This window comes from Trinickia sp., from assembly GCF_051954495.1.
In the GTDB taxonomy this organism is placed as follows: Bacteria; Pseudomonadota; Gammaproteobacteria; order Burkholderiales; family Burkholderiaceae; genus Trinickia.
On the sequence record NZ_JBQCHR010000115.1, the window covers coordinates 1 to 42,115 of the forward strand.

The 42,115-nt window shown below is 64.5% G+C and carries 35 protein-coding genes; 14 read left to right on the plus strand and 21 right to left on the minus strand.

From position 1 onward, the window contains the following. On the minus strand, window positions 1–1,116 hold a 1,116-nt coding region (gene hemA / locus ACTHNR_RS15345; RefSeq protein WP_440548512.1), incomplete at its 3' end, for a glutamyl-tRNA reductase. Between the two features lie 243 nt (window positions 1,117–1,359). On the opposite strand from hemA, the gene ACTHNR_RS15350 reads away from it, so the two are divergent. From ACTHNR_RS15350 to ACTHNR_RS15360, 3 genes are read left to right on the plus strand one after another with little or no spacing between them, the layout of a single operon-like run. Then, window positions 1,360–1,614, plus strand: a complete 255-nt coding sequence (locus tag ACTHNR_RS15350; protein ID WP_440548513.1) for a hypothetical protein — start codon at window positions 1,360–1,362, stop codon at window positions 1,612–1,614. A gap of 29 nt (window positions 1,615–1,643) precedes the next feature. Continuing rightward, a complete protein-coding gene (locus ACTHNR_RS15355) occupies window positions 1,644–3,479 on the plus strand; it encodes an aminopeptidase P family protein (RefSeq protein ID WP_440548514.1) in 1,836 nt (611 codons plus the stop codon). A gap of 44 nt (window positions 3,480–3,523) precedes the next feature. Further along, on the plus strand, window positions 3,524–4,153 hold the full coding sequence (locus tag ACTHNR_RS15360; protein ID WP_440548515.1) for an HAD family hydrolase: 630 nt from the start codon (window positions 3,524–3,526) through the stop codon (window positions 4,151–4,153). 6 nt (window positions 4,154–4,159) lie between these two features. Here ACTHNR_RS15360 and ettA read toward each other — a convergent pair whose 3' ends face one another. Together ettA and ACTHNR_RS15370 are read right to left on the minus strand one after the other, a co-directional pair. Beyond that, window positions 4,160–5,827, minus strand: coding sequence for an energy-dependent translational throttle protein EttA (gene ettA, locus ACTHNR_RS15365; RefSeq protein ID WP_440548516.1), 1,668 nt, complete (start codon window positions 5,825–5,827; stop codon window positions 4,160–4,162). Window positions 5,828–6,032: 205 nt separating this feature from the next. Beyond that, on the minus strand, window positions 6,033–6,686 hold the full coding sequence (locus ACTHNR_RS15370; protein ID WP_440548517.1) for a TetR/AcrR family transcriptional regulator: 654 nt from the start codon (window positions 6,684–6,686) through the stop codon (window positions 6,033–6,035). Window positions 6,687–6,786: 100 nt separating this feature from the next. Here ACTHNR_RS15370 and ACTHNR_RS15375 point away from each other — a divergent pair, with 100 nt between their 5' ends. Beyond that, window positions 6,787–8,073 (plus strand): glycosyltransferase, encoded by a 1,287-nt coding sequence (locus tag ACTHNR_RS15375; RefSeq protein WP_440548518.1) that lies wholly within the window; start codon window positions 6,787–6,789, stop codon window positions 8,071–8,073. Window positions 8,074–8,135: 62 nt separating this feature from the next. Here ACTHNR_RS15375 and ychF read toward each other — a convergent pair whose 3' ends face one another. Continuing rightward, on the minus strand, window positions 8,136–9,230 hold the full coding sequence (gene ychF / locus ACTHNR_RS15380; protein WP_440548519.1) for a redox-regulated ATPase YchF: 1,095 nt from the start codon (window positions 9,228–9,230) through the stop codon (window positions 8,136–8,138). Between the two features lie 268 nt (window positions 9,231–9,498). Then, complete coding sequence (locus tag ACTHNR_RS15385) at window positions 9,499–10,401, minus strand: hypothetical protein (RefSeq protein ID WP_440548520.1); 903 nt, start codon at window positions 10,399–10,401, stop codon at window positions 9,499–9,501. 162 nt (window positions 10,402–10,563) lie between these two features. Between ACTHNR_RS15385 and ACTHNR_RS15390 the strand changes: the two genes are divergently transcribed. From ACTHNR_RS15390 to ACTHNR_RS15400, 3 genes are all read left to right on the plus strand, one after another. Beyond that, on the plus strand, window positions 10,564–12,138 hold the full coding sequence (locus ACTHNR_RS15390; RefSeq protein ID WP_440548521.1) for a sensor domain-containing diguanylate cyclase: 1,575 nt from the start codon (window positions 10,564–10,566) through the stop codon (window positions 12,136–12,138). Window positions 12,139–12,224: 86 nt separating this feature from the next. Continuing rightward, window positions 12,225–13,316, plus strand: coding sequence for a GlxA family transcriptional regulator (locus ACTHNR_RS15395; protein ID WP_440548522.1), 1,092 nt, complete (start codon window positions 12,225–12,227; stop codon window positions 13,314–13,316). A 139-nt stretch (window positions 13,317–13,455) separates the two neighbouring features. Beyond that, the gene (locus tag ACTHNR_RS15400) at window positions 13,456–13,767 is read left to right on the plus strand and encodes a cupin domain-containing protein (protein WP_440548523.1); all 312 of its coding nucleotides are present in this window, start codon (window positions 13,456–13,458) and stop codon (window positions 13,765–13,767) included. A 74-nt stretch (window positions 13,768–13,841) separates the two neighbouring features. On the opposite strand, the gene ACTHNR_RS15405 is transcribed toward ACTHNR_RS15400, so the two are convergent. Next, window positions 13,842–17,177 (minus strand): hypothetical protein, encoded by a 3,336-nt coding sequence (locus ACTHNR_RS15405; RefSeq protein WP_440548524.1) that lies wholly within the window; start codon window positions 17,175–17,177, stop codon window positions 13,842–13,844. A 182-nt stretch (window positions 17,178–17,359) separates the two neighbouring features. Beyond that, window positions 17,360–20,761, minus strand: coding sequence for a hypothetical protein (locus ACTHNR_RS15410; protein ID WP_440548525.1), 3,402 nt, complete (start codon window positions 20,759–20,761; stop codon window positions 17,360–17,362). A gap of 307 nt (window positions 20,762–21,068) precedes the next feature. Here ACTHNR_RS15410 and ACTHNR_RS15415 point away from each other — a divergent pair, with 307 nt between their 5' ends. From ACTHNR_RS15415 to ACTHNR_RS15430, 4 genes are all read left to right on the plus strand, one after another. Then, complete coding sequence (locus ACTHNR_RS15415) at window positions 21,069–22,241, plus strand: UbiH/UbiF family hydroxylase (protein ID WP_440548526.1); 1,173 nt, start codon at window positions 21,069–21,071, stop codon at window positions 22,239–22,241. Between the two features lie 86 nt (window positions 22,242–22,327). After that, window positions 22,328–23,056 (plus strand): DsbC family protein, encoded by a 729-nt coding sequence (locus ACTHNR_RS15420; RefSeq protein ID WP_440548527.1) that lies wholly within the window; start codon window positions 22,328–22,330, stop codon window positions 23,054–23,056. A 52-nt stretch (window positions 23,057–23,108) separates the two neighbouring features. Continuing rightward, the gene (locus tag ACTHNR_RS15425) at window positions 23,109–24,929 is read left to right on the plus strand and encodes a M61 family metallopeptidase (RefSeq protein WP_440548528.1); all 1,821 of its coding nucleotides are present in this window, start codon (window positions 23,109–23,111) and stop codon (window positions 24,927–24,929) included. 112 nt (window positions 24,930–25,041) lie between these two features. Further along, window positions 25,042–25,641 carry an FMN-dependent NADH-azoreductase gene (locus ACTHNR_RS15430; protein ID WP_440548529.1) on the plus strand — a complete coding sequence of 200 codons (600 nt, stop codon included), beginning with the start codon at window positions 25,042–25,044 and terminating at the stop codon, window positions 25,639–25,641. Window positions 25,642–25,724: 83 nt separating this feature from the next. Here the strand turns inward: ACTHNR_RS15430 and ACTHNR_RS15435 are convergent, their stop codons facing one another. The 8 genes from ACTHNR_RS15435 to rpe all read right to left on the minus strand — a co-directional run bounded on the left by ACTHNR_RS15435 (window position 25,725) and on the right by rpe (window position 33,008). Beyond that, window positions 25,725–26,558, minus strand: coding sequence for a uracil-DNA glycosylase (locus ACTHNR_RS15435; RefSeq protein ID WP_440548530.1), 834 nt, complete (start codon window positions 26,556–26,558; stop codon window positions 25,725–25,727). Beyond that, entirely contained in the window at window positions 26,555–27,181 is a 627-nt protein-coding gene (locus tag ACTHNR_RS15440; protein WP_440548531.1) for a CYTH domain-containing protein, read from the minus strand. The genes ACTHNR_RS15435 and ACTHNR_RS15440 overlap by 4 nt, the downstream gene beginning before the upstream one ends. A 41-nt stretch (window positions 27,182–27,222) precedes the next feature. Further along, window positions 27,223–28,008: an indole-3-glycerol phosphate synthase TrpC gene (trpC, locus tag ACTHNR_RS15445; protein ID WP_440548532.1), complete on the minus strand. Its 786-nt coding sequence runs from the start codon at window positions 28,006–28,008 to the stop codon at window positions 27,223–27,225. A 38-nt stretch (window positions 28,009–28,046) separates the two neighbouring features. After that, the gene (trpD, locus tag ACTHNR_RS15450) at window positions 28,047–29,078 is read right to left on the minus strand and encodes an anthranilate phosphoribosyltransferase (RefSeq protein ID WP_440548533.1); all 1,032 of its coding nucleotides are present in this window, start codon (window positions 29,076–29,078) and stop codon (window positions 28,047–28,049) included. 67 nt (window positions 29,079–29,145) lie between these two features. Next, complete coding sequence (locus ACTHNR_RS15455; RefSeq protein WP_440548534.1) at window positions 29,146–29,748, minus strand: anthranilate synthase component II; 603 nt, start codon at window positions 29,746–29,748, stop codon at window positions 29,146–29,148. A gap of 15 nt (window positions 29,749–29,763) precedes the next feature. Next, complete coding sequence (trpE, locus tag ACTHNR_RS15460; RefSeq protein WP_440548535.1) at window positions 29,764–31,257, minus strand: anthranilate synthase component I; 1,494 nt, start codon at window positions 31,255–31,257, stop codon at window positions 29,764–29,766. Window positions 31,258–31,554: 297 nt separating this feature from the next. After that, a complete protein-coding gene (locus ACTHNR_RS15465) occupies window positions 31,555–32,325 on the minus strand; it encodes a phosphoglycolate phosphatase (protein ID WP_440548536.1) in 771 nt (256 codons plus the stop codon). Beyond that, entirely contained in the window at window positions 32,322–33,008 is a 687-nt protein-coding gene (gene rpe, locus ACTHNR_RS15470) for a ribulose-phosphate 3-epimerase (RefSeq protein ID WP_440548537.1), read from the minus strand. Before rpe ends, ACTHNR_RS15465 begins: the two co-directional genes overlap by 4 nt. Before the next feature lie 304 nt (window positions 33,009–33,312). On the opposite strand from rpe, the gene apaG reads away from it, so the two are divergent. After that, window positions 33,313–33,687 (plus strand): Co2+/Mg2+ efflux protein ApaG, encoded by a 375-nt coding sequence (gene apaG, locus ACTHNR_RS15475; protein WP_440548538.1) that lies wholly within the window; start codon window positions 33,313–33,315, stop codon window positions 33,685–33,687. 88 nt (window positions 33,688–33,775) lie between these two features. Here the strand turns inward: apaG and ACTHNR_RS15480 are convergent, their stop codons facing one another. Next, window positions 33,776–33,964, minus strand: coding sequence for a hypothetical protein (locus tag ACTHNR_RS15480; protein WP_440548539.1), 189 nt, complete (start codon window positions 33,962–33,964; stop codon window positions 33,776–33,778). Here ACTHNR_RS15480 and mltA point away from each other — a divergent pair. Next, the gene (gene mltA, locus ACTHNR_RS15485; RefSeq protein ID WP_440548540.1) at window positions 33,873–35,114 is read left to right on the plus strand and encodes a murein transglycosylase A; all 1,242 of its coding nucleotides are present in this window, start codon (window positions 33,873–33,875) and stop codon (window positions 35,112–35,114) included. The genes ACTHNR_RS15480 and mltA overlap by 92 nt on opposite strands. A 118-nt stretch (window positions 35,115–35,232) precedes the next feature. On the opposite strand, the gene paaK is transcribed toward mltA, so the two are convergent. The 5 genes from paaK to paaN all read right to left on the minus strand — a co-directional run bounded on the left by paaK (window position 35,233) and on the right by paaN (window position 41,022). After that, the gene (gene paaK, locus ACTHNR_RS15490) at window positions 35,233–36,531 is read right to left on the minus strand and encodes a phenylacetate--CoA ligase PaaK (protein ID WP_440548541.1); all 1,299 of its coding nucleotides are present in this window, start codon (window positions 36,529–36,531) and stop codon (window positions 35,233–35,235) included. A 119-nt stretch (window positions 36,532–36,650) separates the two neighbouring features. Continuing rightward, window positions 36,651–37,130: a hydroxyphenylacetyl-CoA thioesterase PaaI gene (paaI, locus tag ACTHNR_RS15495; protein ID WP_440548542.1), complete on the minus strand. Its 480-nt coding sequence runs from the start codon at window positions 37,128–37,130 to the stop codon at window positions 36,651–36,653. Between the two features lie 3 nt (window positions 37,131–37,133). Beyond that, window positions 37,134–37,925, minus strand: coding sequence for a 2-(1,2-epoxy-1,2-dihydrophenyl)acetyl-CoA isomerase PaaG (gene paaG / locus ACTHNR_RS15500; protein ID WP_440548543.1), 792 nt, complete (start codon window positions 37,923–37,925; stop codon window positions 37,134–37,136). Between the two features lie 91 nt (window positions 37,926–38,016). Beyond that, a complete protein-coding gene (pcaF, locus tag ACTHNR_RS15505; protein ID WP_440548544.1) occupies window positions 38,017–39,219 on the minus strand; it encodes a 3-oxoadipyl-CoA thiolase in 1,203 nt (400 codons plus the stop codon). A gap of 93 nt (window positions 39,220–39,312) precedes the next feature. Further along, window positions 39,313–41,022 (minus strand): phenylacetic acid degradation protein PaaN, encoded by a 1,710-nt coding sequence (gene paaN / locus ACTHNR_RS15510; protein ID WP_440548545.1) that lies wholly within the window; start codon window positions 41,020–41,022, stop codon window positions 39,313–39,315. Between the two features lie 165 nt (window positions 41,023–41,187). Here paaN and ACTHNR_RS15515 point away from each other — a divergent pair, with 165 nt between their 5' ends. Then, window positions 41,188–41,964, plus strand: a complete 777-nt coding sequence (locus tag ACTHNR_RS15515) for an enoyl-CoA hydratase (protein ID WP_440548546.1) — start codon at window positions 41,188–41,190, stop codon at window positions 41,962–41,964. Window positions 41,965–42,115 lie beyond the last annotated feature (151 nt).

A 42,115-nucleotide genomic window follows, 5' to 3' on the forward strand; every position in this document is an offset into this window, starting at 1 on the left:
GAGCATTTTCTGCGCGCGTTCGACTTCGGCCCGGCGCAGCACGTCGGCTTGCGTATGCATATGGCGGATGACCGGCACGATGCTGCGTGCGTCGAGCCATTGCATGAAATTCTGCACGCGCGTTTCGATAATCGCTTCAGCTTGCGCCACCGCGGCCTGGCGCGACGCATTGCCTTCGCGCACGATCGCGCCGAGATCGTCGACGGTGTAGAGGAATACGTCGTGCAGGTTGCCGACTTCCGGCTCGATGTCGCGCGGCACGGCCAGATCGACCATGAAGATCGGCCGATGACGCCGCGCCTTGACCGCGCGCTCGACCGCGCCCAAGCCGATGATCGGCAACGTGGACGCCGTGCACGACACGATGATGTCGAACTCATGCATGCGTGTGGGCAGTTCGGACAGCGGAATGGCGCGCCCATTGAAGCGTTCGGCGAGCCGCATGCCGCGCTCCGCGGTGCGGTTCGCGACCACGAGTTCGCGCGGTTGCTGCGCGGCGAAGTGCGTGGCGCACAGCTCGATCATTTCGCCCGCGCCGATGAACAGCACCCGCTGGCTCGAGATCTTGTCGAAAATGCGCTGTGCAAGCCGCACGGCCGCGGCCGCCATCGATACCGACTGCGCGCCCACGGCGGTCGTGCCGCGCACTTCCTTCGCGACCGCGAACGTGCGCTGAAACAGCTGGTTCAGATACGTGCCCAGCGCCCCGGCCTCTGAGGCCGAGCGCACGGCGTTTTTCATCTGTCCGAGGATCTGCGTTTCGCCGAGCACCATCGAATCGAGACCGGAGGCCACGCGAAATGCGTGCCGGACCGCTTCCGATTGCGGCAACGCATAGACGTGCGGCGCCAGTTCGTCCACCGAGAGGCCGTGATAGCTCGACAGCCATTGCAGGGCGGCGTCGCGCGCGGCGCGGTCGTCGGTGGCGCAGTAAAGTTCCGTGCGGTTGCAGGTGGAGAGAATCGCGGTTTCGGGCGCCGAGAGCGATGAGCGCCCGCGCCAAATCCCCTGGAAGGCGTCCAGCGCCGGTTTGAGCTGTTCGAGCGGAAACGCCACGCGCTCGCGCAACGCTACGGGCGCGGTGTGGTGATTGATTCCGATCGTGAGCAGTTGCATACGTGGGGTGCGGGTGGCCGCCCCATTCGGCGGGCGGCGCTCATATTTCAGCCGGTTATTATAGCGGTTCCACCCCGCGGCTCGTTGAGCTTGCGCAACCCGGCGCCCGCATGGGCGAGGGCTCGCGAGGACCGGGGCGACCACCTTGAATAAAGAAGACGAGAGATTGACCATGCGAATTGGCGGTTCCCCGCGCGGCCCCTCCTCCGGCGACGAAATGACGCATGGCGCGGGAGGACGCTGATGGGCTGGCCGGGCATCATCGTTCTCGGCCTCGCCGTCGGGCTCGCGGGCTGGTGGCTGCATCCGCTGCGGCGCGCCGCGCGCCAAGGCTTGCTCATTGCCTTGATAGCTGGCGTCGCGGCCGCTTGCACCGCGAAAATGGCGGGTAGCGTGTCCGGCCTCTTTCTCGACGGCGAGACGCTCGAATGGCCTTTCTGTACGGGCCTGGCCATCCTTGCCGTCGCCGTGGCGGTCGGCTTGGCTTCCCGTCGTTGAACCCAGCTTAACGTCTAATTTAACGTCCAATGAACGATCGTTCGATCCCTCCCGCTGCGCACGATTCATCCCATTCGCCTGTTGGCGGCCGCCTCGCCCGGCTGCGCGAGGCGATGGCGAGCGCGGGGCTCGCGGCTTACGTCATACCCTCGTCCGATCCCCATTTGTCCGAGTATTTGCCCGAACGCTGGCAGGGGCGCCAATGGGTATCGGGCTTCACGGGCTCGGCGGGCACGCTCGTCGTCACCGCCGATTTTGCCGGCGTATGGGCGGACAGCCGCTACTGGGTCCAGGCCCAGGCGCAGCTTGCCGGAACCGGCGTCGACCTGATGAAGCTGGATGCGGGGCCGCAGCAGCCGGCCCACGTCACTTGGCTCGCGCAGCGGCTAACCGCGGGCGCGCGAGTCGGCGTCGACGGCGCGGTGCTCGGTCTCGCGGCCGAGCGCATGCTGCGCGAGGCGCTCGTGGCGCGCGGGATCGAACTCGTCACCGGTCTCGACCTGCTGGAGTCGGTATGGACGGATCGCCCGACGCTGCCGACCAGCCCCGTCTACGAGCATGCATTGGACGATGCCTGCGTTGCCAGGGTCGACAAGCTGCGGCTCGTTCGCGCATCGATGCGCGAACATGGCGCCAAGTGGCATTTCGTCTCCACGCTCGACGACGTCGCTTGGCTCACGAATCTGCGCGGCGCCGACGTCAACTTCAATCCCGTTTTCGTCGCGCACGTTCTCATCGGCGAGAACGAGGCGACGCTCTTCGTCGGCGAGGGCAAGGTGCCGCGGCCTATCGTCGATGCGCTGGCCACCGACGGCATCGGCGTGGCGCCGTACGCGCAAGCGCCGGCGGCGCTTGCCGCGCTCCCGCCGGGCACCGCGCTCCTCGTCGACCCGCGCCGCGTGACGTACGGCCTGCGCGAGGCCGTGCCGGCGTCGGTGCGCGTCGTCGAAGCGGTGAACCCGTCCACGTTTGCGAAATCGCGCAAGACGCCCGAACAAGCCGAACGCGTACGCGCGACGATGGAGCAAGACGGCGCGGCGCTGGCCGAGTTTTTCGCCTGGTTCGAGAACGCGCTCGGTCGCGAAACGATCACCGAGCTCACGATCGACGAACGCCTGACGGCGGCGCGCGCGCGCCGAAAGGGCTTTATCTCGCCCAGTTTCGCCACGATCGCGGGCTTCAACGCCAACGGCGCCATGCCTCACTACCGCGCGACGGCGGCATCGCACGCGCGCATCGAAGGCGACGGCCTGCTCCTCATCGATTCGGGCGGCCAGTACGTCTCGGGGACGACCGACATTACTCGTGTCGTTCCCGTCGGTGCGGTCAGCGAGGCGCACAAGCGCGACTTCACGGTAGTCCTCAAAGGCATGATCGCGTTGTCGCGGGCACGATTTCCGCGTGGCATCCGCAGCCCCATGCTCGACGCGATCGCGCGCGCGCCGATCTGGGAGGCCGGTTGCGACTACGGCCACGGCACGGGCCACGGCGTGGGCTACTTCCTGAACGTTCACGAAGGGCCGCAGGTGATTTCGCATTACGCGCAGCCCGAGCCGCATACGGCAATGGAAGAAGGCATGATTACGTCCGTCGAACCGGGCGTCTATCGGCCCGGTCAGTGGGGCGTGCGGATCGAAAACCTCGTGCTGAACCGCGCTGACGGCGAGACCGAGTTCGGCGCGTTCCTCGCCTTCGAGACGCTGACGCTGTGCCCGATCGACACGCGTTGCGTGATGCCTTCGTTGCTGCGAGAGGACGAGCGGCGCTGGTTGAACGCGTATCACGAGATGGTGCGCGAGCGTGTCGGCCGCCATGTGTCGGGCGAGGCGAAGCGCTGGCTCGAGACGCGCACGCAACCGCTGTAGTTCGTTCGGGGGATTCGAACGTGGATTCGAAAGCGAGAGTCGATATGAAACCGAAGGTCGTCGTCTTCGATTTCGGCGGGGTGCTGATCGATTGGAACCCCGATTATCTTTACCGCAAGCTGATTCCCGACCCTGACGAGCGCCGGCGCTTTCTCACGGAAGTCTGCACTATGGACTGGGTGGTGAGGCAAGACGGCGGCCAGCCGATCGCGTTGGGCACCGAGGAGCTCATTGGTCGCTTTCCGCACGAGGCCGACCGCATCCGAGCGTTTTACGAGCGGTGGGAAGAGATGATCGGCGGCGTCATCGATGAGGGGGTGCGGCTCGTCGATCGGCTGGAGGCCGCCGGTGTGCCGCTGTTCGGGCTCACGAATTGGTCGGACGAAACGTTTCCCTACGCGTGGGAGCACTTCGGCGTCTTGCGCCGTTTCCGCGACATCGTCGTGTCGGGACGCGTGAAGCTCGTGAAGCCCGATCCGCGCATTTATGCCGAAACCTATGCGCGCATCGAGCGTCACGTGCCGGGCGTCGCGCCGAGCGAAATCGTCTTTATCGACGACAACGTCAAGAACGCGCACGCCGCCGCGGCTGCCGGCTGGCACGGCATCCATCACACGGATGCGCGGGCCACGGCGGCAAAGCTGCGCGAGCTCGGCTTTGCCGTTGGGGAGTGACCGCGGCTAGCGCGAGATGGGCTTGTAGCGAAGGCGCTTCGGCTTGGCGCCTTCTTCGCCCAGCCGCTTGCGCTTGTCCGCTTCGTATTCCTGATAGTTGCCGTCGAAGAACACGACTTGCGAATCGCCTTCGAACGCCAGAATGTGCGTCGCGATACGGTCGAGGAACCAGCGATCGTGCGAGATCACCATGACCGAACCGGCGAATTCGAGCAGGGCGTCTTCGAGCGCGCGCAGCGTTTCGACGTCCAGATCGTTCGACGGCTCGTCGAGCAGCAGCACGTTGCCGCCCGCGATCAGCGTCTTGGCCAGGTGCAGCCGGCCGCGTTCGCCGCCCGATAGGTTGCCCACGTTCTTTTGCTGATCCGAGCCCTTGAAGTTGAAGCGGCCGATGTAGGCGCGCGACGGAGTCTCGTACTTGCCGACCGTCAATACGTCGGCGCCGCCCGAAATCTCCTCGAACACCGTCTTCGAACCGTCGAGCGCGTCGCGGCTTTGATCGACGTAGGCGAGCTTGACCGTCGGCCCCATCACGACTTCACCCGAGTCCGGTGTTTCGCGGCCGGTCAGCATGCGGAACAGCGTCGACTTACCGGCGCCGTTCGGCCCGATGATGCCGACGATGGCGCCCGCGGGCATCTTGAAGCTGAGATTGTCGATGAGCAGCCTGTCGCCGTAGGCCTTGCTGACGTTCTTGAATTCAATGACTTCGTTGCCCAGCCGATCGCCCACGGGAATGAAGATTTCCTGGGTTTCGTTGCGCTTTTGGTAGTCCTGGCTCGACAGTTCCTCGAAGCGCGCGATCCGGGCCTTCGATTTGGCCTGGCGACCCTTGGGGTTTTGGCGCACCCATTCGAGTTCTTTCTTGATGGCCTTCTGCCGCGCCGATTCCGATGCTTCTTCTTGCTTCAGGCGGTCTTCTTTCTGATCGAGCCAACTGCTGTAGTTGCCCTTCCAGGGGATGCCGTGGCCGCGATCGAGTTCGAGAATCCACTCGGCGGCGTTGTCGAGGAAGTAGCGATCGTGCGTGACGGCCACGACGGTGCCCGGAAAGCGCGTGAGGAATTGCTCCAGCCACTCGACCGATTCGGCGTCGAGGTGGTTGGTCGGCTCGTCGAGCAGCAGCATGTCGGGTTTTTCGAGCAGCAGCTTGCACAGCGCGACGCGGCGCTTTTCACCGCCCGACAGATGCGAGATCTTGGCGTCCCACGGCGGCAGGCGCAGCGCATCGGCGGCCACTTCGAGCTGCTGTTCGGCGCTGCCGCCGTCGCTCGTCGCGAGAATGGCCTCGTACTTCGCCTGCTCGGCGGCGAGCGCATCGAAATCGGCATCGGGCTCGGCATAGGCCGCGTAGATTTCGTCGAGCTTCTTCTGTGCCTGAAAGACGTCGCCTAGGCCTTCTTCGACGGCCTCGCGCACGGTCTTTTCGGGGTCGAGCTGCGGCTCTTGGGGCAGATAGCCGATATTGAGGTTCGGCATCGGCGTCGCCTCGCCTTCGATGTCTCGATCGACACCGGCCATGATGCGAATGAGCGTCGATTTGCCCGAGCCGTTGAGGCCGAGCACGCCGATCTTCGCACCGGGGAAGAACGACAGCGAAATGTCCTTCAGGATTTGACGCTTGGGCGGCACGATTTTGCCGACCCGGTTCATGGTGAAGACGTATTGGGCCATGTGCGTGAATGAACGAACGTGGACGCCGGCTTCGCGAGCGAGGCGGCGTGCGGGTGAATGAAGGTGAAACGGGGAAGCGTGAGCGCCTGTCAGGCGACATTCTATCAACCGGCCCGAGCATGCGTCGCGGCATGCCTGCCGGCGACCGAAAAAGCGGCTGCCGGCGTGAGCGAAAGGCGCGGATGCCGGCGGGCGGCGCGTGTTCCTACTCGGGGTCGACGTCCGCGCGCGCGGGCGCACCGGCGCGCTGCATCGTTCCTTCCATGAAAAGCGCCACCATGTGTGCGAACTCCTCGCGTAGCGCGATCGTCGGCTCGAAGAGCCAACGCATCAGCGTACCGAGATAGAGGTGATGGAACCAGGTGGTCAGTTGGTTCGCGGAAAAGCGGCGGGTCATCTCCCCGCTCGCTTGCGCATCGACGATCAACGCGCGCCAGAGCAGGGCAATGTCGCCGCGATCGGTGGAAGGCGGTTGAGCGGGGGGCGCATCGCCCAGCGAGAGGAACCGATGGCGCAGATACGCGGCCAGGTGCGCGGGATGCCTTTGGCACCAGTCGGCCGACGCATCGAGTTCCACTAAAACACGAGAAACGAACCCTTGCCGCCGGTTCAATTCCGGCTGCAGGCGTTCGAGGTCGTGCTTGAGTTCCGCCTCGAGCCAATGCGCGAGCAACGCTTCCTTCGTCGGGAAGTGATTGTAGAGCGTGCGCTTGGCGACGTCGGCTTCGAGCGCGATCTGCTCCATCGTGACGCTCTCGTAAGGCTGCGAGTCGAACAGGCGGCCGGCGACGCCGACCAGATGCGCGACCATCTGCAAACGCTTACGCTCCCGGCGGCCCAGGTCCTCGACAGTTGTCATGCGCGGTTTTCTCTGGAAAAATGCACGATGTGCATTAATATACGTCGTATTCTATTTAAGTTGACGGGTAAGGCGTGCGCGAAGCTCGCCGACGAAAACCATGAAATTTACCGTAGTGACGTACGGGACAGAAGGCGATACGCGTCCTCTCGCCGCGCTTTGCCGCGCACTGATCGATGCGGGGCACGACGCTAGCCTGCTGGCGGACCGCGCCACGCTTCATGCCGCGCATGCCCTGCGCGTGCCATGCGCGCCGCTGTCCGGCGATATCAAGCAAGCGCTCGATCCGAACGAGGCGCTCGGTGCGATCGTCGGCAAACGCAGCGGCGCACAAGCGACGGCGCGCGCGCTGGCCTCGATCGCGGATGCTCATACCGGCGCGTGGATGCGAGAAGTGAAGGTCGCGGCAGAGGACAGCGACGCCATTATCTTGTCGGCACTTGCCTCGTTCGTGGGTTTGTCGGTGGCCGAGTGCCTGCGTATTCCGGCGATCGGCGCCTCGATGATTCCGATCACGCCCACGCGGGCGTTCGCATCGCCCTTCTTGCCGCCGGCGATCGTACCGGGCTTTCTCAACCGCGCAAGTCATACCTTCGTCAACGCCGCTATATGGCGGGCATTCCGGCGAGCGACAAATGCGGCGCGGGTCGACGTATGCGCGCTGGCGCCGCGCAAACGCGTCTGGACCGATCATCCGATCGTGTACGGCGTTTCCCGCGCGCTGCTGCCGCGGCCCGCCGATTGGCCGGAGCAGGCGCTCGTCTGCGGGCAATGGGCGGCGCCGGAGGCCCCGGCCGATTGGGCGCCCCCGGAAGCGCTCGCGCGGTTTCTTGCCGGGGGCGAGCCGCCGATCTACGTGGGCTTCGGCAGCATGGCCGGATTCGACCGTCGGCATTTGGTCAAAGCGTTGATCGAGGCGATCGGTGGGCGGCGGGCCGTGTTCTATGCGGGGTGGAGCGGGATCGATGCGTCCGAATTGCCGTCGAACTTCTGCGTCGTCGGCGATACGCCGCATGCTTGGTTGTTCCCGCGCATGTCGCTCGTGATCCATCACGGCGGCGCGGGTACGACGCACTCGGCCACGCGCGCGGGGGCGCCGTCGGTCGTCGTGCCTTTCGCGGGCGATCAACTCTTTTGGGCGGACCGGCTCAATCGGCTGGGGGCCGCCGCGAAACCGGTGGATGGAAAGTCGCTCGATGCGGGTGCGCTTGCGCGCGCAATCGATTTTGCTTCCGAGCCTACGACGCGCGCGCGAGCGGCGGAACTAGGCGCGGCCATGCGCGCCGAGGACGGGTTGCGCAGTGCGGTGGCGGCCGTCGAGCGCTGGACAGCGGCGGGGCGCGAGCTCAGAAGCGTCGGGATTTGCCCGGTGAACGCGGGTGCATAGAGGTGAACCCGTTTAACGCGCGCCTCTTCCCTGCCCGGGGTGGACCTCGTGCCGTGACTCATTCAGACGTTGAACAAGAAATTGAGCACGTCGCCGTCGTGCACGACGTATTCCTTGCCTTCGGCGCGCATCTTGCCGGCTTCTTTCGCACCTTGTTCGCCCTTATAAGCGATGTAGTCGTCGAACGAAATCGTCTGCGCACGGATGAAGCCGCGTTCGAAGTCGGTATGAATGACGCCGGCCGCTTGCGGCGCGGTATCGCCGATGTGGATCGTCCATGCGCGCACTTCCTTCACGCCCGCCGTGAAGTACGTCTGCAAGCCGAGCAGCTTGAAGCCCGCGCGGATCACGCGATTCAGGCCCGGCTCATCCATGCCCATATCGGCGAGGAACACTTCCTTGTCTTCTTCGGCCAAATCGGCGATCTCCGCCTCGATCGCCGCGCATACGGCGACGACGGGCGACTTCTCGGCTTCGGCGTACTTGCGCACGGCATCGAGATGCGGGTTGTTTTCGAACCCATCTTCCTTCACGTTCGCCACGTACATCGTCGGCTTGGCCGTGATCAGGCAGAAGGGCTTGAGCAGCGCCGCTTCTTCGTCGGATAGGTCGAGTGCGCGAATCGGCTTCGCGCCGTCAAGTTGCGCGCGCGCCTTTTCGAGCACGGCGGCGAGTTTGACGGCTTCCTTGTCGTTGCCCGATTTCGCGGCCTTCGCATAGCGCGTCAACGATTTTTCAACCGTCGCCAAATCGGCCAGCGCAAGTTCCGTGTTGATGACCTCGATGTCCGACAGGGGATCGACCTTGCCCGCGACGTGGATGACGTTCTCGTCCTCGAAGCAACGCACGACGTGCGTGATCGCATCGGTTTCGCGGATGTTCGCGAGAAACTGGTTGCCGAGCCCTTCACCCTTGCTCGCGCCCGCGACAAGACCGGCGATGTCGACGAACTCGACGACGGCCGGCAAGATCCGCTCGGGCTTCACGATCTCGGCCAGCGCCTTGAGCCGCGCGTCGGGCACTTCGACCACGCCGACGTTCGGTTCGATGGTGCAGAACGGATAGTTCTCGGCGGCGATGCCCGCTTTGGTCAAGGCGTTGAACAGGGTGGACTTGCCGACGTTGGGCAAGCCGACGATGCCGCATTTGAGGCTCATGGAAAACCTTTCATATCAAGCGCTTGCGGCGGATTGGCTGACGGCGCGATCTGCCGGCCGGCAGGGCGACGGGAGCCGCAAGATGCATTCGGGGAAGCGACGAAACAGGTGGAGCGCGGCGCAGGCTCGACGACTCACTGGGCGTTTCGTGCTCGAAAAGAGGTAATTGTAACGCTTTCGGGCACGCAGTTCGGCGGGGCGCCGCGCGGGCCGGAGCGATGGTGGAGGACCGCGGCTGGCGCGGCCCTTTTCGGAAGACGCCGCCGCCTTATTGCCCGCTCAATGCATTGCCGAGCAGCGTGTTGTCGTTAAACAGCGTTCCGTTGTCGCGAACAAGGTTGATCAAGTCTTCGGACTGCTTGATATACGCATTCTTCTGCGGGTCTCCGTTGGGCAGCGAGGCGATCTTCGGGCCGCTGACGCCGGGCGTCGTCAACTGCAAGAACCCGGTTTGCTGATCGACCTTGTCGAAGAGGCTCTGCAGTTTGGACTGATCCTGTCCGGACAGTTGCGCCTTGGCCGCGGCGCGGTCCGCTTGAGTCGCGCCGTGTTGATAAGTATCGATGTCGCCCCTGATTTTGGCGTCGAGCGCATTGACCTGTTTGATGAACGCGGGGGTGTCCGACAAGGAAATCACGTCGGGCTTGTTTCCGAACGCGAGCGCGTCCTGAACGTTCTGGTCTTCGAACGGGTTGGCGCGATCATAAGCGTCTTGCGTCAACGAACTGTTATCGGAAGGGTCGGCGGCGTCTGCGTTTTTTTCGTCCTGCGTCAGACGGCCTTGCAGATCCTTGCCGAGGCCTTGCGCCGCCTTTAAGAGGCTTGCCGAAACCTGACCTCGTTCGTTCGCCGCAGCGATTTTGAACAAGTGCTTCGAGAGATCGTCTTCCAATTGCGTCTGCTGCTTAATCAGCGCCTGCTTATCTGACTTGTCCGAAAATCCGTTGAATATGCCGCCCCACCCGTGCGTTGCGTTCGCGTCCTTATAATCTTTTTCCGTCACCTTCAGTGCGCTGAGCTTCTCCATGTCCGCTTGCGCCTTGGCGAAATCCAAACTTCCAACTTCGTAGGGTGAAGGTGCATAGCCGCCGCCAACCGATGCCAAACTCATTCCGATGCTCCTGTTAAAGAAAGAAAAACCGATACGTGAAACCGTGCGAAGTCGGCACACTTTAGTGAACGCATCTGAATGCGCCTAGGCTCAGATTTCGTAGTCTTCGGTAGCGATTGCCTTCGGAAAGCAGCGGCGCACCGCGACAACGCCGATGCTAAACTTGCGGGCGCGTGCGCCAACCGGCCGCGCCGATAGTCTTCTTTCTATCGTGGGACCGGCATGCAAGGGACAAGCGACGAAACGCAGGACGCTCGACTTACGCCGCGGGGCTTTGCCAGGCAACGATCGCGGCTCGATCTTTTGACGCCTCGCGCGATCGTCGCGGGGGCGGTGCTCATTGCCGCCTTCATGGTGACGCTGTGCGGCATCGTGGTGTTCCAGGCGCGGGCGGACGCGCTGGAGCGCGCGCGAGAGACCTCGCGCAACGTCGCGCTGATCGCCGAACGCGATATCGAACGTAATTTCGAGCTGTACGCGCTGTCGCTGCAAGCGGTGATCGACGGTATTAAGGATCCCGAACTAATGGCCGCCTCCCCGCGGCTGCGGCGCGAGGCGCTGTTCGATCGCGCTGCCACGGCCAGCTATCTCGGATCCATCCTCGTTCTCGACGCCAAGGGACAAGTGACGCTTGACTCGTTGAGCGAAACGCCTGCCGATCTGAATTTCTCCGACCGTCGGTATTTCACGATTCACCGCGATGATCCGAACGCGGGGCTTTACGTGAGCGACCCCTATCACTCGCGACTGCGGGCCGGTTCGCCCAGCATTGCATTGAGCCGGCGGATCTCTCAGCCCGACGGCTCGTTCGGCGGCATCGCCATGGTGGCGATTCAGCTGGATTATTTCCACAACCTGTTTTCCGGGCTGCAGCTCGGGCCGCACGGATCGGTCGCATTGATCAGCCGCGACGGAATCATGGTGATGCGCCAGCCTTACGATCCCAAGGTCATCGGGCGCGACATCAGCCACGCCAGCACCTTCCGCCAATTCCTCTCGGCTCCCGAGGGCAGCTTCACCGATGTGTCGACGCTTGATGGCGTGCACAGGCTCTACTACTACAAGCAGCTTGCCCATCTGCCGCTCATCATCATGGTGGCCGAAGCCGAGTCGGATATTTACGCGACGTGGACGCGTCGCACGCTCGTCATCGGCTCGCTCTTGGCCGCGTTCGCCGCGGGTTTCGTCGCGCTTGCGTTCGTATTGGCGGCTCAATTGCGCCGGCGTATGCGGGCCGAAACAGAGTTGGCCTTGCTCGCGCGCACGGACGGCCTGACCGGGCTCAACAATCGCCGCACGCTCGGCGAAATCCTCGATCAGGAGTGGCGGCGAGCGAGGCGAACCCGCAGCGTCTTCTCGCTGCTTTTCGTCGATGTCGATCGGTTCAAGGCCTACAACGATGTCTATGGCCACCAAGCGGGGGACGACGCGCTCACCGCGGTCGCCAAGTGTATCGGCGAACACCTGCGCCGGCCGGCCGACAGCGCGGCTCGCTATGGCGGCGAAGAATTTCTCGTCGTCCTGCCCGACACGGCCCCGCAAGGCGCGGCTGCGATCGCCGAGGAGATTCGGATCGCCATCAGCGAGCTCGGGATCGAGCATGTGGCGAGCGAGTACGGGCACGTGACGGCAAGTATCGGCGCGGCGGCGTGGACGCCCGAGACCGACGGCGACGTGACGGCCGTCGTGAGGGCGGCCGATCAGGCGCTTTACGACGCTAAGGCAACGGGACGCAACCGGGTCACGCTGTCCGACGGGCAACCGCTGCACGCGGCGCACGCCGGCGCGACGGGATGAGCGAAGCGGCCGGCGGCCGGGCCGAGCCTCCAATCGGCGCACCGCGGCGTGCGCGCCGCCCACCCGGCGTCCACACTGCGCCCGCTGTGCGGAGACAGGCTATCTTCTTCGTCGTACCTGCCCACGCCATGCTGCTCGACATCGCGGGGCCCGCCGACGCGCTGCGGCTCGCTTCGACGGTCGGCGCTTGCCGGCAGGGCGAAGCGATGGCAGGCGAGGGCGAGCCGCACGGCCATGTGCACTTCGATCTGCATTTCATCGGCCCCGCGCCCCATGCGCCGACCTCGATAGGCTTGCCGTTTTCCGGCATTGCGCCGCTCCCCGAGACTTTGCCGGCCGGCGCTATCGTCGTCATCGTCGGCGTGACGCGGCCCGAGGACGCGGCGGGCCGGCGCGAGGCCGATGAGGCGGTCGACGCGACGGTCGCTTGGCTTGAGCGCTTGATGGGCGAGAAAGCGCGGCTCGCGTCGGGGGAACTGCGTGTGTTTTGCGTGTGCGAGGGGGCTTTGATCGCCGCGCGGGCCGGCTTGCTCGACGAGCGTCGCTGCACGACGCATCACACGTTGTTGAAGGCGTTGGCCGATATTGCGCCGCGTGCGAAGGTGCTCGAAAACAGGCTTTATGTGACCGACGGCTTCATCAGTACGAGCGCGGGCATCACCGCCGGGATCGACATGACGCTGCAGATGATTGCCGAGCTCGCCGGCCCGCGCACGGCCTCGCTTGTCGCGCGCGAGATGGTCGTCTACATGCGGCGCGCGGGCGGCGATCCTCAATTGTCGCCGTGGGTGGCGGGGCGCAATCACCTGCATCCGGCTTTGCACCGCGTGCAAGATGCGATCGCCGCCGATCCGGCGCGCGACTGGAGCGTCGAGGCCATGGCCGATGTCGCCTGCACGAGCGCGCGTAACCTGACACGTCTTTTCGGGCGTTATGCAGGCGGCCAGCCGCTCGACTATGTTCACCGGTTGCGTGTGGCGCTGGCGCGCGAGTTGATCGCCCATTCAACGCTCGACATGGAGACTGTGGCCGCGCGCGCCGGTTTCGGTTCCGCACGACACATGCGGCGGGTCTGGGCCAAGTACGATGCCGAGTCGCCGTCCGCCGTTCGCGCCCGCGCGCGAGTGGGCGAGGTGCTCGAGGCGCGCACCGTGCGCCGAGGGCCGCGCGCGGGGTAACTTCTTTCGTGGCCGAATCGGTCCCAAGTTTGTCTCGAACGATGGTTTTTTTGGTAAGCGCGCTGTCCAACAATGATCGTGCGGCGCCAATCGTCGGCGATTGGCGCTTGGCCATCGTTTATCTTGTCAGGACACACCAATGAAATTCATCGAAAGCCGCGCCTTCACACCCGAGCGCGCCTGGGACGCACTCGATATCGCCAACCTGGGGGGCGTCACGGTCCGCCTGCATTGGACCGATCAGCCGTACAAGTGGCACACGAACGACGGGGAGGAAGTGTTTGCGGTCATGGACGGGCAGGTGCGGATGCACTATCGCGAAAACGGCCAGGTGCACGCGGTGCTGATGAACGCGGGCGACATCTTTTTCGCGTCGGCCGGCACGGAGCACGTGGCGCATCCGGTCGGCGAAGCGCGCGTGCTCGTCATCGAAAAAGAAGGCAGCGTTTGACGATCGAGGCGAACGCGCCGAGGCCGCCGCCGGTTGCCGCATCGGCGGCGGCTCGAGTCGCCGCCGTGCGCGCTTCAGCCGGTTGCCAGTTGCGAGGCGGGCGGCGGCTTGACGTCCCAGAACTGCAGGTCTTCTTGGAACCATTTGACCGCCGCGGCCGGGTCGTCCTTGAACTTCGGCGCGAGGGATTTCACGTCGGTGGCGATCGAGTCCGCTTGGTCGGGCGTAAGCGTATTGAACCAGTTCACCATGTCCTGCGGATTCTTGAATATATCCGTGAAGAAGCCGCCGGCGCTAGGTGGGAACTTGCTGAACGAAAAGGCATGCTTGGCCAGTTGCTCCGCCACGTCCGAATGCACGCCCATTGCTTCGAGCAGCGCCTTGTCCGCGCCGTCGAACTTGTGCGAGTGAGCTTCGGCGTTGCCGATGGTATAGATGCCCGCGCCGACCAGCATCAGGGCCGCACCCACGCCGGTCCATCCGATCGCGCCGGCCCCTAGCCCGAGGAACGCGCCGTCCGCGCCGAGCACGCCTGCATCGACGGCCGCGCCGGTCAGGAATGCAGCATCGCCGAGCGCGCTGATCGTATCGCCGGTTCCTCGGATGTAGTTGCCCGCCGAGCCGCCCTGCGTGTAGTAATAGATCGCGTTGGTCGTGTCGACGCCGAGATACAGGCCGTCGACCGTATCCTTGGCCATGGTGCCTAGCACCCCGTTCAGCGCGGTCTTCACCGAATCGTTCAAGCCCGACGCCAGAATCCTGTCTTGCTGTCCCGAGATGAGCTTTTGCAGCGCCGTGTTGCCGGAGTATGGCCGGACGGTTTCCAGACTACCGGGCAGCACGGCATTGAGCGACTGCGTGGCGCCGAAGAACAAATGCGGTCCGATATAGCTGCCGTCTTGGATGAGGTTGCCGATGTTGCGCGGCTCGCCCGCCAGCGCGCCCATGAGGAATTGTCCGTTGGCGAGGAACAAGCTGCCGCTGACGCCCTTATTGAATCGTTCGGCCAGGTTGACGACCCAGCTTGCCGCCGCCCCGTCCTTGGTGAACAGCTTGGATTTGATCGCGTCGGGAATGATGTTGCTCTTGCTCAAATTGCTGATGGTGTCGGGCCGGAGTCCCAAATAGACTTTGCCCGCTTGCCACGCCGCGTTACGCGTCGAGCGCATGAGCCAAAGCATGTTGGTCGGCGTCGTGCCCGACGAAGGGCCCGTCGCGGCGGTATTGCCCGACTCGATCTGCGGCGAGTCGTTCAGCGCGGTCAACACGCTTTTGGACGACGTGTGCAGGGTCGGGTTGGCGAAGCGCTCGTTGCCGACGTTGTGGTTGAACCCTTCAACGCCATTCAGATCCGGCGAAAACGCCGCAACCGCGGTCCGGATCCCAGCCAGACTTTCATCTTGGTCGATGTCGGCCAATCCGTCGTCGTTGAGCTTCTTGGCCTCCGCGGGGTTTTGCTGCAGCATTTTTTGAAGATACTGGCTCTGCTGGTCCGGCGTGCTGTTCCCGCCGAAATCGTGGAAGCCGTAGCTGAAAAAGGCAGCGTCTTCCTCGGTCTTGCTTTTCAAATCCTTGCTGTGGGACGAAAACCGGTCGATGCCGATGCGTGCCCCGTCGATGGCGGAGGCCTGGACGTCCGGACGACCCAGCTCGCCCGCCTTGGAGGCGACGGCCAGCACGAGCGCCACGTTTCCGCTCGATGCCAGGTTCGTGAAAAGCTGCGTACCGGCAGGCGCATCCTCCATCAATTGCGGCTGCGCGTTCATCTTGTCGTAGAGCGGCACCACGTTGGCGGCGATGTCCTTGACTGCCTGCGTTCCGGCGCCGACTTCGCCCGAATCGGCTTCGACACTGTGCTGGCAGGCCGAGGCCAGGTCGTTCATCATCTGCTTGGACGAATCGTCCCGCCAATCGGCCTTCTCCAAGCTTTGCTTGATGTCGGCCTGTAGCGTCTTGTCCGACATGATCTGCGCCACCTGCCCCGGTAACGCGGTCTTGGGGTCGGTGATTTTGTTCAGCAGCGCCATCGCGGCCGCGCCGCCATGCTGTTTCAGGGCGGTGTCGACTTGGTTGACCGGATCGGTGACGAGCACTTGCTGCTGCGCTTGGGCGACGCCCGCCTTGACGGCCTGCGCGAACTTCGGATCGCCGCCGGCGTAAGTTGCGTAGACGCTGCCGCGCCCCATCATGTCGCCGAGCGCGTTCGAGCCCGTGTCCTTGCCTACGCTGTTCGCCACCTGCTGAGCGGTGAGTTTCGTGACTTGATTCCAATCCTTCTTGGCGGCGGCCTGCTGAATCAGGCCGATCTGATCTTGCGTGCGGCCCTGAGACTGCAGCCGCGCTTTATAGAGTTCGACGCCGCTCTGAACCGCCTGCTGGAAATCTTTGTCCCCGGGCGCTCGCGCCGAAATGCTCTTCGCAAGCGCGTCGACGTCGGGGACGGCCTGCTGCGTACCGGCGTAGTCGAGTTCGTCCTCGATCGAGCCGACGAGTTTGACGGTTTGGTTCGCCTTGTCGTCGTCGTTCTTCGCGTGTTCGACGTCTGCGAGCTGCGAGCGTTGCTGCTCGAGGTACTGCAGCCGCGTCTTGTCGAGAACGGTGACCTGCTGGCCGTCGGGGATTTTGTAGACCGCATCGTTAGGGTTGGCCGGGCGTGTGCCGAATGCCTGCCGATCCAAATACGGTGTGGCCGCTAGATTCTGATTGAGCGTGCCGGGCAGGCCCTTTACGCCGTCTTTCTCGAAGATGCTCCACGCCGAGCCCGTGGACGACGCCGGACAATGGATCGTGAAGGTCTGGATGCCCAGCTCCGGCGAGTCAGGCGCAAACGTGACGGCAGGCGTCTGGATTGTCGGCACCGCCGGCGTCTGTTTCGATCCGTCCTGACCCGCGACGGTGACGGAAAGCGCCGCCGTCTTGGAGCTCCAGACGCTCGTCTCCTTCGGCGGCTTGCCGACCGTGGCCGTATTGGCGGTGATCACCAGGTTGCCGTCGTCTTGCGGCGTCAGCGACTCGATATTGGATCCGGTCGTCTTGCTCGACCATACCGCGTGATCGCCGTTGAGCACCTGCAGGTTGCCGTCCGTGCCGAGCTTGGCAATTTGGGCGCCGCTGCCGGCCGTATCGGAGGACCAGAGCGCCTTGCCGTTCGCCGTGTCGTACAAGACGAGGTTGCCGTCCTTTTGCATCTCCAGCTCGTACTGGCCGTTGGGGGAGCGAATCGCTTCGCCGGCCTTGAGCGCTTGTCCGGCCGCCAGCTTCTGGGCAATGACTTTAGCGTCGGGCGGCTTGGGCGCGCTCGGCTTCGGTGCGGGCGGGTTCGGCTTGGGTTTCGTGCCGGGCGGTTGCGGCTCTATGCCGGGCGTCGGGTTCGGCACGGTGGGCCTGGGGTAATCCGTCGGTGCGACCATTGTTACTCCGAGTGCGGCGGCGATGGCGCACCGCCGCAAGGCGGGCGCGCATCGAAAGGGTTATTGGAATCGTTCGGTGTCTTGCCAATTAGCCGAAGACGACAGGGTTGCGCCGAATCCGTTCTTCGTCGGATACGGCGCAGTCGCCGGCAAGCGGGCGTCGTCGCCCGCGTCGCGCCCCATCAGTTGTTGTTGGCCACGAGCTGAACGGGCGGCATGATCTGGTGGGCAAGCAGCCAGTTGTCGAACTGCGGCCCGAGTTCGCTCATCGGATGCTTCTGCCAGAGGCCGTCGATCGACTTGAGCTCGGATGCCATGCTGTCCGCTTGACTCGGCGTCATCGAGTTCAGCCATGCGACCATGTCCTTGTTCGTGACATGCGCATTCTTGAAGTACTCGGCGAGGAACGGGCCCGCCGTCGGCGCGTCGCCGCTGAAGGTGAACGCGTGCTTGGCCAATTGTTCCGCGACATCGGAATGCACGCCCATCGCTTCGAGCATCTGCTTGTCGTACTTGTCGTAGGTGTGCGAATGGGCCTCGGCGCTGCCGATCGTATAGACGCCCGAGCCCACGAGCATCAGCACCGCGCCCACACCGGTCCAGCCCACGGCGCCCTCGCCCAAGCCCAATATCGTATCGGCGCCCAACGCACCGACCTCGGCCTCGCTCGTCGCGCCGGTGGCTGCGCCCATCAAGAAACTGAGGTCGCCGGCTGCGCTGATGCCCTCGCCGACGGAGCGCTCGTAATCGGCGATCGAACTGGCGTTCTTGGCGTACTCGACCATGTTCGTCGCGTCGATGCCAAGGTAGGCCACGTCCATCGTGTCGCGCAAGGCGGCGCCGGCCACGCCGGTGAACAGGCGTTTCATCGGATCGCTCAATCCCTGCGCGTCGAGGATCTTGCTCTTGCTAGCGTCGAAGATGCCCTTGATGACCGTGGCGCCGGAGCCCGGGCGGATCTTCGACAGGTTTTGCGGCAGCAGCGCCGATGCCCCTTGCGTCAGTCCCACCACCTCGTGCTGATACGCGTAGCTGCCGTCTTCGATCCACGCGGCGGCATTGTGAGGCTCGACGTTGAAGCCCTCCATGACGGTCATGCCGTTCCTCATGAACAGCGTCGAACTCAAGAGCTTGTTCGCGCGATCGACGAGCCCGCCGTTGACGAAGCCCGACGACAAGCCTTTCGCGTCTTGCGCGAAAAGCTTCGATTTCAGCCCGTCGGGAATATGGTTGTTGATGCTGAATTTCTGGAACGCAGCGGGCAGCTTCGACGGATCGGTGGCGACGAACGCCACCATCGACTGATAAGCGACGTTGCGCGTCGAGCGCATCAGCCAGTAATAGTTGGTCGGCGATTTGTTGCTCGTATAGCTGTTCGCCGGTGCGTCCTTCTGATTGCCGACGGCCGGCGTGCTGTCGAATGCGCTCATCACGCTCTTGGACGGCGTCTGCAGCGTCGGGTTCTGCGTGCGTTCGCGCCCGACCGGCGTATTGAACCCCTCGACGCCATTCAGGCTCGGCGAATACGAGGCCAGCGCCATCTTCATGCCGTCGAGCTGCTCTTGTTGCGTGGCGAGCTTCACGCCGTCGTCGTTGAGCGTCTTCGCCTCGGAGGGGTTGTCCGCCAGTAGCTTTTGCACATAAGCGCTTTGCTCGGCCGGCGTGCTGTTGCCGCCGAAATCGTGCAGCGGCACGGCGAGAAATGCCGCGTCCTTGGCGGTTTTCTCGTTCAACGACTTGGTGTCCGCCGAGAAGACGTCGATGCCCGCGCGCGTCCCGTCGATCGCGCTCGCGGCGTCGCCGTCGTCGCCCTGCTGAGTCGCTTGCGCCGCGACGGCCAGCCCGAGCGATACGTTCCCTTGCGACGCCAGGTTCTTGAAGAGCTGGGTCGCAGGCTGCGGGTCATCCATGAGGTGCGGCGTGTCGTTGATTTTGCCGGTCACCGTCAGCACCTGCTTGGCGATCGCGTCGACCGCCTTCGCGCCGTTGCCGCGTTCGCCCTGATCGGCTTCGATGGCATGCTGGCAGGCGGCGCCCAAATCGCTCATCATCTGCTTCGCGCTGCTGTCCGACCAGTTGGCTTTGTCGAGACTGTCCTTCACCACGCCTTGGATGCGCGGGTCGGACATGATCTGCGCGACCTGGCCCGGCAACGCCGTTTGCGGGTCGGTGATCTTGTTCAGCGCCGCCATCGCCGCCGCACCGCCCCCTTTCTGATACGCGGCTTGCACCTGGCCGATCGGATTGTCGAGCAGCACTTGCTGCTGCGCGTCGGCAATGCCGGCTCGCACGTTTTGCGCGAACTTCGGGTCGCCGGTGGCGAAGGTCAAATAGACGCCGCCTTTGGCCAGCATCTTGCCGAGCGCGGTCGAACCCGTGGTGCCGTCGGCGCCAGCCGCGATCTGCTGCGCGGTCAACTTGCGGACGCTGGCCCAGTCGCCGCTCGCGGCCGCTTTCTGGATCGCGCCGAATTGATCGGCCGTCCTACCTTCGGCGGTGAGACGCGCCTTGTAAAGCACGACCCCGGCCTGCACGGCCGTTTGAAAGTCCTTGTCGCCCGGGGCCCGAGCGGAGAGCGATTGAGCCAGCGCATCGGGGTCGGGCAACGCCTGCTGCGTGCCGGCGTAGTCGAGCTCGTCTTCGATCGTATTGGCGAGCGCGACGGTCTTCTTATCCTTGTCGTCGGGATTGCTCGCGTGCTCGACATCGGCAATCTGCGTACGTTCCTGTTCCAGATAGGCGAGGCGATTCTTATCGAGGATCGTGACCTGCTGTCCGTTCGGGATCTTATAGACGGCGTCTTGCGGGTTGGCCGCTCGTGTACCGAAGGCTTTTCTGTCGAGGTAGGGCGTGGCGGCCAGGTTGTCGTTCAACGTGCCCGGCAAGCCCTTGACGCCGTTGTCCTCGAAGATCGTCCAAGCCGATCCCGTCGACGATTCGGGGCAATGAATCGTGAAGTTCTGCAGGCCGAGTTCGGGCAGGCCGGGCCCGAACGTGGCGGCGGGCGTGGGCTGGGTAGGAATGGCCTGTTGCTGAGTCGCGCCGTTTTGGCCGGCCACGGCGATCGGCAGCGCCTCGGTCTTCGAACTCCACACCGGCACGTCGGCCGGCGGTGCGCCCACCGTGGCCGTTTTCGCGCTGAGAACGAGATTGCCGTCGTCTTGAGGGATCAGCGTGACATCGCTGCGGCCTGCCGTATTGCTCGACCACACCGCACGATCGCCGTTGAGCACCTGCAGATTGCCGTCTTTGCCAAGCCTTGCCACTTGCGCGCCGCTGCCGGAGGTATTCGACGACCACAGCGATTTGCCGTTCGCCACATCGTAGAGGACGAGGTTGCCGTCCTTCTGCATTTGCAACTCGTACTGACCGTTGTCGGAGCGAATCGCCTCGCCGGCCTTGAGGTCCTGCCCAGCCGCGAGCTTTTTCGCGATGACCGTTGCGTCGGGCGGCTTCGGCGTAGTCGCTTGTTGGGGCGGCGGCGCCGTGTTCGTGGGCTTTGGTTTGGCGCCCGGCGGCTGCGGGTCTATACCCGGTGTCGGGTTCGGCGGAGTGGGCCTGGGGTAATCCGTCGGTGCGACCATCGTTCCTCCGAAAACGGCGTCGACGCTGCACCGCCGCGAAACGGGTGCGCGTCGAAGGGTTTGCTGGATTTTTGGGTGTATTCCTAACTATCCGCGATCGAAATCGGTTGCACTGAATAGCGTTTCGTAGTTTTCGAGCGAAAACTACGCGTTGTCGCGGGGCGGACCTACGGGAGGAGTGGCGCGTGCTCGATCCCCGTGCGCACTGTCTATTCGCCACGGCCGGCGAGGGTGCGGTGTTGCGGCGCAGCGTAGTCAGTGCGAGCCGGGGAGGGAGGAGCGGCTGGCCATACTATAATTGCGCGTCATGACCGCCCATCATCAGACGTTCCACGTTGCCGTCGTCGGCGGCGGCCTCGTCGGCAAGAGCGCCGCGCTCGCGCTGGCTCAAGCGGGGTTGCGCGTAGCCCTCGTCGCGCAGCCCGCCGCGCCGCGCCCGGCCGACCTCCCGTTCGACGCGCGCATTTATGCGCTTTCCGCCAGTTCCCAGGCGCTGCTCGAGCGGCTGCGCATCTGGCAGGCCCTCGATCACGACCGGCTCGCACCCGTCTACGACATGCGCGTGTTCGGCGATGCGCTGGCCGAACTCCATTTTTCCGCGTTTCAAGCCGCGGTGCCCCAGCTCGCTTGGATCGCCGAATCGTCATTGATCGAACACGCGCTGGATGCGGCGCTGCGGTTCCAGCCTCAGGTGGCTTGGTTCGACACGCGAGCGCAGGGGCTCGATGTCAAAGCCGATTGCGCCACCCTTGCGCTCGCAGGCGGCCAGGTGCTGGTGGCCGATCTCGTGGTCGGCGCCGACGGCGCGCACTCGTGGGTGCGTGCTCAGATGGGCGCGAACGTGACGCGGCGCGATTATCGGCAAACGGGCGTCGTCGCCAACTTCAAGGCCGAAAAACCCCACGGCGAAACCGCCTACCAGTGGTTCGTCAACGGCGAAATCGTGGCGCTGCTGCCGCTGCCCGATTCGCATGTCTCCCTTGTATGGTCGGCCGATACGGCGCATGCACGCGACTTGCTCGCGCTTGCGCCGGCTCAGCTCGAGGCGGCCGTCGAGCAAGTCACGCACGCGCGGCTGGGCTCGCTCGAATGCGTCGGGACCGCGCATGGCTTTCCGCTGGCGCTGCAGTCGGTCGATCGTCTCATTGCTCCCCGTGTGGCGCTGATCGGCGATGCCGCGCACCTGATTCACCCGCTCGCGGGCCAGGGCATGAACTTGGGACTGCGGGACGCGGCCGCGCTGGCGGACGTGCTGGCCGCGAAGGAATCCTTCCGCGATCTGGGCGATCTCGTGCTGCTGCGTCGCTACGAGCGCGCGCGGCGCGAGGATATCGGCGCGCTGACGCTCGCGACGGACGGCTTGCAGCGGCTGTTTTCCGTGCCGGGCACGCTCGCGCGCTCGGTGCGCAATGCCGGCATGTCGCTCGTCGGCGCGCAACCGTTCGTCAAACGCTGGCTCGTTTCGGCGGCGCTCGGATAGCGGCGCGCGGGACGGGTAGACTTGTGCTGGACTTGCCGCATGCAACTGAGCGTGCGGCGCCTGAACCGAACTGTAAGGACACCATCATGACCCTCGCCAAGCGAATCGCGGCTGTCGCGGCGCTCGCAGCCGTCGTCGCGCTCGGCTGCACCGCTCGCGCCGATCAAACCACGGACAAGCTGAAGGCGACGCTCCAGGCGCGTTTGCCGGAAGTCCAAATCAAGAGCATCGCGAAGGCGCCGATCCCCGGGCTGTACGAAGTCAATCTTGGCTCGCAGATGCTCTATTCCGATGCCACCGGCGATTACGTGATCGCCGGCGATCTCGTCGATACGAAGACGCGCAGCAATCTGAGCGAAGCGCATCTGGCCGATCTGAACAAGGTCGACTTCGCGAGCTTGCCGCTCGATCGGGCGGTCAAGGTGGTGAAGGGCAACGGCAGCCGCCGCATGGCCGTCTTTTCCGATCCGAACTGCCCGTACTGCAAGCAGCTCGAGACGACGTTGAAGTCCATCGACAATGTCACCGTCTACACATTCTTGTATCCCGTGCTCTCGCCTGATTCCGTGACGAAGTCGAAGGCGATCTGGTGTTCGACCGATCGCGCTAAGGCGTGGGAAGCGTGGATGGTCGACCATCGACCGCCCGCCAGCACGGCCTCCAATTGCGACACTACCGCGCTCGACAAGAATCTCGCGCTCGGGCACGGCCTGAACGTGACGGGCACGCCCACGATCATCCTCGCCGACGGTCATCGTTTGCCCGGCGCCGTGTCGGCGGACGAACTGAACGGCGCGTTGGCGCGCGCCCATTGAGCGGCGCCCGCGCTTCGAACGAGAACGAATACCCGACCCCTTTCGCTGCCTAATGAAGCCCATCCGCTACGCCGTCGTCGCCAAGCATCCCGCCGCTCACCTTTTCGAAGTCACGCTTACGCTGGCCGATCCGGACCCCGCCGGCCAGCGCTTTACGCTGCCCACCTGGATTCCGGGCAGCTATCTCGTGCGTGAGTTCGCGCGCAACATCGTCACGTTGAGCGCATTCAACGAGGCCGGGCGCAAGGTCCGCGTCGAGAAGACCGATAAACAGACGTGGCAAGCCGCGCCCTTGAAGGAGGGCGGAGCGCTCACGCTGCGCTACGAGGTTTATGCGTGGGATATGTCCGTGCGCACGGCGCACCTGGACGACACGGTGGGGTTCTTCAACGGGACGAGCCTGTTCTTGCTGCCGGCGGGTCGTGAAGAAGCTGCCTGCATCGTCGATATCCGCAAGCCCGAAGGCGCTGCTTATCGCGACTGGCGCGTGGCAACGGCTTTGCCCGAGGCACGCGGCACGAAGCGATACGGATTCGGCGAGTACCGCGCGCAGAACTATGACGAACTCGTCGATCACCCCGTCACGCTCGGTCATTTTGCGCTCGCCACGTTCAAGGCGCATGGCGTGCCGCACGATATCGTCATCGCGGGACGTACGGTGTCGGTCGACATGGCCCGGCTCCAGGCGGATTTGAAGCGCATCTGCGAGACGCAGATCGCCTTGTTCGAGCCGCGCACGAAAAAAGCGCCCGTCGACCGCTATGTCTTCATGACCCAAGCGGTCAGCGACGGCTACGGCGGGCTCGAGCATCGCGCCTCGACGGCGCTCATCTGCAATCGCGGCGATCTGCCCGTGGTGGGCCGGCCCGAGATGTCGGAGGGCTACCGGACGTATCTCGGCTTGTGCAGCCACGAGTACTTCCATACCTGGAACGTCAAGCGCATCAAGCCCGCCGCGTTCGCGCCGTACGACCTTTCCCGCGAGAACTATACGTCGCTGCTCTGGCTGTTCGAGGGCTTTACGTCGTATTACGACGATCTGATGCTCGTGCGCAGCGGCGCCATCGAGCCGGCCGATTATTTCTCGCTCGTCGGCAAGACGCTCGGCGGGGTGCTGCGTGCGAGCGGGCGCTTGAAGCAGACCGTGGCGGAAAGCTCGTTCGATGCCTGGATCAAGTATTACCGCCAAGACGAGAATGCGCCGAACGCAATCGTCAGCTACTACCAAAAGGGATCGCTCGTCGCGTTGGCCTTCGACTTGGCGATACGCGCACGCACCGAGCATCGCAAGTCGCTCGACGATATCATGCGTCTGCTTTGGCAGAGGTTCGGCCGGCACTTCTACAATGGAAAAATGGTTGGAGTCGGCGAGGACGAGGTTCAGGCGCTGATCGCCGAAGCGACGGGCGTCGACCTCGGGCCGTTGTTCCGAGACGCCGTGCACGGCACACGGGATCTGCCGCTCGACGCCCTGTTCGAGCCCTTCGGCGTCACGCTCGAGCCGCAACCGGGCAGCGCCAACGGCAAGAACGGCAACGGAAAGCCGTCCCTCGGCGTACGCATCCGCCCGGGGGCCGACTGCACGTTGGCGGCCGTACACGACGGCAGCGCCGCGCAGAAGGCGGGCTTGTCGGCCGGCGACGTGCTGATCGCCGTCGACGGGCTGCGCGTGACAGGGTCGAACCTCGACACCTTGCTAGCCCGGTACATGCCGGGGGCGATGGTCGACATTCATGCGTTCCGGCGCGACGAACTGCGCGTGGCGCGGGTGAAGCTCGATGCGCCCGAGGTGACGCGCTACAAGGTGACCGCGGCGGACGACAAACGCGGTGCGCCCTCCAGGCGCGCCCGCGAACGCTGGTTGCGCGGCTGATCGTTCTATCTTTGCAACAATGCGTCCTCGCTAGCCTACTTTTTCCGTGTCGGGTCAATGGTGACAATGGCTTCACTCGCGCAACGATGCGCAAGCCTACTTGGAGCCCGACATGACCACGATCCTTCAACTGAATTCGGCGGCGCGTTCGCAAGGCGCTAACTCGACGCTTTTGGCTAACGAACTTGCTGCGACGCTGCAACAAGCGAATCCGGGCGCGAAGCTGGTCCTGCGCGATTTGCTGACCGATGCGCTGCCTCATCTCGACGATGCGGTGCTCGGCGCGTTCTTCACGCCGGCCGAGCAGCGCTCGCCCGGGCAAGCGGCGATCGTGGCTCGCAGCGATGCGCTGATCGAAGAGTTGCAAGCCGCCGACGTGGTCATCATCGGCGCACCGATGTACAACTTCGGCATCTCGTCGCAACTGAAGACGTATTTCGACTGGATCGCCCGTGCCGGCGTGACGTTCCGGTACACGGCCAACGGTCCGGAAGGGCTCGTGAAGGGGAAGAAGGCCTATGTCGTTTCGGCCCGCGGCGGCAAGTACGTCGGCACGCCGCATGACAGCCAAACGCCGCACATCAAGTCCTTCCTCGGGCTCATCGGCATCACCGATGTCGAATTCATCTACGCCGAAGGGCTGAACCTCGGCCCGGACGCAGCGGGCGCCGCGCTTGCCTCGGCACGCGAGGCTATCGCAGCCGCGGCCTAAGTCATCGACGTCGATATGCACACGCCGCGCCGCCTCCGGGCGGCGCGGCGCTTCGCGTTTGCCCGTTGCTTCTTAGACGCGCTTCAACTTTCGGCTTCCGGCAGCCGCCAATCGATCGGCGTGCGGCCGTTCGCGGTCAAATAGTCGTTGGCGAGCTGGAAATGGCGGCAGCCGAGAAAGCCGCGATGCGCCGAAAGCGGCGACGGATGCGGGGCCTCGAGCACGCAATGCGGCCGCGCGTCGAGCAGCGCGCGCTTGGCTTGCGCATGAGCGCCCCAGAGCATGAAGACCAGGTGCTCGTGCCGGTGAGCCAGCGCATGAATCAACGTGTCGGTGCAGGCTTCCCAGCCTTGCTTCGCGTGGCTGGCCGCTTGGCCTTGCTCCACTGTCAGCACGGTGTTGAGCAGCAGCACGCCTTGGCGGGCCCAGGTGTCGAGACAGCCGTGTTGCGGCATGTCGTACCCGAATTCCGCGGCGATTTCCTTGAAGATGTTGCGCAGCGAGGGCGGCGGACGCACGGGCGAGGGTACTGAAAATGCCAGCCCATGCGCCTGCGGGTGGCCTTTGTCGTCGCCGTGGTAAGGGTCTTGTCCGACGATGACGACCTTGACGTCGTCGGGACTCGTCAGGCGCAGGGCGCGAAACACCTCGGCCGGATAGACGGTTTTGCCCGCGTCGATTTGCCCATCGACGAAGGCGCAGAGGGGGCGATACGCAGGGCTGTGGATGAATGAGCTCAGGTGCTCGCGCCAAGCTGGAGGCAATGCGTCGAACTGGGATTCGAGCGGCTTGCAGAGCCCATGAGGGGTGCGGGACGACGGAGCCGGATTGCCCACGGCGTCGGCCGTCGTCTCGAACAGCAGCGACCCTTGCGCGTCGTCGCTTCGGGCTGCAGCGGCCCGGGTTCTCGTCTTCATCGCGCGCACAGTCGATAACCCCGTTGCGCCTTGTTCACGTTTTCGGGTGTCAGTCCGGGCACCGCGGCCGAAAGCTTGGCCGTCAGCGCATGCAGCGCGCGCTCGTCGCCGTCGAGCAGTTCGAGCTCGATTTCGCTGATGGCATCGCGGCGCGTTTCGCCTTCCGCGGGCGCGGTGACTTCGCCGCGATCGATCGCGGCCTCGATGCGGGCGCCATCGAACTCGAATCGCCAAAGACGCCGTACGAATGTCGTCCGAAAGCGCTCGCCGAGTTCCGGCGCGGCCGCACGCAGGGCGGCGAGCGCGGACGCGTCGTCGCAAGCGGCCGCCAGCGTGTCGAATTCGAGCGACTCGCCGGCGACCGCCGTTTCCCACTCGTGGCGGCTATGCATGCCGCCCTCGGCCGTGCCTGCCGCCTTCAACGTCTGCAGCCAGCCGTCGGGCGTCTTGCGCAGGCGCAGCGCGATCTTGGCGCCGGCGAGCGCCAGCGAGGGCGTATCGAAATAGAGGTTGGCGAGCGGGACGTCCCGCCCCGGTGCGCCGGCCGCCGCGGTGAAGAACCGGTCGGCGGCGGCGGCCTGCTCGGGCGGCAGAGCCAGCTTGATTTCGCGTTCGATGCCCATGAGTCGTCTCGGAAAAATGAATGCGCCGGGGCGAAAGCGAATCAGAAGAACATGTGCGAAAGCGCGGCGCCCGGATCGTCGGCGCGCATGAAGGCCTCGCCGACGAGAAACGTATGGACGCCATTCGCTCGCATGCGTTCCACGTCGGCCCGGGACAAGATGCCCGATTCGGTCACGACGATTCGATCGTCCGGTAGGGCGTCGAGCATATCGAGCGTGGTGTCGAGCGACGTCTCGAAAGTCCGTAGATTCCGGTTGTTGATGCCGATGAGCGGCGTCTTGAGGGTCAACGCTTGGGTCAGCTCGTCGCGATCGTGCACCTCCACGAGCACGGCTAGCCCGAGGGAATGTGCGAAGGCTTCGAGATCCTGCATCTGCGTGACCGACAGCGCGGCCGCGATGAGCAGAATGGCATCGGCGCCCATCGCCCTGGCTTCGACGATCTGATACGGATCGATGATGAAGTCCTTGCGCAGGACGGGCAGATCGCATGCCGCGCGCGCTTCTTCCAGATACGCCGCGCCCCCCTGAAAAAACTGCACGTCGGTCAATACCGACAGGCAGGCCGCGCCGCCTTTTTGATACGAGCGTGCGATATCGGCCGGCACGAAATGCTCGCGCAGCACGCCCTTGGACGGGCTCGCTTTCTTCACTTCGGCGATCACGGCGGCTTGCCCAGCCTCGTGCTTGGCGCGCAGTGCGCCGACGAAATCGCGCAAATCGCGCGCCGATGCTTCGAGGCGCAGTTCTTCGAGTGGCGCGCTCAACTCTGCCGCTTGCACTTCCTCGCGCTTGACGGCGATGATCCGTTCGAGAATGTCGCTCATGGACGAAGCCCTTTCTTTGCTGGTGCCGGATGACGGCGTTATTGCTTGAATTGCTGCGTGAAGCGCGCGAGCTCGTCGACCTTCTCGCGTGCGCGGCCGGTGGCGATGGCTTCGCGCGCCACTTCGATTCCGTCTGCGATGGACGCGACGCGGTTTGCGGCATAGAGCGCCGTGCCCGCATTGAGCGTCACGATTTCCCGCGCGACGCCCGGGCGGTTCTCCAGCGCTTGGAGCAGCATCGCTTTCGATTCGTTCGCATCGGCTACTTTCAGCGTGCGATTCGACACCATTTGCAGGCCGAAATCCTCCGGGTGAATTTCGTATTCATGCACTTGGCCGTCGCGCAGCTCGCCAACCAAGGTTGCTGCCCCGAGCGACACTTCGTCCATGCCGTCCTTGCCGTAGACGACTAGCACGTGTTTCGCGCCGAGGCGCTGCATGACGCGCACTTGGATGCCGACGAGATCCGCGTGGAACACGCCCATCAGCTGATTGGGCGCGCTGGCCGGATTCGTGAGCGGGCCGAGAATGTTGAAGATCGTGCGCACGCCAAGCTCGCGACGCACGGGCGCGATGTTCTTCATAGCCGGATGGTGGTTGGGCGCGAACATGAAGCCCATGCCGGTCTCGGCGATCGACGCCGCGACTTGTTCGGGTTGCAGATCGATGTTCACGCCGAGCGCTTCGAGTACATCGGCGCTGCCCGATTTGCTCGACACGCCGCGCCCGCCATGCTTGGCGACTTTTGCGCCCGCGGCCGCGGCAACGAACATCGTCGCCGTGGAGATGTTGAAGGTATTCGCCCCGTCGCCGCCCGTGCCGACGATGTCGACGAAATGGGTGTTGTCGGGCACCTCGACGTGGCGCGCGAACTCGCGCATCACCGTGGCTGCCGCGGCAATCTCGCCGATTGTTTCCTTCTTCACGCGTAGGCCGGTGATGATCGCGGCCGCCATCACGGGCGACATGTCGCCGCGCATGATGAGCCGCATGAGGTGCAGCATCTCGTCGTGAAAGATCTCGCGATGCTCGATCGTGCGCTGCAGGGCTTCTTGCGGAGTGATGGTCATGAGAGCGCCTCTGTCGTTCGTTGCATGGCTTACCGCCCCAGCGGTGTGCCGTGTCGCGTGTCGCGTGTTACGCGCCTTGCACGATGCCGGCCTCGTGCGCGGCTTTCGATGCCTTCAGGAAATTCTCGAGTAGCGCGTGCCCATGTTCGGACAGGATTGACTCGGGGTGGAATTGCACGCCTTCGACGGGCAGTGTCTTATGGCGCACGCCCATGATTTCGCCATCATCCGTCCATGCCGAGATTTCGAGGCAGTCGGGCAGCGATTCGCGCTCGATGGCGAGCGAATGGTAGCGCGTCACGTCGAAGTGCTTGGGCAGATTGGAGAAGACGCCCTTGCCGTCGGTCTCGATGCGGCTCACCTTGCCGTGCATGATGGTTTGCGCGCGCACGACGCGACCGCCGAACGCTTCGCCGATCGCCTGATGGCCGAGGCACACGCCGAGAATCGGCACGCGTCCCGAGAATCGACGCAGGACGTCGAGCGTGATGCCCGCGTGTTGAGGATTGCTCGGTCCCGGCGACAGGCAGATGTGATCGGGCTTCATCGCCTCGATTTCATCGAGCGTGATTTCGTCGTTGCGATAAGTGCGCACGTCCTCGCCGAGTTCGCCGAAATATTGCACGAGGTTGTAGGTGAACGAATCGTAGTTGTCGATCATCAGCAACATGATGTGTTTCTCCGCTCAGAAGTCGCTGTCGAGGCCGTCTTGCACTTGCTCGGCCGCGCGCAGCACCGCGCGGGCCTTGTTTTCGGTTTCCTGCCATTCCGATTCGGGCACCGAGTCGGCGACGACACCGGCCGCCGCTTGCACATACAGATTGCCGTTATGGATGAGTCCCGTGCGAATGGCGATGGCCAAATCCATCTCGCCGGTGAACGACAGGTAGCCGACCGCGCCGCCGTAGAGCCCGCGCTTGACCGGTTCGAGTTCGTCGATGAGCTCCATCGCGCGCACCTTGGGCGCGCCCGAGAGCGTACCGGCCGGGAACGTCGCGCGCAGCACGTCGAAATTCGTCATGCCGGGCTTGAGCTTGCCTTCCACCGAGCTGACGATGTGCTGAACGTGCGAGTACTTCTCGATCACCATCTTGTCCGTCACGGCCACCGAGCCCGTCTGCGCGATGCGGCCCACGTCGTTGCGCGCCAGATCGATCAGCATGACGTGCTCGGCGATTTCCTTCGGATCGTTCAGCAGCTCGGTCGCGAGTTCGGCGTCGCGCTCGGGCGTGTTGCCGCGAGGGCGCGTGCCCGCCAGCGGCCGGATCGTGACGATGCGATCCTCGCCGCGCTTTTCCTGGCGCACGAGGATTTCGGGCGATGCGCCGACCACGTGGAACTCGCCAAAATTGTAGTAGTACATGTACGGCGACGGATTGAGCGATCGCAGCGCACGGTAGAGCGAAAGCGGATTGTCGCGATACGGCTTGATCAGCCGCTGACCGACCTGCACCTGCATGAGTTCGCCCGCGGCGATGTATTCCTTCGCGCGGCGCACGGCATTGAGGTAATCGTCCCGCGCGAACTCGCGGTAGGTCTCGGTGCGCACGCTCGGCGAGGTGACAGGCGGCTGCACCGTGGCCCGCAGCCGTTGGCGCAGCTCCCGAAGCCGCTGTTTCGCGCGCGCATAAGCCTCGGGCGCGGTGGGATCGGCGTAGACGATCAGATAGAGCTTGCCGGCGAGATTGTCGATAACGGCGACTTCCTCGGTCAGCAGCAACTGGATGTCGGGCAGATTCAGATCGTCGGGCGGGGCCGTGTGCGCGAGCTTCTTCTCGATATAGCGGACGGCGTCGTAGCCGAAGTAGCCGGCAAGCCCGCCGCAAAAGCGCGGCAACCCAGCGCGCTGGGCGATCTTGAAGCGCGCTTGGAACTGCTGGATGAATTCGAACGGATCGCCTTCGTGCGTCTCGATGACATGTCCGTCGCGCACGACCTCGTTGACCCCATTGCTCGTGCGCACGAGCGTGCGCGCCGGCAGGCCAATGAACGAGTAGCGGCCGAACCGCTCGCCGCCGACGACGGACTCGAGCAAGAACGAATTGGCGCCGCCGCGTTCGGGCTGCGCGAGCTTCAGATAGAGCGAAAGCGGTGTTTCGAGATCGGCGAGCGCTTCGGCGATCAGCGGGATGCGGTTGTAGCCCTCGTTCGCGAGGGACTGAAACTCGAGTTCGGTCATGTTCCGATCCTGTTCGAATGGCCGACACATGCGTTGCCCGAAGGTGGGCGAAGAATGCGTGCGGCAAGCCGTAAACGCGCGAGCGCAGCGACCCGTAAACGGATGAAAGCGATCGTTTGGGCGGTACGGCGAATGTTGCGCGAATGCGCGGCGAAATCAAAAAACGGTGCTGAAGACGACCTTCAGCGTACCTCGAAAGAGGTTAGCGCGACGAGCGACGCCAGGGCCAGGCTCCCCGGTCGATACTGCTCGGACTCCGTTTTTTGTTCAGAAACATGAGTGGAATGACTTAAGTCGTCAGTGATCGATAGGCTGCTGCGGGGCCGAAGGCGCCGAACCGACGGCGGGCGATGAACCCGCGATGAGCCGCGCGGCCTCGAGCAACGTGGCGACTATACCATCCGAATTTATCGTTTGTATAGCTTTGCCATGGTTGTAGCCGTACGGCACGGTTAACGTCGCCATGCCGGCCGCCCGGCCGGCGAGCGCGTCGTTTTCCGAATCGCCGATCGCCACGGCTTCGCTAGGCGCGACGCCCATCGCGTCGCAGGCCGCGAGCATCGGCTGCGGGTCCGGTTTTTTGCGCGCGACGCTGTCGCCGCCCAGTACGACCGCGAAATACGGGGCGAGCCCGTATTGCTCGAGCAGCGCCACGGCGAACCGATGCGGCTTGTTGGTCACGCAGGCGAGCTTCATGCCGGCGCGCGCGAGCGCGGCGAGCCCCGGCTCGACGTCCGGATACAGGCGCGTATGGCGGCCGTTGACCGCGGCGTAGTGCGCCTGATAGCGATCGAGCGCCTCGGGAAAGCGGGTTTCGCTTTCGTCGGCGGAAAGCCGCGCAGCCAGCACGCTGCGAACGAGATGCTCCGAACCTTTGCCCACATAGCCGACGACTTCCTCGCGCGCGATCGGGCGTGCGCCGAGTTCGGAGAGCATGCCGTTCAAGCTGGCCGTGAAATCGTCGGCGGTATCGACCATGGTGCCGTCGAGATCGATGACGGCCGCTTTCAGAGCTCTAGCCGCCGTGGGCGTCGCGGCGTGAGGGGCGGGGCCGGCGCTCGTGCTCATGCCCGGTCGACGCCGGCGAGCCGGTTGCGCATGTCGCCGATCACGGCGCGATAGTCGGGTTTGCCGAAAATGGCCGAACCGGCCACGAACGTATCGGCGCCCGCGGCCGCGATTTCCGCGATGTTCTCGACCTTCACCCCGCCATCCACCTCGAGATGGATCTCGCGGCCCGTCCGGGCTTTGTAGGCGTCGATCCGCGCGCGGGCATCGCGCAATTTGTTCAGCGCTTCGGGAATGAACGACTGGCCGCCGAAGCCCGGGTTGACCGACATGATCAGTACGAGGTCCACGCGATCCATGACGTGATCGAGATAATTGAGCGGCGTCGCCGGATTGAAGACGAGGCCGGCCTTGCAGCCGTGATCGCGAATCAGCGACAGCGTGCGATCGATGTGCTCGGACGCTTCCGGGTGAAAACTGATGATGTTCGCGCCGGCCTTGGCGAAGTCGGGCACGATTCGATCCACGGGGCGCACCATGAGGTGGACGTCGATCGGGGCTTGTACATGCGGACGGATCGCCTCGCACACAAGCGGGCCGATCGTCAGATTGGGCACGTAATGGTTGTCCATCACGTCGAAATGGATCCAATCGGCGCCGGCGTCGACGACATGGCGGACTTCTTCGCCGAGCCGTGCGAAATCGGCGGACAGGATGCTGGGAGCGATGCGAAATTGCGTCATGGCGTGAGAAGCGGGATGATCGGCGAAAGCCTTGGCCTCGGCCGTTGAACGGAAAACCGCTATTTTAGCTTGTCGCGAGGCCTGGGCCGATCCGGGGGCGCCGCGGTTGCGGCCGGGGGCGGCATCCATCAGAATGCGAAACCAAAGCGACCGCCGTCGCGGCGCCTGCGGGCGAATCGGCGTTTGCTCAAACGTCGGTCGATGAAATCTCGGCGCGGCTAAGCGCCACACGGCAAGCCGTCCGGCTCGCCCCGTTTCGACGCCGCCGGCCGGGCGCGTCGATCCTTCAAAGAACGGAATCAGGATGAGCGAGTATCAACTGAGCGTGTCGGCGCAGACGCGCTATTTGCCGGAGCAGTCCAATCCCGAGCGGCGCCAGTACGCTTTCGCGTATACGCTGACCATCCGCAACACGGGACAGATCCCCGCGCAATTGATCGCGCGTCATTGGATCATCACCGACAGCGAAAACCAGGTGCAGGAAGTGAAGGGCCTAGGGGTGGTGGGTCATCAGCCGCTGCTGCAACCGGGCGAGCAGTTCGAGTACACGAGCTGGGCCGTCATCGAAACGCCGGTTGGGACGATGCGCGGCGCCTATTTTTGCGTTGCCGAGGACGGCGAACGGTTCGAGGCGCCGGTGGCGGAGTTCACGCTGCAGATGCCGCGCACGCTGCATTGAGGCAGGGCGCGCGATGGTGGGAAAGCGCAGCGCCGGCGGCACGCGAGCCGGCCGCCGAAGATGCGGCGCGGACCGTCGTTCTACGAGCCTACCGCGGCGCGCCGCGATCCTCGGCCCGGCCATTCGCGGCGCGGCCATTCGCGGCCCGGCCATCTTTCTTTCTGCCCGACATCGTCCATACGACGATGAACACCAGCAGCGCCAGCGCCACGAGCGCTTCGAGCGCAAAAATCAGCATGGGGTATTCGTCGAATAGAGCGGACATGGCGATTTCCATTAAGAACGAACATTGTATGCGTATTCATCCGTCCCTCCTTGGCCGCGCGGCCGCGCTCGCCGCGGCCGTGTTGCTCGCTGCATGCGGCGGCGGTCCCGCGGTTCGGCCGGTGTCTCCCGTCGGCGGGGCAGGACCAGGCCCCGTCACGGCTATCACGGGCGCGTTGTCGCCCGCGCGCCTGACGCCCGTGGCATGGCAACAGGTGCCGGGCTGGCAAGACGATTCACTGATCGGCGCGGCGGCCGCGTTGCGAGAGAACTGCATCCGGGTCGGACAACAAAGCACTTGGCGGCGCGCTTGTGCGGCGGCTTCTCAGCTCGACGATCTCGATGCGGCCGAAACACGCTCCTTCTTCGAGCGGTATTTCACGCCGTTCCAGCTCGCCAATGGCGACGGGTCGGTCGACGGTCTCGTCACCGGGTACTATGAACCGCTACTCCATGGCTCTCGTACGCGGCGCGGGACATATCAATATCCGCTTTATCGTTGGCCGTCCGGCTATCGCGCGGGCGCCGCTCTGCCGCCTCGCGCCCAGCTCGAGCGTTCCGGCGTGCTAGACGGTAACGAACTCGTCTGGGTCGACGATCCGATCGAAGCGTTCTTTCTGCAAGTGCAGGGCTCTGGACGCGTCATGCTCGAGGACGGCGGCGTGATGCGCGTCGGGTTCGGCGGCTCCAACAACCAGCCCTACAAGTCGATCGGCCGATGGCTGCTCGATCATGGCGAAATCACCCCGGCCCAGGCGACCATGCAAGGCATCAAAGCCTGGGCGCGCGCCAATCCCGCGCGCGTCGCGAACTTGCTCGATACGAACCCGCGCTTCGTATTCTTTCGAGAGATGCCGGCGACGCCGAGCGCTTCGGCGGGCGGAGACGGGCCGATCGGGGCGCTCGGCGTGCCGCTGACGCCGGAGCGTTCGATTGCCGTCGACCCCGCCTCGATCCCGCTCGGTACGGCCGTATTTTTGGAAACGACGCGTCCGTTCACGAATACGCCGATGAATCGGCTCGTGTTTGCTCAAGACACAGGCAGTGCGATTCGCGGTGGAGTGCGCGCGGATTATTTCTGGGGACTCGGCGACGACGCGGGCGATCTCGCCGGCAAGATGAAGCAAGCTGGCCGGATGTGGCTGCTGTTACCGAATTCCTGACCGGCTGAGTGATTGAGCAGCTCAGCTCAATGATTGGAATGGCCGGCGGGGAGGGCGGCAGGCTACGCATTGCATTTGCATCGTCTGCGCCGTTCGCCCTCCGGCATGTGCGCCAAGCTCAGACCGAACGCTTGTCGACCACGCGCCGCGCTTTCCCGACCGAGCGCTCGATGCCATTCACCGGCAGCACGTTGACAATGGCCGTCACACCAATCAGCGCCTTGATGTCGTACGCCAGGGCCGATTTCGCGGCGGCGAGCGCACTATCGTCGGCCCGGGTGTCGGGGCACGGCTCGACATTGAGCGTCATGACGTCGAGCGGCCCTTCTTTCGTCAGGACGATTTGGTAGTGCGGCGAGAGCGAAGGCTGCTTGAGCAGCAATTCTTCGATCTGCGTCGGGAAGACGTTCACGCCGCGGATGATCATCATGTCGTCCGAGCGCCCGGTGATTTTTTCCATCCGCCGCATCGTGCGCGCGGTGCCGGGCAGCAGCCGCGTCAGGTCGCGGGTTCGGTAGCGAATGATCGGCAGCGCTTCCTTCGTGAGCGACGTGAAGACGAGCTCACCGAATTGGCCGTCGGGCAGCACTTCGCCGGTGACCGGATCGATGATCTCGGGATAAAAGTGATCTTCCCAGATCGTCGGGCCGTCTTTGGTCTCGACGCATTCGGACGCCACGCCCGGCCCCATCACTTCCGACAGCCCGTAGATGTCGACCGCGTCGATGCCCATGCGCGCTTCGATCGCGCGACGCATGTCGTTCGTCCAAGGCTCGGCGCCGAAGATGCCGATCCGCAACGAGCAATGCGCCGGGTCGACGCCTTGCCGCTCGAGCTCATCGGCGATCGAAAGCATGTAGCTCGGCGTCACCATGATGATGTCGGGTTTGAAATCTTGGATCAGCTGCACTTGCTTTTCCGTTTGCCCGCCACCGAAGGGGATGACGGTCAGCCCCGCGCGCTCCGCGCCGTAGTGCGCGCCGAGGCCGCCCGTGAAGAGCCCATAGCCGTAGCTGACATGCACTTTGTCGCCGCGTCGTGCGCCTGCCGCGCGAATCGAGCGCGCGACGAGATCGGCCCAGGTATCGATGTCGCGGGCCGTATAGCCGACGACCGTCGGCTTGCCGGTCGTGCCCGATGAGGCGTGAATGCGGGAGAGCTTGTCCTGCGGTACCGCGAACATGCCGAACGGGTAGTTGTCGCGCAAGTCGCTCTTCGTCGTGAACGGGAAGCGCGAGAGGTCGGCGAGAGTCTTGAGGTCTTCCGGGTGCACGCCCGCCTCGTCGAACTTGCGCCGGTAGACGATCGAGTTCTCGTAGGCGTGTTTGAGCGTCCACTTCAGCCGTTCCAACTGAAGCGCGGCGAGCTCGTCGCGGCTCGCGGTCTCTATCGGATCGAGCGGCAGCGCGGTGGTCATCTCATGTCTCCTGTCTCATCTAAAAAATCATGGCCGGCGGGCGTGCTGGCTGCCCGTCGCGTACTACTAAAACGTGCACTCGCCGGCCGCCGATGAGGCGGCGCAAGCGGCGACAGACATTACGCGGGCGGAATCACGTGACCTTTGATATGGGCTGACTTGCCGCGAAACATCGCGACTGTCTCGCCTGTGCCGTTCGTGACGCGTATATCGTAAATACCGGTTCGCCCGCTCACCGTTTGCTCGATCGCCTCGGCGGTGAGGACCTCGCCGCCGTGAACCGGACGCAAGAATTCGATCGAGCAGCCCGACGCCACCGTGTTCACGTTGTACGAGTTGCAGGCGAATGCGAACGTCGAATCGGCCAGCGTGAAGATGAGGCCGCCGTGGCAGATGCCGTGGCCGTTGAGGAAGTCGGGGCGCACGGCGGCGCGCATACGCGCATAGCCGGCTCGCACTTCGGCCAATTCAAAGCCGAGCGCACGGCTAGCCGCGTCCGCCGCGTACATCGCTTGTCCCACGGCGCGCGCCAGCTCGTCGGACGTCGGGTGTTCCGATGCTGCGCTCGTGTGTGTTGCTTGCGCGTCTGTCGACGACATATCTCAACGCCCCTCGAAGCGCGGTGCGCGCTTTTGGATGAATGCCTGCACGCCTTCCGCGTAGTCGTATGAATTGCCGAGTTCGCGCTGCAAATCGCGTTCTAGGTCGAGTTGCTGATCGAGCGATTGGGTCGTGCTCGCGCGCATCGCGCGCTTGATGGCGGCGATCGCGCGCGTGGGCTGCTGGGCGAGCTGCGCGGCAAGCTGCGCGGCCGAGGCTTGCAATTGGGCGTCGTCGACCACTTGCCAGATCAATCCCCAGCGTTCGGCTTGCTCGGCGCTGATTTTGTCGCCGGTGATGGCAAGGCCAAGCGCGCGCGCCATGCCGACGCGCTGCGGCAGAAATGCCGTGCCGCCCGAGTCGGGAACGAGCCCGATCTTGACGAACGACTGGACGAAATGGCTCGATCGCCCGGCGATGACGAGATCGCACGCCAGGGCGAGATTGGCGCCGGCGCCGGCCGCGATACCGTTCACGGCCGCGATCACCGGCAAGGGCAGCGCCTGCAGGCGGCGCACCAGCGGATTGAAGTGCTCGTCGATCAATGCGCCCAGATCCGTCATCGCACCGGGCTCGAAGTTCAGGTCCGCGAGGTCCTGGCCCGCGCAGAACCCGCGTCCCGCACCGGTTAGTACCAGGGCGCGCGCGCCGGAGGCGACCACCTCGTCAAGGGCGGCGCTCAGCTCTTTGTGCATCGCACGCGTGAAGCTGTTGAGCTTCTCCGGGCGGTTGAGCGTCACGATGGCGACGTGAGCCGCCGCGTCGATCTCAACGCGAATCGCTTCATATTGCATCGAACGTCTCCTCACTCTCTTTAGTGCCTTCGCGTGCACGGCACTCGTTGAACTGTCTCCCGCCGGCGCGTTTCCGATCGCCGGCCGGGGATCAAACTCGCTCGATAGCGATTGCGATGCCCTGGCCTACGCCGATGCACATCGTGCACAGCGCGTAGCGGCCGCCGATTCGCTCCAGTTGATACAGCGCCGTCGTGATGAGCCGCGCGCCGGACGCGCCGAGCGGATGGCCGAGTGCGATCGCTCCGCCGTTCGGGTTGACGCGAGGATCGTCGTCCGGAACGCCCAGCATGCGCAGCACGGCGAGCCCCTGCGATGCGAACGCCTCGTTCAATTCGATGACGTCGAATTGCGAGAGCGACATCCCGAGCCGTTGCAGTAGCTTCTGCGTGGCGGGCGCGGGACCGATACCCATGATGCGCGGCTCCACGCCGGCCGTGGCCATGCCGAGAACGCGCGCCCGGCGGCGAAGCCCATATTGCGAAGCGGCGCTTTCATTGGCGAGCAGCAGCGCGCACGCGCCGTCGTTGACGCCTGAGGCATTGCCCGCCGTGACGGTGCCGTCCGGACGTACGACGCCCTTGAGCTTGCCCAACGCTTCGAGCGACGTTTCGCGCGGATGCTCGTCGCGCGACACCATGAGCGGCTCGCCCTTCTTTTGCGGCACCTCGACGGGCACGATTTCTTGCGCGAGCGTGCCGTCGTGCTGTGCTCGGGCTGCCTTCTGCTGGCTGCGCAGGGCAAAGGCGTCTTGGTCGGCGCGGCTGACCGAAAATTGCTCGGCGACGTTTTCGCCTGTCTCGGGCATCGAATCGACGCCGTATTGCGCCTTCAGGCGCGCGTTGATGAAGCGCCAGCCGATCGTGGTGTCGAAGATGTCGGCCTGCCGCGAGAACGCGCTGGCCGCCTTACCCATCACGAAAGGCGCACGCGTCATGCTTTCCACGCCACCGGCGATCATCAGGCGAGCCTCGCCGGCTTTGATCGCGCGCGCCGCCGAGCCGACGGCATCCATGCCCGAACCGCAGAGGCGGTTGATCGTGGCGCCCGGCGCATCGGTCGGCAGGCCGGCCAACAGGGTCGCCATGCGCGCGACGTTGCGGTTGTCTTCCCCCGCCTGATTCGCGCACCCGTAGACGATGTCGTCGAGCGTGCGCCAGTCCACCCCTGCGTTGCGTTGCACGAGTGCTTTGATGGGAACGGCCGCGAGATCGTCGGGACGAACATCCTTCAGTACGCCGCCGTAGCGGCCGATCGGGGTGCGAATCGCATCGCAAATGTAGGCTTCGGTCATCGGATCGTTTCCAGCGAGAATGAGCCCGCCATGCGGGGGCTTTCGACTTCATATTAGGGGAGCCGGTGCACAGGCTCCATTCGTCCGGACGGCCTATGCCGTTCGGACGACTTCCGCGGATGTTTCGCGAGGGGCAACATGCACTCGGCTCTGCACCACGCGGAAGCGGTTCGCCACGAACGCGGCGTCTGTCAGGGCTGCATTGGCGGCGGGGTTGGCGCCGGTGCCGTGGAAGTCCGAAAACGCGGCCGATTGATTGACGAACACACCGCCGGTGAGATTGATCGAGAGCGCCACGCCGCCGTCGATAGCCGCTTCGTGCGCGTCCTCCAGGATCGCCTCGTCCGTGCTGTAGACCGACAGCGTCAGTGCCCCGTGCTGGGCGGCCAGCGAGGACGCCAGTTCGAGCGATTGCCGCGTGGAGTCGGTCGCGATGACGAACGAGATCGGGCCGAACCATTCGCCGCTGAACTTGGCCGCGTCTTTCGCAGCGTCGAGTTGCAGCACGAGCGGGGTGCGCACGCGAGCCTGTGGAAACGCGGGGTGCTCGAGGCTCTGGCTGTCGACGAGCACGCGACCGAGGGAGCGCGCTTCGTCGATGCGACGCAAGACGCCTTCGTTTTGAATGGCGCCGATGAGTTCGACGGCGCGAGCCGGGTCGGCGACAAGCTTCTGCACGGCGCCGGCCAGTGCCCCCGCTACTTCATCGAAGCTTGCGTGCCCCTCGGCCGTGCGAATGCCGTCGCGCGGCACGTAGATGTTTTGCGGCGCGGTGCACATCTGGCCGGAGTACAGCGCAAGCGAGAAGGCGATGTTGCGCACGGCAGCTTTCAAATCGTCGACCGAGTCCACGACGATCTGATTGACACCGGCTTTCTCCGTGAACACCTGCGCTTGGTGCGCGTTGCGCTCGAGCCAAGTGCCGTTTTGCGTACTGCCCGTGAAGTCGATCAGCTTGATTTCGGGACGTTGAGCCAGGTCCTGCACGAGCGGGCCGTCGTTGGGTTCGGTCGCGAGCAGGGTGACGACGTTCGGATCGAAGCCGGCTTCGCGCAGCACATCCCGGGCGATTCGCACGGTAACGGCGAGCGGCAGGATCGCGCCGGGGTGCGGTTTGACGATCACGGCATTGCCCGTCGCGAGATCGGCGAACAGGCCCGGGTAGCCGTTCCACGTGGGGAACGTGCAGCAGCCGAGCACGAGGCCGATGCCGCGGGGCACGACCGTGAAGCGCTTGTGCATGGCGAGCGGAGGGTTCTTGCCCTGGGGCTTTTCCCAGTGGGCGTCGGCGGGTACGCGGTTCAACTCGTTCCATGCATAGGCGACGGCCTCGAGTGCACGGTCTTGCGCGTGCGGGCCACCGGCCTGGAAAGCCATCATGAAGGCTTGGCCAGTCGTGTGCATGACGCTATAGGCGATTTCGAAGCTGGCGCGGTTGAGTCGGCTCAGGATTTCGAGGCTGACTCCGACCCATGCTTGCGGGCCGGCCTTGCGCCAGCTTTTTTCAGCGGCACCGGCCGCTGCGAGCAGCGCCGTGACATCGGCCTTCGGATAGCGTACGCCGAGCGCGAATCCGAACGGCGACTGCTCTGTCCCCACCCATTCGCCCGTGCTGGGTTGGTCGAGGACGAATTGATGGTCGAGATGCGCCTTGAAAGCGGCTTCTCCGTCCGCGTTGCCGGTTTCCCCGTACACTTTGGGGCTCGGCATCTCCGCGAAGGGGCTCCAATAGCCGCGCGAACCGATGGCATTGAGGGCGTTCTTCAGCGTGTCTTCGTGCTTCGCAAATAGAGGATGGGTCATAGCGAGACAAGGGGGCAGGCCAGGCGTTGGGGGAGCAGGCCGGTAATCGAACGATGGATCGTATTAATTAACCGACCGACCGGTTGGTTGGCGAATGTTAGCATTGTTTCAGGGTGGGCGCGAACGCTTTTCGCGCCCACCCCGCACCTAAAAAATGGAGGATGCATGAGCTTCGAAAACATTCTGGTCGAAACGCGCGGGCGCGTTGGACTCGTGACGCTGAACCGCCCGAAGGCGCTCAACGCGTTGAACGACGCGCTGATGGACGAACTGGGTGCCGCACTGCGGGTGTTCGATGCCGACGAAGGCATCGGCGCGATCGTCGTGACGGGCAGCGAGAAGGCGTTCGCGGCCGGCGCCGATATCGGCATGATGGCGACCTACACCTATATGGACGTGTACAAGGGCGACTACATCACGCGCAACTGGGAGACGGTGCGCTCGATCCGCAAGCCGATCATTGCCGCGGTGGGCGGCTTCGCGCTCGGTGGCGGCTGCGAACTCGCCATGATGTGCGACATCGTCATTGCGGCCGATACGGCGAAGTTCGGGCAACCCGAAATCAAGCTCGGCGTGATGCCGGGTGCGGGGGGCACGCAGCGCCTGCCTCGCGCGGTGTCCAAGGCGAAGGCGATGGATATGTGCCTGACGGCTCGATTCATGGACGCCGCGGAGGCCGAGCGGGCAGGACTCGTGTCCCGCGTCGTTCCGGCCGCGTCGCTGCTGGACGAAGCGCTGGCCGCCGCTGCGACGATCGCCGAATTCCCATTGCCGGCCGTGATGATGGTGAAGGAATCGGTGAACAGCGCGTACGAGACGACGCTTGCCGAGGGCATCCGCTTCGAGCGTCGCTTGTTCCATTCCTTGTTCGCCACGGAAGATCAGAAGGAAGGTATGGCAGCGTTTCTGGAAAAGCGCAAACCGGCGTTCAAGCATCGTTGAACGGCCTGCTCAAATTTTCGCTTGCGGCGCGAAACGAACGCGCCTAGAATCACGCCCTTCGCGCAGTCGAACGGACAGCGCGAAGGAAGCGGGAGTCCTTGGAGCAGGTAGGTTTGCCCAGGATTTGCGCGGGCCCTCGTAGCGGGTTTTG

Bases quoted from the DNA above. Each gene is read 5' to 3' on its own strand.
- ACTHNR_RS15350 (WP_440548513.1), top strand. From the start codon at position 1,360: ATGGGCTGGCCGGGCATCATCGTTCTCGGCCTCGCCGTCGGGCTCGCG.
- ACTHNR_RS15355 (WP_440548514.1), top strand. From the start codon at position 1,644: ATGAACGATCGTTCGATCCCTCCCGCTGCGCACGATTCATCCCATTCG.
- ACTHNR_RS15360 (WP_440548515.1), top strand. From the start codon at position 3,524: ATGAAACCGAAGGTCGTCGTCTTCGATTTCGGCGGGGTGCTGATCGAT.
- ettA (WP_440548516.1), bottom strand. From the start codon at position 5,827: ATGGCCCAATACGTCTTCACCATGAACCGGGTCGGCAAAATCGTGCCG.
- ACTHNR_RS15370 (WP_440548517.1), bottom strand. From the start codon at position 6,686: ATGACAACTGTCGAGGACCTGGGCCGCCGGGAGCGTAAGCGTTTGCAG.
- ACTHNR_RS15375 (WP_440548518.1), top strand. From the start codon at position 6,787: ATGAAATTTACCGTAGTGACGTACGGGACAGAAGGCGATACGCGTCCT.
- ychF (WP_440548519.1), bottom strand. From the start codon at position 9,230: ATGAGCCTCAAATGCGGCATCGTCGGCTTGCCCAACGTCGGCAAGTCC.
- ACTHNR_RS15390 (WP_440548521.1), top strand. From the start codon at position 10,564: ATGCAAGGGACAAGCGACGAAACGCAGGACGCTCGACTTACGCCGCGG.
- ACTHNR_RS15400 (WP_440548523.1), top strand. From the start codon at position 13,456: ATGAAATTCATCGAAAGCCGCGCCTTCACACCCGAGCGCGCCTGGGAC.
- ACTHNR_RS15405 (WP_440548524.1), bottom strand. From the start codon at position 17,177: ATGGTCGCACCGACGGATTACCCCAGGCCCACCGTGCCGAACCCGACG.
- ACTHNR_RS15410 (WP_440548525.1), bottom strand. From the start codon at position 20,761: ATGGTCGCACCGACGGATTACCCCAGGCCCACTCCGCCGAACCCGACA.
- ACTHNR_RS15415 (WP_440548526.1), top strand. From the start codon at position 21,069: ATGACCGCCCATCATCAGACGTTCCACGTTGCCGTCGTCGGCGGCGGC.
- ACTHNR_RS15420 (WP_440548527.1), top strand. From the start codon at position 22,328: ATGACCCTCGCCAAGCGAATCGCGGCTGTCGCGGCGCTCGCAGCCGTC.
- ACTHNR_RS15425 (WP_440548528.1), top strand. From the start codon at position 23,109: ATGAAGCCCATCCGCTACGCCGTCGTCGCCAAGCATCCCGCCGCTCAC.
- ACTHNR_RS15430 (WP_440548529.1), top strand. From the start codon at position 25,042: ATGACCACGATCCTTCAACTGAATTCGGCGGCGCGTTCGCAAGGCGCT.
- ACTHNR_RS15435 (WP_440548530.1), bottom strand. From the start codon at position 26,558: ATGAAGACGAGAACCCGGGCCGCTGCAGCCCGAAGCGACGACGCGCAA.
- ACTHNR_RS15440 (WP_440548531.1), bottom strand. From the start codon at position 27,181: ATGGGCATCGAACGCGAAATCAAGCTGGCTCTGCCGCCCGAGCAGGCC.
- trpC (WP_440548532.1), bottom strand. From the start codon at position 28,008: ATGAGCGACATTCTCGAACGGATCATCGCCGTCAAGCGCGAGGAAGTG.
- trpD (WP_440548533.1), bottom strand. From the start codon at position 29,078: ATGACCATCACTCCGCAAGAAGCCCTGCAGCGCACGATCGAGCATCGC.
- ACTHNR_RS15455 (WP_440548534.1), bottom strand. From the start codon at position 29,748: ATGTTGCTGATGATCGACAACTACGATTCGTTCACCTACAACCTCGTG.
- trpE (WP_440548535.1), bottom strand. From the start codon at position 31,257: ATGACCGAACTCGAGTTTCAGTCCCTCGCGAACGAGGGCTACAACCGC.
- ACTHNR_RS15465 (WP_440548536.1), bottom strand. From the start codon at position 32,325: ATGAGCACGAGCGCCGGCCCCGCCCCTCACGCCGCGACGCCCACGGCG.
- rpe (WP_440548537.1), bottom strand. From the start codon at position 33,008: ATGACGCAATTTCGCATCGCTCCCAGCATCCTGTCCGCCGATTTCGCA.
- apaG (WP_440548538.1), top strand. From the start codon at position 33,313: ATGAGCGAGTATCAACTGAGCGTGTCGGCGCAGACGCGCTATTTGCCG.
- mltA (WP_440548540.1), top strand. From the start codon at position 33,873: ATGAACACCAGCAGCGCCAGCGCCACGAGCGCTTCGAGCGCAAAAATC.
- ACTHNR_RS15480 (WP_440548539.1), bottom strand. From the start codon at position 33,964: ATGGAAATCGCCATGTCCGCTCTATTCGACGAATACCCCATGCTGATT.
- paaK (WP_440548541.1), bottom strand. From the start codon at position 36,531: ATGACCACCGCGCTGCCGCTCGATCCGATAGAGACCGCGAGCCGCGAC.
- paaI (WP_440548542.1), bottom strand. From the start codon at position 37,130: ATGTCGTCGACAGACGCGCAAGCAACACACACGAGCGCAGCATCGGAA.
- paaG (WP_440548543.1), bottom strand. From the start codon at position 37,925: ATGCAATATGAAGCGATTCGCGTTGAGATCGACGCGGCGGCTCACGTC.
- pcaF (WP_440548544.1), bottom strand. From the start codon at position 39,219: ATGACCGAAGCCTACATTTGCGATGCGATTCGCACCCCGATCGGCCGC.
- paaN (WP_440548545.1), bottom strand. From the start codon at position 41,022: ATGACCCATCCTCTATTTGCGAAGCACGAAGACACGCTGAAGAACGCC.
- ACTHNR_RS15515 (WP_440548546.1), top strand. From the start codon at position 41,188: ATGAGCTTCGAAAACATTCTGGTCGAAACGCGCGGGCGCGTTGGACTC.